The following is a 57671-nucleotide window of genomic DNA, read 5'->3' on the forward strand; positions in this document are numbered from 1 at the left end:
AGATTGTTGAGCAGCGCCGCATGCGTGATCTCCGTACCATGCGGGAAACGCGTCGAGCCGCTGGAATATTGCAGGTAGCAGATGTCGTCGGTCGACGCCCGCGGCAGGTCGGCGACCGGCGCATCCTTTGCCGAAAAGCTTTCCCAATCAATTCCTTCGACGCCGGCAATCCGCGCGGCTTCCCCGGCCATCGCTTCCAGTTCGGCGGGGTAGAACAGCGTCTTCGGATCGCAGCTGTCCAGCTGCACGCGGAGCTGTTCGACATAGGCTTCGCGCCCGCCGAACGATGTCGGCAGCGGCAGCGGCACCGGCCACGCACCGGCATAGACCACGCCGAAGAACAAGGCGGCGAACTCGGCACCGGTTTCGGCGATCAGCGCGATGCGGTCGTTGGGTCGCACGCCCTTCGCGATCAGGCGATACGCCTGTTGCAGCGCATCCGCGCGCATTTCGCGGAACGGATAGGCGCGCTTCAGCGTGCCGCGCGCGTCGTGGAAATTCAGCCCGCGCGTGCCCTGCGCGGCGTAATCCATCGCCTCACCCAGCGTCGCGAAGTCCGCGAACCGGCGCGGCAAGGCATCGACCGTCGGAGTCGCTTCCAGCGCGATTGCAACACTTCCTTCAAGATTCGTCGTCATTCTTGTCCAACTCTCGGCACCGTTCGCACGCGTTCGCGGCGTTCGAAGCGTGTCGCCATAGCGGCAAAGTGTCGCCCGGCACAGTTGATTTCAAAATCGCGACGCAGTGTGGCACAAACATGGCGCATGCCCCGTGACCCGCGCCGACCCTTGCCGCCGCTCGATCAGCCCGCTCTGGAGCGGGCTGCCTTACGGTATGTTGAACGATATGCAACGACGCGGGCGAAGCTGGTCGCCTATCTGACGCGCAAGTTGCGCGAGCGGGGGGCGGACGGGGTCGTCGATGTCGCGGCACTGGCCGACCGCATGGCCGAACTGCGCTATGTCGACGACCGTGCCTTTGCCGAGGCGCGGGCGGCCGCGATGACGCGGCGGGGGCTGGGCGCGCGGCGGGTGCGCGACGCGCTACGGCATGCGGGCGTGGCGATGGACGATAGCGACGCGGTGGTCGATACGCTGGACGAGGGGGCGGAGGCGTCGGCCATGGCCTTTGCCCGGCGCAAGCGGATCGGCCCGTTCGCTGCCGAACCGGTCGAGCGCGACCGCCGCGAAAAGCAGGTCGCCGCGATGGTCCGCGCCGGCCATGCCCCGACGCTGTCTCGCCGAATCGCTGCCATGGCGCCCGGTGACGCGGATGAGTCGGCGGGCGATTGGTAAATTTCAAAGAAACCGTCGCGTTCGTGAAACATCGTGTTACAAAGGGGGTCAGGGGGTAAGCAACGATGCGTCTGGAAGCGCGAACGATTGCCGATGATTGCGCGGTTCCGCCGGCGGCGGCAGCGGCGGTGTCCCATATACGCGACGATGTGGTCACGTCGGTTCGCGGTGTCGTCAAATGGTTCGACGTCACGCGCGGTTTCGGCTTCGCGGTGGCCGACGACAGCAGCCTGGGCGATGTGCTGATCCATTTTTCCGTGCTGGAGCCGCATGGCCGCCGCACCCTGCCCGAAGGCGCGATCGTCCTGTGCAATGCCGCCCGACGCAGCCGCGGAATGCAGGCGGTCGAAATCCTTGAGATCGACCTGTCGCTGGCGATCGAACCGGTCCGCCGCGCGGTCGAACGGCCCGACCGGATGGCGTTGGCCGAACAGGCAGGGCCGTTCGAACCGGTGTCGGTCAAATGGTTCAACCGGCTGAAAGGATACGGTTTTCTGGTCCGCGATGGCCAAGCCGGCGACGTGTTCGTCCATATGGAGACGCTGCGCCGCGGCGGCATCGAGGAAGTCGAACCCGATCAGCGGCTTGTCGCCCGCATCGTCGAGGGGCAAAAGGGGCCGATGGCCATTGCGGTCGAAACGGGCGAGTGACGGCGTGACAGGTTTGCGATTTTCGGGGCTGGCGGCGGTTGCGCTGCTGGCGGCGATCGGTGGCTGCAAGGGTGAAACCGCAGCCAGGGAAACGGTGTCGGAACATGGCATGACGATCAAGCCGGTCACGATCACCACCGCCGATGGCAAGGCGCATATCTTCAAGTCGGAAGTCGCCGCGAACGAGGCGCAGCAGCAGCAGGGGTTGATGTACCGTGCGCGACTGGCGCCCGATGCGGGAATGTTGTTCGCGCCCTATCCCCCCGACGGCGGACCGCCCAAGGCGGCAAGCTTCTGGATGGAGAATACGCCGAACGCGCTCGACATCATCTTCATCCGCGCCGACGGCACGATCGCGACCATCGGCGAGAATGCCGTGCCGTTTTCGCAGGCCAAGGTCGAATCGGGCGAGCCGATCGCGGCGGTGCTGGAGATTGCCGGCGGACGGGCGGGCGAACTGGGCATCGCCGCGGGCGACAAGGTGACGTGGAAATGATCCGCCCCATTGTCGCGGGCGTGGGCAGGCGCTAAGCGAGCGCGCATGGGAATCCTCGCGAACGTCTTCACCTGGTGGAATGGTGCCACCTTCGGCACCTGGCTCGGCTTGCGCGGCAAGACGCAGGTCGGGACCGACCATCTCGGCAACGTCTATTACCAGGGCGGTCGGGACACCGCGGGCAATCCGCGCCGCTGGGTGATCTATTCGGGATCGAACGATGCGAGCCGCGTGCCGCCCGAATGGTTCAGCTGGCTGCACCATCAGATCGAGGGCACGCCCGACGAATCGCTGCCGCCGGTGCGCCAATGGCAGCAGCCGCCGGTCGAGAACCAGACCGGCACCGCGCTCGCCTATCGCCCGCCGGGCGTTCTCGACAAGGGTGGCGCGCGCGTCCGGGCAACCGGTGATTACGAGGCGTGGAGCCCCGACGCGTGAATTCACGCCGCTGGCTGGTCGGGCTGGCGATCGTCCTGATCCTGACGGTTGCGGGCTGGTTCGGCTGGCAACGCTGGCATCGGCCGGCGGAAACGACGCGGCCCGCCTCGGCCGAGATCGCGGTACCCGACACGGTTCGTCCCAATCCGGGTGCGCCGGAAGTGGTCAGCGTCGATACCGGGCTGGACAGCAACCTGCTGGCCGGGGCGACGCCGATGGCCGAGCGGGTCGCGGTCGTCGGCCTGCTCAACAAGCGTAACGGCGAAACCCGCGACCTGACGCTAAAGCCCGGACAGGCGACGCGCGTCGGCGACGTGATCGTCCGTCTGCGCGCCTGCGAACGCACCGCGCCGTGGGAGCAGGAGCAATATACCGGCGCGTTCGTGCAGGTGGATGTACTGGGCGCGGATGCCAAATGGCGGCGGCCCTTTTCGGGTTGGCTGTTCAAGGAGCGTCCGGCGCTGAACGTCGTGCTCCACCCGATCTACGACGTCTGGCCCAAGAGCTGCACGATGTCCTTTCCCGACAGGGGGCCGGACACGGTATCGGCGGGTGCCGCCGCGGCATCGTCGGGCACGACGCCGCGTCGGTCGAGCGCGTCGAACGCGGCGGTGGCGAGCCCCGAAGCCCCCACCGAATCGAACCCCAGCGCACCGGCCAACAGCACCGAATAGGTTTTGCGCGACACCTCGACCGCGCCCATCGTTGCCAGATGGTCGGTCAGGAACTGGCAATCGAGCAGTTTGAAGCCGCCGACGCGCAGCCGTGCGACCAGCCATGCCAATGCGACCTTCGATGCGCTGGGGGCGCGGCTGACCATCGATTCGCCGAAAAATGCCTGACCGAGCGCAAGGCCGTACAGCCCGCCGGCAAGGCGTTGGCCGTCCCAGATCTCGACCGAATGGGCCAGCCCCATTTCGTGCAGGCGGATGAAGGACTGTTCGATGGTGCCGTTGATCCACGTCTCTGGCCGGTCGGAGGCGCTTTCGGCGCACAGGCGGATGATATCCTCGAACGCATGGTCGGCGGTGACACGGTAGCGATCGGCCGCGATCAGCTTGCGCAGCGAGCGCGACAGATGGAACCTGTCGAGCGGCAATATGCCGCGCAGCTTCGGTTCGACCCAGTAGATGCCGGGCGCGTCGCGATCGTCGGCCATCGGAAAGATGCCGCTGGCATAGGCGCGCAGCAGCGTTTGCGGGTCCAGTTCGAACAGGGGCGCCATCGGCCGCACCCTATCGCCCTGCACGGTGCTGGCAATGGCCCCGGCCGCTCATTCGCCGGCGAGATAGCGCGCGACCGGTTCGATCATATCCTCCGGAATGCGGCGGGCAATGACGGGCATCGTCGCCTGATCCTTGCGCGCGTCGACCACCTCCTTCTCGCCGCGCCAGTGCCGCAGGCGTTCGGCGATATAGACCGCGCGCTGGCCGTCGATCACCGGGAAGCGCTTGTCGCCGGCGGCGTCATGGCAGCTGCGACAGGCGGGAAGCTGCTTGTCGGGCAGGCCGCGCTCGACGATCCGGCGGGCGGCGACGTCGCTGTTGCCGCCGCGTCCGGGCGCAATTCCGGGCATGGCGGCGAAGCGGCGGGCGAGGGCTATGCGTTCCTCCGGCGTCAACTGCGCGGCGGCGTTCGACATGACCGCGCTCTGGCGCTTGCCGGTGGCATAGGCTTCGAGCGCGGCGGCAAGATAGGCGGGGTCCTGTCCGGCGAGGATCGGGATATCTTTTTGACCGCGACCCAGGCCGTCGCTGCCATGGCATCCGGCGCAACTGTCGAACCGGCCATTGGCCGCGCCAAAGCCTTGCGCGTTGCTGCCCGCCAGCACGCGATACTGCTCGGGCGTCATCGTCGGCAGCAGGCGGACGAAGGCGACCATGCGCTTGACCTCGTCCGGGCGATCCTTCGCCGCCCAGGCGGGCATGCCGCTGAACTTCACGCCATGTTCGAGGATCCAGAACAGCTGCCGGTCGGTCCATTCCTTCGCATTCTTCGACAGGTCGGGGGCGGGGGGCGTCGCCTTCTGCATCAGCGGCAGCGGACGCACGCCGGGCGCGCCATGGCACGAGGCGCAGGACGATGCGTAATAGCCCGCCGCGCTCACCAGCCCGCTATCGTCCTTCGCCTCCTTCGGTGTCGAAAAGGCGGCGCGGGTCTGCACCGAATTGCGCATGACCCAGTGCAGGAACCAGTCGGTGATCGCCCAATGGCCCGACGACGCGGCGACGTTGAACAGCCCCGACCACGCATAGGCCATGCCGAGCGCGAAGATGCCGAGCAGCGTGACGATGACGCGCTTCCACGTCAGGCGGATGGTCATGGCTGCGGCTCCGGTTGGCGCAGTAAAGTGGCGAGCAGCGCGAGGCCGCCGAGGAAATAGCTGGCGGCACCGACCAGCAGCATCACGACCCCACCCAGTTGCTGGTCGGCAAGCGCGTCGTGATGCCCATGCGCCATCGCCGGGTAGAGCGGGCGGGGGGCAAGGCCGATCAGCGCGCCGAGCAGCGTCATGTGCATCGAGGTCAGCAGCAACGCCCCTACGCCCGCCGCACGGCGATCGGGACCAGCGCCAAGCACCGCCGCCCAGAGGAGCCATCCGGCGGCGAGGAACATCGCCTGTTCGACGATCATCGCCGCGATATTGCTGTCGGCGAGCAGGCGCAGCGCGGGCAGATGCCACCCCCAGACGGTGGCCAGTTCGACCAGCGACATGGCGAGCGGGGTGACGATATGCGGCCAGCGCTGCGCCGGGTCATAGCCACTGCCGGCAAGGCCGAAGGCGATCAGGGGTGCTGCGACCGCGACCGCGATCATGTGTCCGGCCATATGCCCGACCATGCCCGCCTGTGCCGCCGCCGCCCAACCGATCGGCAACAGCATCAGTCCCGCGATCAGGCTGACGCGCCTCATCGGCAATCCGTCAGGAACAGCACGGGCGCTGCGGTGAAGAGGACGCCGACGAAGCTGAGCGCGGCGAGCAGCACGGTCGAGAAGGCGAGGAAGCGCATGCGGTCGCTGTCGGTGCCTTCCTCGTGCGGCGGGGTGTCGCCGGGGACGCGCGACTGGAGGTGGGCGATGATCCCGGCACCGGCGATCAGCAGCAGCGCGACGATGGTGCCGACGGCGTAGAGGATCGGCAACCGGGGGAAGCCGCCGACCTTCGCGCAATGGATCGCCGCCCAAAGATAAGAAAACAGGAAATGCGCCGCCCAGACGGTCGGCGGGACGATCAGCGTCCACAGCGTCACCTTCAGCCGGGTGACCATGCCATGCAGCCCGCGTTTCATGCGACCCCCGGGAACAGGCCGATCGTCGCGTAGGTGACGATGGCGGTCAGTGCCATGAAATGCTGATAGACGGTGATGTTCCGCAGATCGGCGTCATAGCGGGGCGTCATCCGCCCGGCGATGCTGCGGACCAGCGTATAGCCCTGCATGATCGCGCCCACCCCGGCATGGGCGGTGGTCCAGATGACCAGAACCCACACGATCGCGGGATAGCTGTGCAGTTCGGGATCGAGCCCGGTGGTCAGCGGCCCCTGCAACCCGGCCCAGATGCCGGCGAGGCTGGCGGCGATGCCAATGACCAGCAACAGTCGCGCAGTGCCGACGATGCCGCGCCGGTTGGTTTCGCGCGCTGCCACGGTCGTACCCCAGCTCAATGCCGCCAGCGCCAGCGCGACCATCGGCCAGAAACTGCCGGGGCCGTCCATGCCCGGACCTGAAGGTGGAAATTCGGGATGCACCGTCCAGAAAAAATAATAGCCGAACACCAAACCCGAAAAGGCGGTCGCGTCGGCCATCATCGTGATGAACATCGCCCACCATCCGGGCGCGGACGAGCCCGAGACATAGAGCGGCAGTTCGATGCCATGCCCGATCGGCTTGCAGTCCTTTTCCGGGATCTCGGCGGTCCCGGTCCATAGCCAGTAGAGGACGAACCCCAATGTCGCGACCGCGCCGGCCAGCGACCACCAGTAGAGATGATAGGTGGTCAGGATGAAGACGCTGCCCAGCGCGATCGCGGTCAGCATCGGCACCCAACTGGGCGTGCCCAACCGCACCACATAGAGCGGGCGCGCGTCAAGCACCGTCGTCACGATCGTCTCGCGCCGGCCCTCTTCGGCATCGGGAAGGAAGAAGCGGCCCTCATCGACCTTCTTCACGAAATCCTTCTGGTCCCAGATCGGATAGCGGCTTTCGATCAGCGGGACCGAACGGATGCCCCAATCCTCGTCATCGGGATGCGCCAGCCATTCGAGCGTACCGGCATTCCACGGATTGCGCGGCGCCTTTTGCCGCCATGGCGAGCGGGCGAGGTCGAAACAGATGATCGCGGTACCGGCTGCGAACAGATAGGCACCGATCGTCGAGGCGAGGTTGAGATAATCGATGCCGAGTTCGCTGGGATAGGTGAAGACCCGGCGCGGCATGCCGTACAGGCCGCTGAAATGCATCGGGAAGAAGGTCAGGTTCGCCCCGACGAACAACGTCCAGAAGGCGGTGCGCCCGAGCCGGTCGGACAGTTTCTTGCCGGTAATCAGCGGCCAATAGTAATAGAGTCCGCCGAACAGCGGCAGCAGCGTGCCGCCGATCAGCACGTAATGGAGATGCGCCACGACGAAATAGGTGTCGTGTGCCTGCCAGTCGAACGGCGCGATCGCAACCATCACGCCGGTCAGCCCGCCGATGACGAAGATGGCGAGGCTGCCGGTCGCGTAGAGCAGGGGCGTCGACCATTTGACCTTGCCCGCCCAGAGCGTCGCGATGAAGGCGAAAATCTGGATGCCGGTCGGGATCGCGACCGCTTCGGATGCGGCGGAGAAGAAGGCGAGACTGATCTTGGGCAGGCCGGTCGCGAACATGTGGTGGACCCACAGGCCGAACGACAGGAACGCGGTGCCGACCGCCGCCAGCACGATCCACGGATAGCCGAGCAGGTGGCGCTGGGCGAAGGTCGGGATCATCATCGCGAACAGCGCGATCGACGGCAGGAAGACGATATAGACCTCCGGGTGGCCGAAGATCCAGAACAGGTGCTGCCACAATAACGGATCGCCGCCGCGCGCCGCGTCGAAGAACGGCCAGTTGAGCAACCGCTCCATTTCGAACAGCACGTCCCCCGCGATCAGCGGCGGGAAGGCGAACAGGATCATTACCGCGACGACGAGGATATACCACGCATAGAGCGGCATCAGGTTCAGCCGCATCCCCGGCGGGCGGCATTTCAGCACGCCGACGATCAACTCGACGGCGGCGGCCACCGACGACACCTCGATGAACGACAGGCCGAGCATCCAGATATCGGCACCCAGCCCCGACAGGTCGGTGCGGGTGGTGAGTGGCGGGTACATGAACCAGCCGCCATCGGGCGCGGCGTTGAAGAAGATCGACCCGCCGACGAACACCCCGCCCAGCAGGAACGACCAGTAACCGAACGCCGACAGGCGCGGAAAGGGCAGGTCGCGTGCGCCCAGCAGCTGCGGCAGGAGAATGATCGACACCGCCTCGAACATCGGCACGGCGAACAGGAACATCATCATCGAGCCGTGCAGCGTGAACAGCTGGTTGAAGGTGTTCGCCGATACCAGATCGTTCTCCGGCACCGCCAATTGTGTCCGCATGATCAGCGCCAGAACGCCCGCGAACAGCATGAAGCAGAAGGCGGTCAGCGTGTACCACACGCCCACCCGGTTGTTGTTGCAGTCGGTCCAGCGCAGGAACAGTCCCTGTGGCGGTGCCCATACGGCGCGGAGCCGGTCCTCCTGCGCGGCGCGGAGCGCGGGGTCGTCTTGCGCGTGCAGGCTCATTTCATGCTTTCCAGATAGGCGGCGATCGCCTGCGCATCTTGGCGCGACATTTGCGGATAGGCGGGCATGCGCGCGCCGGGTTTGACCGCCGGCGCATCCTCGATGAAGCGGACCAGCGCGGCGCGGCTCATCGGCTGGTTGCCTGCACCGAGCGACGTGCGGCTGCCGACATGGGTCAGGTCGGGACCGATCTGCCCGGCGGCGTCGGTCCCGGCAATGGCGTGGCAACCGGCGCAGCCATTGGCGGCGAAGGCGCGCGCGCCCGCAGCCGTAGCGGCGGCGGGGGCGGCAGGGCGGCGCTCGTTCGCCAGCCACGCGTCGAACGCGGCCGGCTCCATGGCGACCACATCGAACGCCATGAGCGCGTGGCTGAGCCCGCAGAACTCCGTGCAGACGCCGCGGAACGTACCGGGCCTCGACGCGCGAACGATCAGGCGGTTGGTCCGCCCGGGGATCATGTCCATCTTGCCGGCCAGCCCGGGGATCCAGAAGCTGTGGATCACATCGCCGGCGGTCAGATCGAACTGCACGGTGCGGCCGACGGGCACGCGGATCTCATTGGCGGTGACGACCGGCGCAGCGCCGGGCGGCTGATACTGGACGCGCCACCAGAATTGCTCGCCCTCGACGGCGATGCGCAAATCGCCTTGCGCGACCGGCAGCGGCCGCATCGCGGGAAGGCTGTAGAGCAGCAGGCCGAGCAGGACGACCACCGGCACCACGCCGCCGACCCAGCCGATCAGGCGCATGCCGCTGGACAGCGTCAACCGCCCCTCAGGCGCGCGGACGGCGGTGATCATCAGCGCGGCCACGCCGGCGGCGATCACGATCGCGCCGACCAGCATGACGATGGTCAGGTGACGGACGGTCGCCGCCTCTTCCCCGAAAACCGTCAGCGCCGATTGATGCCGGTTACAGCCCCCCAGCACGAACAGCGCGGCCACGCCGCAACTGGCTTTGACGCCGCGCATAATCCCCCTTCGACCCGCGCCGGATTATACGGCACGGTAGCGAAACGAGATACCAGCGCTTGCGTTCCACCACGATGTCGATCGGTCCAGGGAGCGCCGGCCGTAGCCCGGATGAGGTGTCGGCGCGGGCGCGGCGACGTTCAGCCGATCCAGCCGCCGGTGAAGCCGGCGCGTTCCAGTCCGCGACGGATATGCGGATTGCGCCGCATCACTTCCCAGATCATGCCGCTGCGCTGATTCTCGATCATCAGCACGATCGGTCCCTGATCGATGCCGAGATAGTCGCCATCGACCCAGCCGATGCCCGGAACCAGCCTGCCATGCTTGAGCGGTTCGTCGGTGCGGGTCAGCGTCGGGTTGAACGAGTCGAGGAACCCATATTTGTCGTAGATGCCGGCGCCGTAGCGCGCGTGCATCTTGGCCACCATCGGCGTGACGATTTCCGGCGCAAAGGCGATCGATCCGAGCGCCGCGGTCGGGGCGAGCGTGCCGTCGTCGCGCTCGCCGGGGCCGCGCGCCGAATAGCTGAAGAATTCGCGCTGGCGGCCGTCGATCGTCACCGTGAAATCGCCGGGACCGTCGGCGGCGGTCAGGCCCCAGCAATCGTCGCCATAGCCGACCTTGCCGCCTGGATTTTCATTGGCATAGGCGCGCTGGGCGTAGGTCGCGCGGCGGCTGTTCTCGAAATAATCGATACCCTTGGACGCGATATAGGGATCGCGGATGCCGCGGAAATCGATCCAGACATGGCTGTACTGGTGCCCGAACATCGGCGCGAACTGCAGATGCGGCTCGCCGTACGCGTTGCCCCAGCTCTTGTCGAACTGCTGCGTCAACGCGCCCCATGTCGCGGGCGGCAGCGGATGCGTCGGGCTGGCCAGCGCCAGCACGTACAGGATCATCCCCTCGTTATAGATGTTCCAGTCGGACCGGATGAAGCCGCTTTCGGGATGCCACCCCATCGATACGAAGGGCGGGCGTGGCACGATCCAGTCCCATTCGACCGCGTGATAGAGTTGCTCGGCAAGATCGCGGATGCGCGCCTCCTGCGGGTCGGCACGATCGAACCAGCTCTGCGCGAACAGCACGCCGCCCAGCAACAGCGCGGTGTCGATCGTCGACAGTTCGCATTTGGCGAAGCGCAGCCCCTTGGTCACGCCGAGGAAGTGGTAGAAAAAGCCCTTATAGCCGCTGAAGCCGGTCTCGCCGTCGCCCTGCGGCGCCCTGGCGAGGAATTCGAGCGTGGTCAGCGTGCGTTCGCGATGTTGTTCGCGGGTGATCCAGCCCTGTTTCTCGCCGACGCCGTACGCGGTCAACGCAAAGCCGATCGCGGCGATCGAGGCGAAGCTGGGCGTCGGCCACCGATCGGGCGCGAGGCCCGTCGCGGCATCGGTCGTGTCCCAGAAGAAGCGGAACGCGCGCTCCTGAATATCCAAAATAAGATCGGGCGAAGCGCCGGAGCCGACGCCGGTCCGTGCGGTGCATCCGGCGACGAGCGCCGCGGTGCTGGCGGCAAGGAAATGACGGCGATCGATCACGGGCAAGCCCCTTTTACTAAATACAAAAATGCCGGGACGGGCAGGCGCCAGTCCCGGCAGGGTAGGGAAGGGTTAGAAGTTGAAGCCCGCCGACAGCTTGATCGTGCGTGGCTGGTTGCCGCCGATGCTGAACGACGAACGCTCGCCATAGACCGATTGCGATCCGTCGGTCCGGCTGTTGTCGAGTGCGTTGTTGTTGAAGTCGATGTAGTTGCGATCGTTCATCAGGTTGATGATGTCCACGCGGAAGCGGATCCGGGCGGTATCGTTGACGAACCGGATCGGAATATACTTCGTTGCCGCCACGTCGAGCTGACGACGACCCCATTGATCGCCCAGGCTATCGCGGAACCGGCCGACGAAGTTGCGCTGGTACGGGTTCGAGCTGTCGAACGACGTCACCATGAACATCGGCGATTCGATCGAGAACTTGCTCGAGAGCGTCAGCCCGATCGGCGTGTCGACGCTACCCGCCATGACGAAGCGGTGGCGCGGCACGCCCGCCGACCGCAGCGTCGGGTAATCGTCGATCGACGGGAAATCGAGGCTGAAGGTTTCGCCGAACTGCCGGTTTTCCGACGCTTCGGTGAAGGTATAGGTCGCGTCGAGGCTCCACGGCGATGTCGGCGAATAGGGCTTGGTCAGCTTTACATAGGCCGAATCCGCGTCGGTCTTGAGCCCGTTGTCGCCGATGATGATCGACCCGAACCCCGGCGGGGTGAAGCCGAACGGCGACTGCGGCGTCGGGTTCTGCGCGGTCGGAGCGGGGGCGAAGAACGACCCGTCGGGACGACGATTACCCAGCAGATACACGAAGCCGTCACGGCTCGAAATGTGCTGATAGCCGACTTCGAGTTCGATCGGATTGAACCGCGACCGGAAGCCCAGCGAGAACTGGTCCGAATACGGCATCTTCAGATCGTTCTTGATGAAGCGCAGTTCGCGTCCGCCGCCGGTGCTGCTCTGCGCCAGCTGCGCGCGGCCTTCGGCGGTGAGGTAGATCGGGTTCCACGCGATGCAGGTCGACGATGGTGTGCAGGGGTTCAGCTGGTCCGCGCCCTGGAACAGGAAGGTCCGCTGCTGGAAGGCGCCGACCGAAAGTTCCTGCTGAAGGAAGTCGAACTGGTTGCGGTCATACGACCGGCCGAAGCCGCCGAAGACGGTGAAGCGGCCATCCTCGTCGACGCGATAGGTGAAGCCGACACGTGGCTGGATGGCGCCCATGAACGCCTTCCGGTTGTTACCGGTCGAGATATAGTCGTTGATGTTATAGTCGGCGTTCTGCAGGTTCGGATACTGCGCCGCGGAGATTGCGGTCAGGTTCGACTGCGGCGTGACGAAGTCGAGAAATGCCGGCGTGCGTTCGTAATCCCAACGCACGCCAAGGTTCAGCGTCAGGCGGTCGGTAACATCCCAATCGTCCTGTGCGTAGATGCCGAACTGGAAGTTCTTCGATTCAATGGTCGAGCTGCCGAAGCCGCTGGGTGCACCGAAGACGAGGCGGTAGGGCACATCCGTCTGGAAGCCGTTCTGGCTGAACAGATTCACGTCATAGGTATAGGAACCGTTGATGTTGTTCTGTTCGAGCGTGTTGAGGTTGACCCACTTCGCCTTCACGCCCGCCTTGAAGGTGTGCCCTTCTAGGCCGGTGAAGGTGAAATCGTTCTGAACGGTCCAGCCCTTCTGGCCCTTTTCCTGGAAGTTGGTTCCGCCACCGATACGCAGCAGGTCGATACGCCGCGAGCCGGTGTCGGTGATTTCGGTACGCTGGAAGAACTGGTTGATGTCCTGTTCGACCGGACGTGGCGACCATACGACGTCTTCGTACGACACGCGGAAATCGTTGATCCAGTTGTCGGCGGTGTGCTGCCACCGGGCAAGGCCGCGGATATCCTTGACCGAGTTGTTGGTGCGGGTCGAAAACGCGCTGATTCCGCTGCCAAGGTCGTCGCCGCTTTCCTTGCGATACTTGCCGGAGAATTCGAACAGGTCTTCCGCCGTCGGCGACACGTCGATCTTGCCGAAGATCAGGTCTTCATTGAACGTGTTGGTGAAGTTGCCGAAGCGCGAACGCAGTTCGGCCGGGATGACGTTGAGGTCTACGCCGTTGCCGGGCAGCACGTCGACCGGGCGTTCCTGCCGCTTGCCTTCATAGCTGACGAAGAAATGGGCGATGTCCTTGACGATCGGACCGCCCAGCGCAACGCCGTACTGCATGTCCTTGGTATCGACCTTGGCGACACGCGTCGGGAACAATTCGGTCGGGCGGCGGTCGCGCAGATCCTGGTTGGTGTAGTCGACGAACCCTTCGCCATGGAACTCGTTCGTGCCCGACTTGGTGCCGGCGACGATCGCGACCGAGCTTACCTGGTCGAACTCCGCCTTATAGTTTGACGACAGTACCTGATATTCGCCGATGGCGAGCTGCGGGAAGGGGTTGCCTGGCGAGGAATCCTGACCGGTGACGCCGTTCTTCAGGACATAGTCCTTCTGGCTGACGCCATCGATAAAGACGTTTACCGAGTTCGAACGCTGCGCACCGCCCTGCAGGCGGGCCTGGCCGTTGGCGCCTTCCTCAACGAAGCGGACACCCGGTGCGAGGTCCGCAAAGGCGAGAAAGTTGCGATTGTTCTGCGGAAGCTGCTCGATCAGGCGCTGGGTGATGTTGATGCCGACCTGACCACCCGACAGGGTACGAATCCGGCTACCGGTGACGACGATCTCGTCGTCGTTCGATGCAACGCTACCCGGATCGGTTTCGGTCGTCTCCCCCGCCGGAGCCGCTGCGGCAGTCGTCAGATCGATGTCGAGCCCGGCATTCTGTCCGACCGCCAGCGTGAATTCGTCCGAATTCCGCGTGCCGTTGGTAAGCTGGATCTCCAGCCGGTAGGTCCCGGCACGCAAGGACGCAAAATTGTACGTACCATCCGCCCCTACGGTTGCGACGCGGCGAATTCCGGTTGCGACTTCGACCGCCGTCACCTGCGTGACACGATTATCGGCCGGCGAAGTGATCGTACCGCGCAGCGACGCCTGTCCGACCTGGGCATAGGCGGCAACCGGAGCGACGACCGCCCCCGTCGCCAGCGTCGTCGCGGCGGCGAGTGCCGCGCGGATCATGGTCTTCCTCATGCGTATATTCCCCTTGTTCCCCGGTGTTCCGGGTCTTCCCTTGGTGAAGTGGTTTCGCGCACGATCAGGGTCGGCGCGCGAAGTTCGATGCTGCGGTCGTCGGCCCCGCCGATCTGGTCGGTCAGGCGCGCGATGGCGCGTTCGCCGAGTTCGGCGATGTCGATGCGCAACGTGGTGAGCGTAGGCGAGATCAGCCGGGCGAGGGGGATGTCGTCGAAGCCGGCGACCGCCACCCGGTCTGGCACCGCCACCCCGGCCCGGCGCAAGCCCATCAGGACGCCGATCGCCATCATGTCGTTCGCGGCGAATACCGCATCGACGTCGCTCCCCTCCCGAGCCATTTTTTCCGCTACGGAAACGCCCGACTCTTCGAGAAAGGTTCCGCGCTCGATCAACGGTTCGAGGCCGGCGGCGGCAATGCCGGCGCGATAGCCGTCCATCCGTTCCTCCGCATCGATATTGCCGACCGGCCCCGCGAGATGCAGGATGCGGCGGCGGCCGGTCGCGACCAGATGATCGACCATCGCCCGTGCGCCCGCGATATTGTCGAGACGCAGTTCGGGACGCGGCTGGTGATGCGGCGCGCAGTTGACCAGCACGACGGGCACCCCGGTCGGCAGATGTGCGAACAACTGGTCGGGATCGATATGCGGCGCCATGACCACCATGCCGTCGACCCGCCCGCGCATCGTGCGCAGCGCCTCGACGCCCCGGGCCGGATCGGCATGCATGTTCGACAGCAGCAGTTGCAGCCCGCGCGCCGACGCCTCGCGGTCCATGCCGCGCAACAGTTCGGAGAAGAATTCGCCGTGCAGTTCGGGCAGGACGACTCCGATCGCGTTCGATCGCGCGAGGCTCAGCGAGCGCGCGCCGGCATGCGGCACATAGCCTAGCCTGGTGGCGGCGGCATGCACCCGTTCGCGCAGTTCGGGACGGACATTGTCGTGACCGTTCAGCACGCGCGACACCGAGGCGACGGATACGTCCGCCGCGCGAGCCACATCGCGGATGGTGGCGTTCGCCATGCCGTTGGTCATTCCACTCCCTGCGTCGCTACGCCCATCGCAGCGAATCCGTCGGCTTCTCGCCGATCGCTCTTGATGTAACCGGTTACATGATCTTAAAACGCGCTTCAACCACAGATTCGAAACACAAGCGCATCCATTTCGTTGCGCAAACGACACAGAGGGGATCGCATGGAAGACATTCGCATTTCGCGACGGGCGATGATGATGGGCGCGGGCGCGATCGCCGCTTGGAGCGCGTCGCCGGCGCGGGCGCTGCTGGCGCAGGCGGGCGACCGGCTGCCGGCATCCGTAGAAGCGCTGATCGGTCAGATGACCGTCGAGGAGAAGGCCGGACAGCTGACGCTGATGGCCGCCGCCTGGGCGGGCGGTGCGGCGAATGCGCTCAATCCGATCAGCGCGACGGCGACGTTCGACGAGCAACTGGCGCAGGTTCGCGCCGGCCGGCTGACCGGCGTGTTCAACGGCAACGGTGCCGACATGGCGCGGCGCATGCAGACCGTGGCGATGCGCGAACAGCGGCTGAAGGTGCCGTTGCTGTTCGCCGCCGACATCATTCACGGCTTCCGCACCGTCTTCCCGATGCCGCTCGCCGAGGCGGGGACGTTCGACGCCGATCTGGCCGAGCGGACCGCGCGTGCGGCGGCGGTCGAGGCTTCGGCGGCGGGAATCGACTGGACCTTCGCGCCGATGGTCGACATCGCCCGCGACCAGCGCTGGGGCCGGGGGATCGAAGGGGCGGGCGAAGACCTGCTGCTCGGCAAGACGATGGCCGATGCGCGGGTGCGCGGGTTTCAGGGCCGGCGCGGCCTTGCCGCCGACGATGCCGTCGCCGCCTGCGCCAAGCATTTCGCGGCCTATGGCGCGGGCGAGGCGGGGCTCGACTACAACACCGTCGACGTGTCCGAACGGACGCTGCGCGAAACCTATTTCCCGCCGTTCCAGACCGCCTTCGCCGCCGGCGCGCCGACGACGATGGCCGCGTTCAACGAATTGTCGGGGGTACCGGCGACCGCCAATCCGTGGCTGCTCGACACGATCCTGCGCAAGGAATGGGGGTTCGGCGGGCTGGTGGTGTCCGACTATACCGGCGACGAGGAACTGATCGCGCATGGCTTTGCCGCCGATGCGCGCGAAGCGACGAAGCTTGCCTTCCTCGCGGGTGTCGACATGTCGATGCAGTCGGGATTCTACATCAAGCATCTCCCCGATCTGGTCGCCAAGGGCGAGGTGCCGATGGAACGGCTCGATCAGGCGGTGCGCCGCGTGCTGGCGCTGAAGGTACAGCTCGGCCTGTTCGACAATCCGTTCCGCCGCATCGACCCGCGTCGCGAAAAGCAACGGGTGCGCACGCCCCAGCATCTGAAGCTGGCGCGCGAGGCCGGGGCACGGTCGATCGTCATGCTGAAGAACGACGGCGACCTGTTGCCGCTGCCCAAATCGGGCAAGCGCATCGCGCTGATCGGCCCGTTCGTACAGGGGCAGCGCGAGTTGATCGGGACATGGAACGTCTATGGTTCGGATGCGGAGGCGGTCGACCTGCTGACCGGCGTGCGTGCCGCCGTCGCCGATCCGAAGCTGGTCAGTGCGGTCGACGGATCGGGCATCACCGATCCGATCCCCGGCGGGATCGAGGCCGCGGTGATCGCCGCGTCGCAGGCCGATATCGTGTTGCTGGCGATCGGTGAATCGCAACGCATGTCGGGCGAGGCGCAGTCGCGGGTCGATATCGGCATTCCCAAGACGCAACTCGATCTGGCGGAGGCGGTGCTGGCGACCGGCAAGCCGACCGTCATCCTGTTGCGCAATGGTCGGGCGATGGTCCTCGACAAGCCGGTGCTTGATGCGCGGGCGATCCTCGTGACCTGGTTCCTCGGATCGGAAAGCGGGCCAGCGACTGCCGACATCCTGTTCGGCGATGTGTCGCCATCGGCGCGGCTGCCGGTCAGCTTTCCCTATGCGACGGGGCAGGAGCCCTATTATTACGCCCACAAGACGACGGGGCGTCCCAACCCGCCGGGGCCGCTGGCCGAGTATAAGGCGCGGTATCGCGAGGGGCCGAATGCAGCGCGTTTCCCGTTCGGGCACGGGCTGACCTATGGCCGGATCGCCTATAGCGACCTCGATCTGGGCGACGGGCGGCTGAACAGCGACGGCGCGCTGAAGGTGCGGGCGCGGATCACCAACAGCGGAACGCGGGCGGCGACCGAGGTCGTGCAGCTCTACATCCACGACGTCGCTGCCAGCATCACCCGCCCGGTGCGCGAATTGAAGGCGTTTCAGCGCGTGGCGCTGGCACCGGGAGAATCAAAGATCGTCGAGTTTACGCTGCGGGCCAATGATCTGCGTTTCATCGGGGTGCAGAACCGGCCGGTGGTCGAACCGGGCAGCTTCCGGATCTGGGTCGCGCCGTCGGCCGAGGCCGATGGCGTGAACGGCAGCTTCGTACTGGCGTAACCAAACTCCCTCTCCCCTTCAGGGGAGAGGGCTTAACGGACGCACCCGCATCGTCGATCGGCGCGTTAACGCCTTCACCACGAAGGAGAAGCATCATGACCGACGGCAAGCAACCCAATCAGGCGGTCGGCTCCGGCAGCGACACCGCCAAGCCCGATGGCGTGAACACCGCGCCCGGCGGCGGCGAGTCAGGGGGCGGTGCCTATCCCAATCCGCATGACGCCGGCGACGAAGGACGCTTCGACGGCGGGCAGAGCCTGAAGGACTATCATGGCAGCGATGGCGCCAAGGAGAACGATGCCACCGGCACCGACGGGTCGGGATCGGCATAACCCAGGTCGCGGCTGATCGCCCGCGCGGTCTCCGCCACCTTCGGTCCGATCGAAGCGACCTTGTCCGGCGTCAGATATTGCGCGGCGGTGGCGATGCCGATCGCGGCGACGATCGCGTCGGACACGTCGCGGATCGGGGCGGCAATCGACCGGATGCCGTCATTGCCCACGCTGTCATGGATCACATGCCCGCGCGCGATATTGGCGCGCATCGCGTCTACCCAATCGGCGATGGCATTCGCGTCGGTGGCACCCGTCGCGCGGTAGAGCCGCGTCAGACCGTCGTTCCGCTCGTCGAACAGCAATGCCTTGCCAAGCCCGGTCTGCGCCACCGGGCGCCGGTCGCCGGGACGGGTCGATACCTCCAGCCGCTGCCGGCCGGCAGCACGGTCGAGATGGAGCGAATGGTCGCCATCGCGCCGCCCAAGGAACACGCACAGCCCGGTATCGGCCGACAGCGCTTCCATCCGCGCGCGTGCGACGCGGACCAGATCGATACGGCGATGCGCGGTAAAGCCCAGTTGCAGCAGCGTCGGCCCCAGTGTCAGCAACCCGCGCTCGGCCTGCGCGACATAGCCGCGTTCGACCAGCGCCGCCGCCAGCCGATGCGTCGTCGTCCGGCTAAGGCCCAATATCCGTGCCAGTTCGGCGACGCGCAGTGGTTCGTCGCGCAACGCCTCGACCAGGTCGAGACCACGCATCAGCGTCTGCGTGCCGCGCGACGCGCCCGACGGTTCTTCGCTATGGTCGTTCATCGCGCCGACATTGGATCAGCGCGCCGCGTTACGCCAGCATGTCTTGCGCCATGACGAGCGTACCCAGCGGACCGGCCTCCTCACCCAGCGCTGCCGGCACGATCCGCTCCGCGATCGATCCGGCATCGACATAGCCCAGATAGCCGCCCAGTGCCGCGACCACCCGTTCGCATACCATCGGCAGCATCTGCGGCTGGCCCAGCCCGACCCCGCCGCCAACGATGATACGGGCCGGGGAAAGGGTGAGGAACAGCATCGCGAACGCTTCGCCCAGCGCATCGGCGACATCGCGCCATGCCGGATCCTCGGCCGACAGCAGATGCGCCGGCCCGCCGCTGCGCGCCGCGATTGCCGGCCCGCTGACCAGTCCTTCCAGGCAGTCGCCATGAAAGGGGCAGGCGCCGGCGAAGCCATCGTCGGCGCGACGGCGTACGCGGATATGCCCCGCCTCCGGATGCATCATGCCGGTGACCGGACGGCCACCGGCGATAACCCCCATGCCTACCCCGGTGCCGACGGTGACGTACAGGAAGTCGGACAGGCCGATCGCCGCGCCGAAAGCCCCTTCGCCCAGTGCCGCGCCGGTCACGTCGGTGTGGAACGCGACCTTGTCGAACCCCTGCGCCAGCGGTGCGACGATCTCGGCCCCGGCCCAATGCGGCTTGGGGGTCGGCAGCATCGTGCCGTCGGCGACTGAGACCGGGCCGAAACTGGCGATGCCGATCGCGGCGGGGCGATGGTGGTGCCGCCATTCGGCCAGCTTCGCGGCGATTGCGCCGAGCGTTTCGTCGGGCGTGGTCGTCGGCACGCGGAACCGGTCGATGATCTCCCGCCCGCGCCCAATCACCGCAATCGATTTGGTGCCACCCAGTTCCACGCCGGCAACGATCCTGTCGGAATGCATTTCGATCCTCTCTCGTCGAACGGCCGGCGTTGTGCCGCACCATGGCGTGGCGTCGCAAGCCACGCCGGCGACCACGACCCGCTATCGTCTTTCGCAAACGTTTGCAACGTTCCAATATGTGCCGATATTTTCGCTGGCGGACGGTGAGATTTTGTTCGTACAAGCAGCGGCATGGAGCAGGATGCACAAAAGTCCCGGGTGCGGACCATCGCCGATCTAGCCCGGCTGGCGGGGGTATCGCCGGGGACCGTGTCGCGCGCTCTGGCTGGTAAGTCCCTGGTCAACGCGGAAACCCGCGACCGCATCCAGGCCTTGGCCGCCGAGCACAGCTTCCGCCCGAACCAGATGGCGAGCAGGCTCAGGACGCAGCGCACCGGAGTGATCGGCGTGGTCGTGCCACTGGGGCATGAGCGGCGGCAGCACCTGTCCGACCCGTTCTTCATGACGATGCTCGGCTTCCTCGCCGACCGGCTGACGGAGGACGGCTATGACCTGATGCTGTCGCGCATCATTCCCGACGCGACCGACTGGCTGGAGCGGATCGTCGATTCGGGGATGATGGACGGCGTGCTGCTGATCGGCCAATCCGATCAGGTCGATACGATCGAGCGTGTGGCGCGCCGCTATCGCCCGCTCGTCGCCTGGGGCAGCAGCGACCTGCCGGGGCAGGCGCATTGCGCGGTCGGCACCGATAATATCGCCGGCGGGCGTCTGGCGGGCGAGCGGCTGATCGCGCGCGGGGCCCGGCGCATCGCGTTCCTCGGCGAACTGCGCGCCCCGGAAATTCGCCAGCGTTACGAAGGGGTCGCAACCGCCATGGCGGCGGCGGGGATCGAGCATCCGCCGATCCAACTCGACACGCATCTCGCCTCCGACATCATGGTGCAGGAAGTGACCGGGCATCTCGACCGCGTCGGTGGTGAGATCGACGGCATCGCCGCCGCCTCCGACGTGATCGCGCTGACGACGCTGCGGGTGCTGGCGGATCGCGGCATCCGGGTGCCCGACGACATGCCGGTGGTCGGCTATGACGATCTCCCTCTCGCGCTGAGTGCGGTGCCGCGCATCACGACCGTACGGCAGGACATCGCGCGCGGTGCCGACGAAATGGTCTCCGCATTGTTCCGCCGCATCGCCGGCGAGGATGCGCCATCGGTCATGATGCCGCCGGTGCTGGTCGAACGCGATTCGGCATAAGCGGGCGGGGGGCATCAACGCCCTTGCGCAGGCGTGGCCGGCAACGCTATCGCTCGCGCCGCAGGTGGGGCCTGTAGCTCAATGGTTAGAGCTGGCCGCTCATAACGGCTAGGTTGCGGGTTCGAGTCCTGCCGGGCCCACCAAATGCTTGCGTCGCGGCCGATACCGGCCTAGGCGCAACCCTTCGTCGGGGAGTGGCGCAGTCTGGTAGCGCGCCTGCTTTGGGAGCAGGATGTCGCAGGTTCGAATCCTGTCTCCCCGACCAACTCCCGCCAAGTTACTGATTTCACGTCGCCAACCCGGCGATCGGGAACCGTTGCACCCCCGATTGTACCCGGTGGGGGCCATGACGCGGGATTGCCGAACCCGGAACCCTGCGGCGGCGGCGATGATTGGCGGCGCAACCTCTCGGTGGCGCGCCAGTCGCTGCCGCTTCCCATTTCGTTACGCACCGTGAATTCTTACCACGCACGCCCTGTAACTGCTCGACTGGACGTTGCCCCCGAGATTCCCTGCCTCACTATGCGTTCGCGTCGGCGGCTATCGCTGCGCGCGCTCCAGGAAAGCGGACAGGCGATCGTCGTCGCTCATCGCGACGTTGAACCGCATGTGATCGCGCCATCCACCGCTGGTGCTGAAGACCGGGCCGGGCGCCAGCACGATGCCGTCACCGATGGCGCGACGGGCGAGGTCGACGGCATCGACGCCGTCCGGCAGCCGTGCCCAGAGGAAGATGCCCGCCGCCGGCTCGATCCACGGCTCGATGCCGACTGCGCGCAGCCGCTTGGTCACCCGCGCCGTGGCCCGGGCGAGCCGGGTGCGGACGCCCTCTACATGGCGGCGATAGCTGCCATCGGTCAGCACCGCATGGAGCAGGGTCGCCGCCAGCGGGCTGCCCGCCATCGAGGTGGCGATGCGCAGGTCGGCGAGCGCCTCGATCCAGTCGGGTCGCGCGGCGATGTGCCCGCAGCGTACCGCCGCCGACAACGACTTGGAAAAGCTGCCGATCCGGATCGTCCGGTCGAGGCCGTCGAACGCCGCCAGGCGCGGCGACGCCACATGCTCGAAGTCGGCGAAGATATCGTCCTCGACGACCGCCATGTCGTGCGCCTCGGCGATCTTGAGCAGCCGGTGCGCAGTCGGTGCGCCGAGCGCGGCGCCGGTCGGGTTATGGATGCCGGCGTTGGTCAGATAGAAGCGCGGGCGATGCACTGCGGCTGCCTCGGCGAACGCGGCGACATCGGGGCCCGTCGGCGTTATCGGCACGCCGATCGCCGTGGCCCGGTGCGCCCGCAGCAGCGCCAGAAAGTTGAAGTAGCAGGGATCGTCGACCAGCACGGTGTCGCCCGATTGCAACAGCAAGCGGCACACGAGATCGAGCGCATGGGTGCCGCTGTCGGTCAGCAGGATCTGGTCGGGACCAGCCTCGATCCCCTGGTCCGCCATCCGGCGCGCCAGCAGCACCCGAAGCGGCAGTGAACCGTGGGGAGATGCATAGCCGGTGAGCGCGCCATCCTGCATCGTCCGCGCGGCGCCGCGCATTGCCTTGCGCAACGCATCCCCCGCCAACCAGTCGTCGGGTAGCCAGCCGCACCCGGGTTTGAGGTCGTGCCGATCGTCGCCCAGCGATTGGCGCAGCATCCAGAGCGGATCGACTTCGCGTTCGTGCCCCGGCGCGAGCCGGTCCAGCGCCAGCGGCGCGAGCGGCGCGGCCACATAGAATCCGGACCCGGGCCGCGACCGGATAACGCCTTCTCCAGCCAGTCGCTCATATGCCTCGACCACGGTTGAACGTGCGACGCTACTCGCATCCGCCATGGCGCGGATCGAGGGAAGGCGGGCGCCGGGCGTCAGCATCCGCGCCTCGATGCGGTCGCGGATGATCCGGACCACCATCCCGGTGCGGGTTTCGTCGGGCTGGGCTGCCATCGTTCCGGTACTTTCACCAATACAGTTCGGCGCGATCGTATCGGTCCGTGCCTGTTCGCGCCAGTCGCCGCGGGGTAGCACGCGTCACCAATTGCAGGAGAACCGAAGCCGTGACCCGCCCCTTCCGCCTCGTCGACGTGTTCGGCACCGATCCGCTGACCGGCAATCCGCTGGCGGTCATCGCTGACGCTGAAGGTCTGTCGGGTGAGGACATGCAGCGCATGGCCAACTGGCTAGACTTTGCCGAGACGACGTTCCTGCTTCAGCCCGACGACACGGCCGCCGATTATTTCGTACGCATCTTCACTCGGGAGCGCGAACTCCCCTTCGCGGGGCATCCGACGCTCGGGAGCGCGCATGCCTGGCTTGAAGCGGGCGGGCAACCGAAGCAGGACGGCGTGGTCGTGCAGCAGTGCGGCGTCGGGTTGGTGACGATCCGCCGTGATGAGGAGCGCCTGTCCTTCGCTGCCCCGAAACTGCTGCGGCGCGGCGCGCCCGACGAAGCGGACCTGATGCGGGTCGCGGACTTGCTGCGGATTAACCGCGGTGCGATCGTCGATGCCAGCTGGGCGGATAACGGACCGGGTTGGCTGGCCGTCATGCTGGAGTCGGCCGACGCAGTGCTCGCGGTGGAGCCGGCTTGTCCGCCAGCGGGATCGGAGCGCCTGAACGTCGGCGTGGTCGGGCCGCATCGACCCGGCGGCGTCGCATCGTTCGAGGTGCGCGCGATCATTTCGCCGGGCCACGGCAGCCTGCTCGAAGACCCGGTTACCGGCAGTCTCAACGCCTCGGTCGGCCAGTGGCTGTTCGCCAGCGGCCGGGCGAGCGGCAGTTACGTTGCCGCGCAGGGCACCCGGCTGGGCCGGACCGGGCGCATCCACGTCTCGCAGGACGACACCGGTCAGGTCTGGGTGGCCGGCGCGACCCGAACCCTGTTCAGCGGTTCGGTGCAAGGCTGATGCAGGTCGCGATCCTTACCTTCGACGGTTTTAACGAACTCGACTCCTTCGTCGCCGCCGCGATCCTCAACCGGCTGCGTCCATACGGCTGGACCGCGCACATCACTGCGCCCACCGAGACGGTGACGTCGCTGAACGGGGTGATCGTCCATCGCCAGCGACCGCTAGATTTCGTCGAGGAAGCCGATGCGGTGCTGATCGGCAGCGGGGTTCGCACGCGCGACATTGCCGCTGATTTATCAATGCTGGCCCGGCTTCGTCCCGATCCGACGCGGCAGCTGATCGCGGCGCAATGTTCGGGCACGCTGCTGCTGGCGAAGCTGGGGCTGATCGGCGACTTGCCGGCCTGCACCGATCTCACGAACAAGAAGTGGGTCGTGGAGGCCGGCGTCAACGTCATCGACGCGCCCTTCGCGGCGCATGGCAACGTCGCGACCGCCGGCGGCTGCCTCGCGGCACCGTATCTCGCCGGCTGGATGATCGCGCGCGGCGGATCGCCCGACCTTGCGCGCGAAGCGCTGCACTATGTCGCGCCGGTCGGCGAAAAGGATCGGTTCGTAAATCATGCCTTGGCCGTGATCGCAGGCGAGATGGCCGACGCCTGAGAGACGGAACAACTGAATCGTAGGATCGCCCCACGCCAACACCCGACCGACCGATCCATCTCGCCCTCTGCGACAGTTCGACGTCGACGTGATGCGCCAGCAGCACGTGCGCTTGCCGGCCACAACCGGTGCCCCACTGCCGATCGGCGTGGGCGGGAAGGCGGCTTCAATCGCGGTTGGGAAGACCGATCCGGTAAGGTCCCGATCGCGTCGCCAACCGTGCTCCCTTCCAGCTCAACCGCACCGCCCCGTCGCGGACCAGCCCGTCGATCGCCGCATGCACCAACGGCATCGCACTGCGCCAATCCTCCGGCGACAATGTGCGTGCCACTTCGCTAGGGCAGATCGTTGCCCCCGCAGCGCGACGCGTGAGAAGGTCCAGTGTCGCGGCGCGGGCATCGTTCATCCGCGCCGTATAGCATGGCTTACCGCACCGACGACGACACGGTGCGCGAGCGCGACGCGATCATCACGCCGGCCGCCACTCGCTAGTCTACCCCGGCAGCAAGCCGCTCGACCAAGAAGTCGACAAACACCCGCACCCGCGCCGGCATGGTCGACCCGCCGACGAACAGCGCGTGGAGCGGTTCGCGGTCCTGCGGGTTGAACGCCTCCAGCAGCGGCACCAGAGCCCCGCTGGCAAGGTCCTCCTCCACCGCGAACCGTCCGACCCGTGCGATGCCGACGCCTGCACGGGCAAGCTGCGCCAGCGATTCCCCGTTGTTCGCCTCGATCGATCCCGTCACCGCCAGCGCACGGTCTCGCCCGTCCTCGCGGAATGGCCAGCCGGGCTCGGCGCGGCGGAAGTTGAAGCTCAGGCAATTGTGACCGCTGAGGTCGTCGGGCACCTGCGGCGTGCCGTATCGCGCAAGATAGTTGGGGGAGGCGACCACCACCCGCCCGGTCTCTCCCAGCTTGCGCGCGGTGAGCGGGCTGTCGGCGAGCACGCCGAAGCGGATCGCGACGTCGGCTTGCCCGCCCAGCACATCGATGATCCGGTCGGACAGGTTCAGGTCGACGACGATGCCGGGATAGCGCGCGGTGAAATCGCCGAGCAGCGGCACGACATAGAGCCGTCCGTGCGCCAGCGAAGCCGTAACGCGCAGCCGCCCGCGCGGGGAAGCCTGATCGGCGATGGCATCCTCGACCTCGGTCATGTCGGCGAGGATGCGGCGGGCGGCGCGCAGATAGGCTTGTCCCTCGGCAGTCAGCGCCAGTGCCCGCGTCGTGCGGACCAGCAATCGCACGCCCAGCCGCGCCTCGATGCGTGCGACGATCCGGCTGACCGCCGATGGCGTCAGTCCCAGGGCGCGGGCGGCGGCGGACAGGCTGCCTTGTGCCGCGACGGCGGCGAACACCGCCATTTCACCCGATCGTCCGGCAACGTCCATCTGTGAATCCCCGGCAAAAGAGCTGGTCCCATTCTGCGGCTACACGAGCTGGACGCAAGCCATCATCTCGGTCGGCGCAACAACGAAAGGCGGGCGCGATGCGCTTCAATCCACCCCTTCTGGCGCTGGCGATCGGCGCGTTCGGCATCGGCGTGACCGAATTCGCGCCGATGGGCATGCTGCCCGACATCGCCGGCGATCTCGGCGTGTCCATCCCTGCGGCCGGCCTGCTGGTCAGCGCCTATGCGATGGGCGTGCTGGTCGGCGCGCCGCTGATGACGCTGACCACCGGCCGGATCAACCGGCGGACGCTGCTGGTCGCGCTGATGGGCATCTTCACGCTCGGCAACGCGCTGTCGGCGCTGGCGGACGGATATTGGATGCTGATGGCGGCGCGCGTCGTCACCTCGTTCAACCATGGTGCTTTTTTCGGCGTCGGATCGGTGGTGGCGGCCGGGCTGGTTCCTGCCGACAAGCGCGCCGGCGCGGCCGCGGCGATGTTCACCGGGCTGACCGTCGCCACGATCGGCGGCGTGCCGCTGGCGACCTGAGCCAGCGGGATATTGGGCTGGCGCACCGCCTTTGCCGGGATCGCGGGCGTGGGCGCGGTCGCGATGCTGTCGCTGCGCCTCGCACTGCCGGCGCTACCGGCGGCGGAGGGCGGCGACATGCGCGCCGAATTGCGCGTGCTGAGGCGCGGGCCGGTGCTCGCCGCGCTCGCGCTCACCGTCGTCGGCGCCAGCGCGATGTTCACCGTCTTCACCTATATCGTGCCGATCCTGCGCGATGAGACGCACGCGTCGACCGGCTTCGTGACGGCGATGCTGATGCTGTACGGGATCGGGCTGACCATCGGGAATATGCTTGGCGGCCACCTTGCCGATCGCTCGATCGAGCGCACGCTGATCGGCAGCTTTGCGGTGCTCGCCACTGCGCTGGTCGTGTTCGCGGGCGTCATGCACTGGCCGTGGCCGGCGGCGATCGCGATCCTGATCTGGGGCATCGCCAGCTTCGCGATCGTGCCGCCGCTGCAGATGCGCGCGATGGTCGCCGCGGCGGACGCCCCGAACCTCGCCTCGGCGATGAACGTCGGTGCGTTCAACCTCGGCAATGCGTTCGGTGCGGCGCTGGGCGGCGGGGTGATCGGTGCCGGATTGGGTCTGCCGACCGTATCGCTGGCCGGCGTCGCGATGGCGGCCGTCGCGCTGGTCATGCTGCTGGCGTTCCGGCGTCAGCCCCGCTTTGCCGGAACCGTGCGATCCTGCGGCTGAGATAACCCCGCGTCCATGCCCGGCGTGCCGATCGTCTGCATCTTCCCCCCGGTCGTCATGCCGGCCCTTGTTACCTGACCGGGTAAGTATCACGGCAGCGCCGGATCCGGCACGAGTTGCGCGCGGATCGCGGCGGCATCCCGGCCCGGCGGCGCACCGAATAGGCGACGATAGTCGCGGCTGAACTGTGACAGGCTCTCATAGCCGATGGCGAAGCCGACGCGCGCGACCTCCTCGGCGGCGATCAGCCGGCGGCGGGCTTCCTGCAATCGTACCTGCTTCTGGAACTGCACCGGCGTCATTGTCGTCACCGCCTTGAAATGGCGGTGGAAGCCGGGGACGCTCATGCCTGCCAGCGCCGCCAGATCGGCGACGCGCAGCGTGTCGGCATAATGGTCGCGGATGTGGGCGGTGGCGCGGCCGATCCTTGCGGCGTGGGTATCGGAGAGCCCGATCTGGCGCAGCGACGGCCCCAACGGACCGCCGAGCAGCCGCCAGACGATCTCGCGCCGGATCATCGGCACGAGCACCGCCTGGTCGTGGGGGCAGTCCAGCAGTTCGAGCAAACGCCTGAAAGGATCGCGCAGCGCCGGGTCGTGATCGCTGGTCGCCAGCGCGGCGAAGCCGGGCGACGCGTCGCGCGCCGCCGCCTGCTCGACCAGCAGTTCGGCCACGATCGCCGGATCGATCGCAAGCGACAGCGCGAGATAGGGGCGATCAGGGCTGGCCTCCGTGATCCGCGACGTCACCGGCAGGTCGACCGAGGCAAGCAGGCACTGGCCGGCGGCATAGCGATAGGCCACGCCGCCCAGCACCGAAATCTTGCCACCCTGTACGACGAGACAGAAGGAAGGCCGGTATAGCGCGGGGATCAGGGCGCACGGCATGTCCGCACGGTTGATCAGCAGGCCGTCGATCGGTGTCTCCCGGCCATGGGTCCGCCAGTGGCGTTCGATCAGCGGCGCGAGATCGCATAGGCTCGTCATGGACCGAACGATAACCGCCGGTGGCTGCGCATGCACGGGTCGATGCGATGCTTTGATAGGATCGGGCAGGACATTGATCGGATCGGCGTCGCCGCGCCCCACGTTCGCCGTCTATTTCGGTCACATCCGGTTTCATCAGGAGAACGACCCATGCGCATGCGCCAGCTCGGCCACAGCGGCCTCTTCGTGTCTGAACTCTGCCTCGGCACCATGACCTTCGGCGGCAGCGAGGGCATGTGGGGCCAGATCGGCAAGCTCCGGCAGGAGGAGGCCGACGCGCTGATGAAGACCGCACTCGACGCCGGCATCAACTTCATCGACACCGCCAACGTTTATGCCGGCGGCGAGAGCGAACGTATCCTTGGCCAGTCGCTGAAGAACCTCGGTGTCGCCCGCGACGATGTCGTGATCGCGACCAAGGTGCTGGGACCGATGGGGGACGGCCCCAACGCACGCGGCGCCTCGCGCGGGCACATCATCGGCCAGTGCAAGCAGAGCCTCCAGCGCCTTGGGCTCGACCATATCGACCTGTACCAGATCCACGGCTTCGACCCTGCGACCCCGATCGAGGAGACGCTGGAGGCGCTCGACACGCTCGTCCGTCACGGTCATGTCCGCTATCTCGGCCTTTCCAACTGGGCGGCGTGGCAAGTGGTGAAGGCGGTCGGCATCACGCAAGCGCGGCGGCTCGCGCCGATCTTGTCGCTTCAGGCATATTACACGCTGGTCGGCCGCGACCTGGAACGCGAGATCGTGCCGATGCTCCGGTCCGAGAAGATCGGGCTGATGGTGTGGAGTCCGCTGGCCGGCGGCTATCTGTCGGGCAAATATGACGGCGAGGGCCAAGCGGCGGACGGCCGGCGCGCGACCTTCGACTTTCCGCCGGTCGACCGCAGCCGCGGCTCGGCGGCCCTCGCGGAAATGCGCCGCATCGCGGGCGCGAAGGGTTGCACCGTCGCACAGGTGGCGCTCGCCTGGCTGCTCCATCAGCCGGTGGTCACGAGCGTCATCATTGGCGCGAAGCGGGTCGACCAGCTTGCCGACAACATCGCCGCGACCGGCGTCTCGCTCGACACCGACGATCTTGCCGCGCTCGATGCAGTGACGAAGCTGCCGGCGGAATATCCCGGCTGGATGCTCGAACGGCAAGGCGGCTATCGCGCGTGAGGAACGGCCGGCGCGACGGGCCGGCGCATTCTACAGGCGCGACGACACCGTCGTTCCCGCCAGCGACCAGCGCGCGCCAGACGACAGTCGTGCCGGATGTCAGGCCCGCCAGCCTTACGACAGTAGAGATACGAACAGGCGTATCTTCGACCGACCGCCCGCCTTCGTCTCCATGCGCGACATCGTTCAGCGTCGCGTTTCCAGGCGGCGGGAAACCCGATCTGTCGGGTGACGTCTTGCAGGATGTGCGGGCACATGGCTGGACACCCGACGCGACGCCCCCGGGCTGATCGCTACAGATCGCCCGTGGTGGCAGGAACGGCGCGAACGGTGCGCGGCGGGACTTGCCGCCATGCCGCGTAGAGCAGTGCCCCGCTGGCCATGGCGGCGGCGACCGCCAGCGGTGCGGGCGGAAGCTCGGTCAGCAGCGTCACGCAACGTTCCCATGCCGCGGTGCCGCCGATGGTCTCGAACGCGATCATCTGTGCGGCAGTAGCGACGGCGGCGAGGGTGAAACCGATGCCGCGCCCCGGGCTGCGCGCCGCGAGCAAGGTGGCGATCAGCAACGTCAGCAGGTTGGCGAGGTGGAATGACAGGTGAAATCCGCCAAATCCTGCCGAGCCGCCGATCGGAAAGCCCGGGATCGCCGGCAGCAGCCGGCCAAGGATCGGCGGCAGCACCAGTAGCGCCGTCGCCAGCGTGGCCGAACCATGCGCCACCACCAAGCGGCGTCGGGCAAGGGCATAGGCGACCATGGCGATGACCGAGGCTCCGGCGATTATGTCGGCGCTCGCCAGCCGCGCGCCATAGGTGGCATGAAACGGGTCGGCACCGCTCCGCCACAGCGATGCCATGCTGTGCAGCGCGAGCGGCCCGGCTGCCGCGAACAGTGGCAGGACGACGAAGGTGGCAAGGCCGCACCTCCGATGCCACGCAATCCGCCGGGTGGCGATCGACCAGCTCTGGACCGTCAACAGCGCCAGCCACGCGGTCGCGGTGATGCCATGCGCATGCAGGGCGAATGGCGCCTCGCGCAGCCGTCCGAAATAGCCGGGCCAGAACGCGAGGGCGATCATCGGAAACAGGAGCGACAGCCAGCGATGGGCATGACGATATGGCATGATTCCCTCCCTTGAAGGACGCCTGCGATCCGGCGTTACCGCATGTCGGCGATCGCCGCCTGCCGCGCGATCAACTGCCACGCATCGCCGCGCCTAGCCCGGATGTCGGTTACGGGCCGCATCACCTGTTCGCCCGCCCCGGTCCCCTGGTCGGGACCATCGCCGCAAAGCCCATGACCGCCGTCACTTCGGGCTTACGGTAAATCAGCGTGATGCGTTTGCGGCAATCGCGATGGTCGAGCAGGTCCTGCACCATCGCCTCGCCGAATCGGCCATAGGCGGCACCCAGTTCGGGCGGCATCGTCACGCCGGACGCGAGTTGCGCGGCGGACGGGACGGAGAATAGCAGTGCTGTGACGGCGACGCAGCAGCGTCCGTAGGTTCCTGCCCGCCCGAACATCGATCGCCTCCCGCTGCACGACGGAAGATCATAGGGCAGTCGCCGGACGCCTTCTGTCCTTCATTTGGAGTAGGCGGGGGACGGCGCGCGTTCATGCTGCGCAATGTCCCGGCCGTAATCATGCCCCAATCGCGCCACCGTGGCGTCGAGGGCGTAACGATCGGTTTCAGGCACGAAAAAGGGCGCCGCCGTTGCCGGGGCGCCCTTTCCGAAATCCGGTTTCCCGTGGCTTGGAAGCCTACGGGAAAGGGAATTACATGCCGTTGTGCTCGGCCGAGTTCTCGATCGCGTCCGACGCGTCTTCGGCGTTTTCCGAAGCGTTCATCAGGTCGGCAGCGACGGCTTCGTTCGAGGTGTTCTCAGCCTGCGCTTCGAGGTTGTCGGCCAGCATTTCGAGGTTGTCCGACGCTGCGTCAGCGGCGTTGTCGGTCGGGGTGTTCTTGCAAGCGGCGACCGAGAGGAGGCCGGCTGCGGCGGCGACGAGCATGATCTTCTTCATAAGGGTAACTCCCAGAGAAATCCATTTCGCGAAAGGCCGGCGTCACCGCCGTCGCGAAGTTGCCGCAATAGCGCCTTCCACGCTGCCGTCAATCGTCAATTGTGGCAGGAATGCGGCTTTGCGACCAATGGCGGACCGTTTCCTACTTGCGACGAAACGGTCCGATCGGTTCCGGCGCGTTGGCGACGACGGCCAGCATCGCCGTCCATGCCGCTACGTTTTGCTGCAATTGCACAGGGTCGACCTTGTCCAGCGTATCGTCGGGGGTGTGGTGCAGATCGAAATAGCGCAGGCCGGATTGGGTAAGGTCGATGGCAGCGACATTTTGCGCCAGCGTCGGTCCGATATCGGTCCCGTCACCCGCGACGGCGGTGCCGCGCGTGATGCCGAGCGGGGCCAGTGCCGCAGCGAGCCGGTCGCCGATCGCGGCCGATTCGGGGGGCAGGGCGACGTCGAACCGCCACACCCGGTCCGCGCCGAAATCGCTTTCGGCGGCTAGGGCGTGACGGTCTCCGGCATGCGCCTTCGCATAGGCGGCGCCGCCGACGCCGCCGACTTCCTCGGCACCGAACCACACGACGCGGATCGTGCGGCGCGGGCGACCGGCGTCCATGATCCGTTTGGCAGCCGCGGTCGTGATGCCGAGGCCGGCGGCATCGTCGAACGCGCCGGTGCCGAGGTCCCAGCTGTCGAGATGCCCGCCGATCAGCACGACGCCGGCGGCGGGATCGCTCCCCGGGACTTCGGCGATGACGTTGCCCGATTCACGCATCCCGATCTGGCGCGGGGTCAGCGTCAGGCGCAGGCGGACAGGGCGTCCGCGCTTCAATACGCGTTCGAGCTGTTCGGCATCGGGCACCGACAGCGCGCCCGCCGGGATGGCCACGGTGCCTGCCGGAAAGACCGTGCTGCCGGCATGCGGGTTGCGATGATGGTCGGTGCCGAGCGAACGGATGACGATCGCCGCCGCGCCCTTTTGCGCGGCGATCGCCGGACCCGCCCGACGGACCGCGCCGAACGCGCCATAGCTCGACCCATCCTGCGTCGCGGCCATGGCATGGCTGACGAACGCGATCTTGCCCTTCAGGCTGCCGGTCGGCGCGGCCTTCAGATCGTCGAGCGTCGGGAAATAGACGATCTCGGCTTCCAGACCCTTGGCCGGCGTCTCGCCCGAATTGCCGAGCGCGGTGATCGCCAGCGGTTGCGGGAAGGGGCTGATGATGGCGGCGCGCTCCTCGCCCCGGACCCAGACCGGCATCTGATAGGGTTCGATGCGGACATTGCTGAACCCCAGTGCCTTCAGCCGTGCCACCGCCCAGTCGCGGGCGCGCGCTTCGTCGGGCGTGCCGGCAAGGCGCGGGCCGATCTCGGTGGTCAGGCCTTCGGTAATGTCCCACGCGACGGTATCGGTCAGCGCCGCATCGCGCAGGGCGGTGACGTCGATCGTCTGGGCAAGGGCGGGGAGGGGCAGGGCGAGGGCGGCGAGGAGCAGGCGGCGCATTGGGTTCCCCTAGTTCGGTTCTTTCCCGTTCCATACGGACAGCTTCAAAGAACGCAAATCCCCGCCTGCGGGGAGGGGGACCAGCGAAGCTGGTGGAGGGGGAGGGCCGCGCAACGCAACCGTTCCGTATGCTGCCACCCCCCTCCACCGTCCTGCGGACGGTCCCCCTCCCCACGACGTGGAGAGGATTTGTCGGTCCACGTCGCCTGATGGGCCGCGCGTTGCCAAGTCATCGGCCCATCGCTACATCGCGGCAGACGCTTATTCCCCATCCAGACATTCGAAACGGAGCCTTCGGCAATGGCCGTACAGTACAGCTATGTGATGAAGGGTCTGACCAAGACCTTCCCCGGTGCGAACAAGCCGGTGCTGAACAACATCCACCTGCAATTCCTTCCCGATGCGAAGATCGCGATCATCGGTCCCAACGGCGCGGGCAAGTCGACGCTGATGAAGGTCATGGCCGGCATCGACACCGAATTCACCGGCGAAGCCTGGGCCGCCGAAGGGATCAAGGTCGGCTATCTGCCGCAGGAGCCGAAGCTCGATCCGACCAAGACGGTCATGGAAAACGTCAAGGATGGCGTGCGTCCGGTCGCGGACCTTGTCGATCGCTTCAACGCCATCTCGGCCGAAATGGGCGACCCGCAGGACGACACCGATTTCGACGCGCTGATGGAGGAGATGGGCGAGCTTCAGGCGAAGATCGACGCGGTCGATGGCTGGAGCCTCGACAACCAGCTCGAGATCGCAATGGAAGCGCTGCGCTGCCCGCCAGGCGACGCATCGGTCGAAAACCTGTCAGGCGGTGAAAAGCGCCGCGTCGCGCTGTGCAAGCTGCTGCTCGAAAAGCCGCAAATCCTGCTGCTCGACGAACCGACCAACCATCTGGACGCCGAAAGCGTCGCGTGGCTGGAAAATTACCTCAAGGAATATACCGGCAACGTCATCCTCGTCACCCACGATCGCTACTTCCTCGACAATGTCGTCAACTGGGTGCTCGAACTCGATCGCGGCCGTTACTACACCTACGAATCGAACTATTCGGGCTATCTGGAAAAGAAGGCCAAGCGCCTCGAACAGGAGGAGCGCGAGGAAGCCGGCCGGGCCAAGGCGATCCAGGACGAACTGGCATGGATGCGGCAGACGCCCAAGGCGCGCCAGACCAAGTCCAAGGCGCGTATCCGTGCGTTCGACGAACTGGTCGAACGGCAGGAGAATCGCGCGGTCGGCAAGGCGCAGATCCTCATCCAGATTCCCGAACGCCTCGGCGGCAAGGTGATCGAGGCCGAGGGTTTGACCAAGGCGTATGGCGACAAGCTGCTGTTCGAAAATCTCGACTTCAACCTGCCGCCCGGCGGTATCGTCGGCGTGATCGGCCCGAACGGCGCGGGCAAGTCGACGCTGTTCAAGCTCATCACCGGGCAGGAACAGCCCGATGGCGGCAAGATCGAGGTCGGGCAGACGGTGAAGCTCGGCTATGTCGATCAGTCGCGCGACGATCTCGACCCCAACAAGAATGTCTGGGAAGAGGTGTCGGACGGCCTCGACGTGTTCCGCTTCGGCAAGCAGGAACTCGGCACGCGTGCCTATGTCGGCGCGTTCAACTTCAAGGGGCAGGACCAGCAGAAGAAGGTCGGGCAGCTGTCGGGCGGTGAACGCAATCGCGTCCATATCGCCAAGATGCTGAAGGAGGGCGGCAACGTCCTGCTGCTCGACGAACCGACCAACGACCTCGACGTCGAAACGCTGCGGGCATTGGAAGAGGCGCTGGAGTCGTTCGCCGGCTGCGCCGTGGTCATCAGCCACGATCGCTTCTTCCTCGATCGCCTGTGCACCCACATTCTGGCGTTCGAAGGCGACAGCCATGTCGAATGGTTCGAGGGCAACTTCGAAGCCTATGAGGCCGACAAGCGCCGCCGCATGGGCGATGCCGCCGATCGTCCGACGCGGCTGGCGTACAAGAAGCTGACCCGCTGATCCGATGCCGGTGGTCGAGGAAAATGGGGCGGGGTCTGACGATCCCGCCGATGCGATCCGATATCGCCTCGACCAGCAGCGCATTCTGGCCGAGTTCGGCGGGATCGCGCTGCGCAGCCGCGATATCGACGAAATCGTCCGTGCCGCGGTCGAGCTGGCTGCGCGCGGCATGCGCACCCGGCTGGCCAAGTTCCTGCACCATGATGCGGCGCGCGGCGGGCTGATCGTCCGCGCCGGCATCGGCTGGAACGAGGGCGTGGTTGGTGGTGCGGAGATGGGCGACGATCTCGGATCGCCGGCCGGCTTCGCCTTCCAGACCGGCGAGGCGGTGATCTCCAACCATCTTCGCGACGAGAAGCGCTTTCGCACGCCCGACTTCATGGCCGATCACGGCGTGAAGCGCGCGATCAACGTGCTGGTCGAGGCGAACGGCAAGCGCTTCGGCGTGCTGGAGGTCGACAGCCGATCGGATGGCCGGTTCGAGGAGGACGACCTCGCCTTCATGCAGGGCTTCGCCAATCTGATCGGCGTGGCGATCGAACGGCTGGAGGCCGAGGCCAATCTGCGCGCCGCGATCGAGCATCAGGAATTGCTGACGCGCGAGGCGTCGCACCGGGTCAAGAACAGCCTTGCCATGGTGTCGGCGATGCTCAACCTGCAGATGCGCGAGGATGACGACCCACGCGTGCAGCGGATGCTGGGCGATGCGCAGGCGCGGATCGTCGCGATCGGGCAGGCGCATGACCAGCTTTGGCAGGGCGAGCGCGTCGGCGTGGTCGCGCTCGACCGGCTGCTGTGCGGCATCGCCGACCAGTTGCGCGAACAGGCGCCTGACCATGCGATCGACTGCGACATCGCGCCGTTGGTGGTCAGCGGCGATACCGCGATCCCGCTCGGCCTGTTGCTGACCGAACTGGTCACCAACGCGGTCAAATATGCCTATGGCGAGGGCGGCGGTCCGGTGCGGATCGTGACGCGGTGCGACGACGGGGCACTCACGATGACGGTGGTCGACCAGGGCGTCGGGCTGCCGGCGGACCTCGATCCGACCGTGGCGCGACCGACCAGCCTGGGAATGCGGATGGTGAACAGCCTGACCCGGCAACTGGGCGGCACGCTCTTGTTCGAGGATGCCGGGCCGGGGACGCGGGTGATGTTCTCGATGCCATTGCCCGAGGGGGTGTAGGGGGTCGCCCCCGCGTGCCCTCCGTTCGGTTCAAGCAGCTTCGAGCTCGTCGAGAAGCGTCTTTCGAGAACACCCCGTTCGTGGCAACCGCCTTCTCGACCGTCGGTTCTCGACAGCTCGAACCTGCTCGAAGCAAACGGATATCGCTAGGGAACACCCTCAAACCAGCTTTACGAAAACCCCGGTATCGCGGCGTTCGACCTCGAACGCCTTCACTTTCTCGATCAGGTCCGACAGCCGCTTGAACCCATAGTTGCGGGTATCGAAGCTCGACCGGTTCGCTGCGCGCTGCCCGACTTCCGACAGGCTGGCGAAGCCGCGCTTGTCGACCTTGGACGCATCATACGCGTCGGACAGCAGCTTCACCAACGCCGCATCGATCTTCTGCTGCTTGCGCGCCGGGGCGGGGGCAGGTTTGGCCGCGGGCGCCGCGACCGGCGCCGCGACCCCGCCGATCGCGGGCGGCAGGGGCATGTTTGCCACATCCTCGACGTCCAGCGAGGCGACGTCGATGAACCGCGTGCAACTCTCCCGAAACCCCTCGGGTGTGCGGTCGGTGCCGAAACCATAGACCGGCACCCCTTCCTGCCGGATGCGCTGGGCGAGCGGCATGAAGTCGCTGTCCGACGACATGATCCCGAACCCGGTGATCCGTCCGCGCAGCAGCAGGTCCATCGCGTCGATGGTCATCCGCATGTCGGTCGCGTTCTTCCCCTTGGTGATGTCGAATTGCTGGAACGGCTCGATGCCATGGCGCATCAGCAGCGCCTTCCAGCTTTTCAGGCCCGGCTTCTCCCAATTGCCATAGGCGCGCCGGACGTTGACGGTGCCGAACTCGGCCAGCACCGTCAGCACCGAATCGAGATAGGCGGCGCCGGCATTGTCGGCATCGATCAGCAACGCGACGTTGCCGGTGGGAGCGTGATGATTGGCCATGGCGCCCGTCTATCGCACTCGGCGGACGGGCGCGACCGAAACCGTCAGGCGCGGTGCCGGGCGGCGTCGATGCTCCACGTGCCCCCACCGGCCGCCGCCATGTACAGGAAGGCGAAACAATAGAGCGCCGCGGCCTCGCCGCCATTGGTGATCGGGAAGGGGCCTTGCGGCGCATGCGCCATGAAATAGGCGACCGCCATCATCCCCGACAGCACGAACGCCGCCGGCCGGACGAACAGTCCGACGACCAACAGCGCACCGCCGACCAGTTCCAGCCCCGCCGCCGCATACAGCATGCCGTTCATCGGCATCGGAAAGGGGGGCAGGCCGAACAGCTTCGACACGCCATGGCTGAGAAAGACGAGGCCGAACACGATCCGCATCGCGGCGAGGAGGCGCGGGGCAAGGGAGGCGGGCAGGGGCATGACGGGCTTCTCCGTGAAGGAACCGCCGCAATGTCGCATCGACGGGTCCGTTACCCAAGCGCAATGATCGAAACGATCCGTTGCATCAGGCGGTTCGCTCGCGTTCCGCTTCCGCCCGGCGCAGCATGGTGCGGGCCAGTTCCTCCTCGCCCAGCACCACCTGGTCGACGCCGTGACGCTCCAGATAGCTGACCTCCTCGGCCGAATGCGCGCGCGACAGGATGTAAAGGCCGGCGTTCATTCCGCGCGCATGCTGGACGATCGCGCCCGCCTCGAACCCGCCGGGAATGGCGATCAGCAGCTTGGTCGCGTCGGCGACGCCGGCGTCGCGCAGCACATTGGGATCGAGCGCATTGCCCAGCACCACGCTCCAGCCATGGGCGGCGGCGGCGCGTGCGGTATCGGCCTGATCCTCGATCACGACGAAGGCGCGGCCGGCGTCGCGCAGCCCTTCCGCGATCAACCGCCCGACCCGGCCCGCGCCGACCAGCACGACATGATCCTCGCGCGCCTTTTCGCGCTCGGTCTCGCGCACCGCGTTCACCGACGGTTCGTCGCCACGTCCCGCAACCGCGCCGAACAGGAACGGATTGACCATGATCGACAGGATCGCGCCCGCGAGGATCAGGTCGCGCCCCGCATCAGGCAGGATGCCCAGATTGGTACCCAGCCCGGCGAGAATGAACGAGAATTCGCCGATCTGCGCAAGGCTGGCGGCGATGGTCGCGGCGGTGCGATTGGGGTGGCCGAAGGCGCGGACGATCACCCACGCGGCGGCCGATTTGCCGACCACGATGATCGCGATGGTGGCGAGCAACGGTCCGGGCTGTTCCATCAGCACCTTCGGGTCGAACAACATGCCGACCGACACGAAGAAGAGCACCGCGAACGCATCGCGCAAGGGGAGCGTCTCTTGCGCCGCCCGCCGGCTGAGCGGGGTTTCGCCGAGGATCATGCCCGCGAAGAAAGCGCCCAAGGCAAACGACACGTCGAACGCCAATGCCGCCCCGAACGCCACGCCCAGCGCGATCGCCAGTACGGCCAGCCGGAACAGCTCGCGCGATCCGGTATGCACCACCCAGTGCAGCGCCCATGGAATGACCCGCCGTCCGACGACCAGCATCAGCGTGACGAAGCCGGTGACCTTCAGCAGCGTCATCACGACTGCGGTCACGATCGCGCCAGGCGCCGCCGCCTTGGCCGGATCGATCGCGGCGGCGACGACCGGCAGCAGAACCAGCGCCAGCACCATCGCCAGATCCTCGACGATCAGCCACCCGACCGCGATCCGGCCGCGTTCCGTCTGCACCAGCGCGCGCGCCTCCAGCGCCCGCAACAGCACCACCGTGCTGGCCACCGACAGAGCAAGGCCGAACACGATCCCGGCCATCAGCGACCAGCCGAGAAACTGGCTCAGTCCCCAGCCCATCGTCGTCGCGACCGCGATCTGCACGACGGCGCCCGGCACCGCGATCCGCCATACCGACAACAGGTCCTTCAACGAGAAATGCAGCCCGACCCCGAACATCAGCAGGATGACGCCGATCTCCGCCAGTTCGGTCGCGATCCCCGAATTGGCGACGAAGCCCGGCGTGAACGGCCCGATCAATACGCCCGCCAGCAGATAGCCCGCGATCGGCGACACGCGCAGCTTCTGCGCCGCCGCCCCCATGACGAAGGCCGCGACGAGCGCGGTGACGATAGTTCCAATCAGCGGCGTGTAATGGGGCATCGGTTCTCCGTGGCACGTTCCTTCGAAGCGAACGGGCGGGGCTGCGCTTGGGTTCGCCAGCGTACCGAATTTGTTGCGGAACCCCAGCCCTACCGGACGTCATCCCGGATTTAAGTCGGGACCTCGAAGTAAGTGTTCCGCCTATCCCTGGACCGTTCCGTACCCCCGCGAAGGCGGAGGTCCAGAGCAAAGCAAAACGAAGGTCTGCGAGTGCGACCCTGGATCGCCGCCTTCGCGGGGATACGGTGAAGCGGACGTTCGCAAAGATCTCGATCAAGTCCTCGGTAACGAGGTGGTTCGGATGCGATAACCGCCGTGGCAGGGCGGCCGATCACGGATAGGCGATCGCCATCACCTCAACTTCCTTGGCGCCCGCCGGCAGCGCGACCGTGCGCACGTCGCCCACCGCACTGCCGCGCAAGGCACGCGCCATCGGCGAGTTCCAGCCGATCCGCCCCTTGCCGGCATCGGCCTCGTCGTCGCCGACCAGTTCCAGCGTGCGGTGATTGTCGTCCTCGTCGGCGATCGTCACGGTCGCGCCGAACCAAGCCCGGCCGCGTTCGGTCTGCGCGGCGGGGTCGACGACCCGAGCCGCCTTCATCCGCTTGGCGAGGAAACCCAGCCGCCGGTCGATCTCGCGAAGGCGTTTGCGGCCATAGATATAGTCGCCATTTTCCGACCGGTCGCCATTCCCTGCGGCCCAGGCGATGACGTCGACCAGCTTCGGCCGCTCCTCGCCCAGCAACTGGTCATATTCGGCCTTCAACACGGCATAGCCCGCCGGCGTGATGTAATTCGGACGCGGTTCGCTCATCCCGGTCGGTTCTTCCCCAGATACCAGCTAAGGTTGTTCGGCCCGCGCGACCGGGCCTTGTCGGCATGGATCAGGTCATAGACGACGGCATTTTCCAGCACGCGCTGCACATAGCCGCGCGTTTCCGACAGCGGAATCTTCTCGATCCATTCGATCATGTCGACGCCCGGCGTACGGGGATCGCCATTGGCGCGGATGAACTTGTTCACATTGCCCGGCCCCGCATTATAGGCCGCGATCGCCAGCGGATAGCTGCCGCCATAATAGTCGAGCATCCGCTGAATGTAGCTCGACCCGAGCGCCATGTTGAACGCCGGATCGTTGAGCGCGGTCGGGCTGTAGGTCAGCCCCAGCTTCGTCGCGGTCTCGCGGGCGGTGCCCGGCATCAACTGCATCAGCCCGCGCGCGCCCGCGCGGCTGACGGCGGTGCGATCGAACTGGCTTTCCTGCCGCGCAATGGCATGAATCAGCGTGAACTGGTCCTGTTGTGGCCCGCCGACCGGCACCGATGGATAGCCCGCCAGCGTATAGTCGCTATGCCCGTTCAGCAGCGCGCTGCGCCCGACCATCACCGCCAGGTCGGGGCGGTCGATCGCCTTGGCCAGTTCGACCGCCAGCGCATGATCGGTGTCGCTGCGCGCATCCTCGGCGATCTTGCGGATGAACAGGCTCTGGTCGGCATATTGGCCGGTGCGACCCAGATAGCGCGTGGCCCGCGCCATTTCGCCATTCATATAGGCGGTACGCAGATCGGCCGGCACGGCGGTCGCAACGGCGGTGGCGGGCGGCGCGCGCAACGGGCGACCGATCCGTTCGCTCGCCAACTGGCCATAGAACAGGTCGCCCAGATCGGCCGCCTGTGCATACCAGCGATCGGCGGTCGGACGATCCCCCGCCGCCTCCGCCGCGCGGCCTGCCCAGTAATAGCCCTTGGTCCGCACCGTCGGCGTGCGCGAGCCGCTGGCATAGCGCGCGAACATGCCGGTCGCGTCGCTCGGTCGGTTGAGTTGCTGCAGCGCGACCGTGCCCGCCAGCCACGCGAGGCTGGTATAATCGTCGCGCTCGCCATAGCCGGCATCGGCAATGACCGTCCCCGCCGGGAAGGCATCGTCGATCTGCGAGGCGATGCGATAGGCGAGGTCATACTGGCTGTCCGCCTGCGCCGCACGGGCATTGGTCAGCAGGACTTCGAGCCATTCCTCGATATCGCCGGGCGTTCGCGACAAGCGCCGCGGCTGGGCCAGATAGGCGCGCGCCGCCCCCGACTGGCCCGACGCGCGCAACCAGCTGGCACGGTCGGCGATATAGCCCGGATCGGCGCGGTCGACGCCCGGCTGTTCGCCGCGCACGCTGGCATCGGCGGCGTTGGTGCGGAACGCCATGCGCGCGTCGAAGGTCGGACGCATCGCCGCCGAGACATAGCCGATCTGGCGCAGCCCAACGGTCGTCGCCCCCTGCCACAGCATCTTGTCCATGCGCGCGTCGTGATCGGCGGGGGCCAGCGCGCTGGCGAAACGGGCAAGCAGTGTCGCTTCGTCGTTGGGCCGCAACACGCCCCTGCGCCATGCGGCACGCGCCGCCGCCTGCGCCTCGGGCAGGCGCCCGCTGGCCGCCAGCGCCTCGGCATAGCGCAACTGCCCGGCGGCGGTGCGCGGCGGGAAACGGGTGAAGAAGCGCAGTACCGTCGCCGCATCCTGCCCGCCATCGGCCAATACGGTTTCGGCGGCGGCGCGGCGGCTGGTCTCGCCTGGAAAGCCGGGATGCGCCAGCAGGAAGCGGGCATAGTCGGCGAAGGGATAATTGTCCGATTGCTGCAACCGTTTCCATTCGGACAGCACCGGCTGGATCGGGTCGTAGGGGACCGGTGCGGGCACCGGCTGCACCATCGGCTGGGCGGCGGGCGCGACCGGTTGCACGATCGGTCGCGGCGTGGCGGGGGCGGGGGCCTGCGGAGCGGTTTGCAACAGCCCGGTGGCCATGGCGGCGCTCGCGACGCCGGTGAGCAGGAACGCGCTCTTGAACACGGTGGTCAGCATACTGGACATGATATGGAAGCGCGCCCTATCTGTCGCCACCTTTTCGGCTCGAATCCCTGTCCACGGAGCGCAACCACCATGTTTTCCGGATCGATCCCGGCCCTCGTCACGCCGTTCGCCGACGGCAGGTTCGACGAAGCCTCGTTCCGTGCGCTGGTCGACTGGCAGGTCGAAAGCGGGTCGAGCGCGCTGGTCCCGTGCGGCACCACCGGCGAAGCCGCGACGATGACGATCGAGGAGCATGACCATGTCGTGCGCGTCTGCGTCGATCAGGCGCAGGGCCGCGTGCCGGTCATCGCCGGCTGCGGATCGAACGACACCGCGGTCGCGCTGCACCACATCCATGCGGCGAAGGCGGCAGGTGCCGCCGCCGCGCTACTGGTCCCGCCTTATTACAACCGCCCCAATCAGGAGGGGGTGTTCCGCCATTTCGAGGTGCTCGCATCGCAAGGCGGGCTGCCGATCGTCCTCTACAATGTGCCCGGCCGCACCATCACCGACATCGCGGTGGAGACGGTCGAGCGGATCGTGAAGGCGTTTCCCGACGTCGTCGTCGGCATCAAGGACGCGACCGGGCAGATGGCGCGCGTGTCCGAACACCGGCTGCGCTGCGGCACCGGTTTCGCGCAACTGTCGGGCAATGACGACATGACCCTTGCCTTCATGGCGATGGGCGGGGTCGGGGCGATCTCGGTCACCGCCAATGTCGCGCCCGCGATGTGCGCCGAGTTTCAGGACGCGTGCGCGGCGGGCGATTACGGCCGGGCGCTGACGATCCAGGACCGTCTCTTTCCGCTCCATGCCGCGCTGTTCAGCGATGCGTCGCCGGGGCCGGTCAAATACGCCCTTGGCCGCGTTCGTCCCGGCTTCCCGACCGACCTGCGCCTGCCGATGACGCCGGCGTCCGAAGCGTCGCGGGCGGCGGTCGATGCCGCGCTGGCGCATGCCGGACTGATAAGTTGACGGATGGCACCGGGTCGACGCACGTTATTGCGATCGCTCGGTGGTGCGCTTAACACGTGCGCCATATGCCTAACGGACATTTGTCGCTTCAAACGGTTACCGGTCGGGAAATCGCCGACCGTGACTGGTCGGGCACCTCGCTCGGCCCGATCGAATCCTGGCCGGTATCGCTGCGTTCATTGCTGGCGATGATGTTGTCCTGCCCGACGCCGATGTTCCTCGCCTGGGGTCCGGACCTGCGGTGTTTCTTCAACGATGCCTATCGCCCGATCCTCGGCGTCCGCCTCGACGGGGCGCTGGGCGAGCGGTTCGACATCGTCTGGGCCAATATCTGGGACGAACTGATCCCGCTGGTCGAAGAGACCATGGCCGGGGGCAGCATCACCGCCACCGACATGAAACTCGATCTCGCCCGCACCGGCGAGCCGGAGGAGAGTTGGTGGACCTTCACCTATTCGCCCGCCTTCGATGACGAAGGCCGGGTCGCCGGCCTGCTCTGCGTCACTGGCGAGACCACCGCGCGCGTCGTGGCCGAGCGGGAACGCGCCGCCGCCGACGAACGGCTGCAACAGGCATTGTCGGCCGGTCGCAATATCGGTGCATGGGACTGGGACGTGCAGAACGATATCGTCCGCGCCGATTCCCGCTTCGCGCTCCTGTATGGCGTCGACCCAGCGGTCGCGGAGAAGGGCGCACCGATCGGTACCTTCTTCGCCGGCCTGCACCCCGACGACCTTCCGAACACCCAGCGACAGATCGCGGTCGCGATGGACCCGTCGGGCGATGGCACCTTCATTTCGGAATATCGCCTGCTGCGCGCTGATGGCACCAGCCGCTGGGTCTCGGCGCAGGGCCGGTGCAGTTTCGACGACGAAGGCCGTCCCACCCATTTCCCCGGCGTAAGCTACGACATAGACGACCGCAAACAGGCCGAACTGGCGGCGCTGGCGGCGAAGAGCGAGCGCGAATTCGTCCTGTCGCTCAGCGCGCGCCAGCGGGCGGCGACCGATCCCGATGCGATCATGCGCTTCACCGCACGTGCGTTGGGCGAGCGGCTCGACGTCCATCGCATCTGTTTCGCGCGGGTGGGCGAGAACCGGGTCCGCTACATCGCCGGCTGGAACGACGGCGCGCTGCCGCCGCTGACCGGCGATCATTCGATCGACCGGATGGGGCGGAGCAACACCGCGCTGCTGCGCGCCGGGCGGACGGTCGTGTCCGATGCCTTCGCACAGGACGACCGGTTCGAAGCCGAGACCGTCGCCAGCTACAGCGCCCGGTCCGGCCTCGCCGTGCCGCTGCGCCGCGACGGGCGGCTCGAAGGGCTGCTGATCGTCGGCCATGGCGAACCGCGCCACTGGCTGCCGAGCGAGGTCGCGCTGGTGCAGGAGATCGCCGAGATCAGCTGGGTCACCATCCAGCGCGCCGATGCGCTGCTGCGACTGGAGGCGAAGGTCGGGCGACAGGGCGCGCAGCTCGAACGTGTCGCGACCGAACTGCACGATGCGGCCTCCGCCCGCGCCGCCGCCGAAACACAGGTGCGCCAGCTGCAAAAGATGGAGGCGGTCGGGCAGTTGACCGGCGGCATCGCCCACGATTTCAACAACATGTTGGCGGTGGTGATCGGCGGGCTCGACATGATCGATCGCCGTCTTGCCTCCGGCCGCAGCGATGTCGGCCGCTATGTCGAGGCGGCGAAGGAAGGAGCCACGCGCGCCGCCGCGCTGACCCAGCGCCTGCTCGCCTTTTCGCGCCAGTCGCCGCTGTCGCCCGAACCGATCGAGGGCAACCGGCTGATTACCGACCTGACCGACCTGCTGACCCGGACGCTGGGCGAACGCATCGCGGTCGAAACGGTGCTCGGTGCCGGGCTGTGGCGCGCGGAGGCGGATCGAGGACAGTTGGAGAATGCGCTCGTCAACCTCGCGGTCAATGCCCGCGACGCGATGCCCGATGGCGGACGACTGACGATCGAGACCGCCAACGCGCATGTCGGCGACGATTATGCGCAGGAGGCCGATATGGCCGCCGGGCAATATGTGCTGATCGCGGTCAGCGACACCGGCACCGGCATGGCGCCCGATGTGCTGGCCAAGGCGTTCGACCCGTTCTTCACCACCAAGCCGGTCGGGCGCGGCACCGGGCTGGGCCTGAGCCAGGTCTTCGGTTTCGTCCGCCAGTCGCGCGGCCATGTCCGCATCTATAGCGAACCCGATGTCGGCACGACCGTCCGGCTCTACCTGCCGCGCTTCTATGGCGAGGCGCCGACGCCCACAGCGCGCGCAACGCTGGCGCCGGTCCGCGGCGGCGGCCTGCATGAATCGATCCTGGTGGTCGAGGACGAGCCGCGCGTCCGCAGCTTCTCGGTCGAGGTGCTGCGCGATCTCGGCTACAACGTCTTCCACGCTTCCGACGGGCCGGAGGCGATCGGCCTGCTCGAAGACGGATTGCAGGTGACGTTGCTGTTCACCGACGTGGTGATGCCCGGCATGACCGGCCGCGAACTAGCCGACCGCGCGCTGGCGATGCGGCCCGACCTGCGCGTGCTCTACACGACCGGCTATACCCGCAACGCCGTGGTGCATAACGGCGTGCTCGATCCGGGCACCCGGCTGCTGCCCAAGCCGTTCGACGTCGACGAACTAGCAAGGAAGGTGCGGGAAGCACTGGACGCCTGAAGATCCTCCCCGCTGCGCGGGGAGGGGGACCGCCGCGAAGCGGTGGTGGAGGGGGGTGTCCACGCAACGCAACCGTTCCGTATGTGGCCGTCCCCCTCCACCATGCTGCGCATGGTCCCCCTTCCCCATGAATGGGGAGGATTTTTTCGTGCGCTTCCCCTCCGCCCCCTGACCCCCTATGTCCGCGGCATGAGCCGTCCGCGTCCCCAACTGTTCGACAAGAAGAAGACCGTCGCCGAAAACCGTCGCGCGCGCTTCGATTACGAGATCGACACCGTCTACGAGGCCGGCATCGCGCTGACCGGTACCGAGGTGAAGTCGCTGCGCTTCGGCGAGGGGTCGATCACCGAAAGCTATGCCGATGTCCGCGACGGACAGGTATGGCTCATCAATTCGAACGTCCCCGAATTCAGCCACGGCAACCGCTTCAACCACGAACCGCGCCGCCCGCGTAAACTGCTGCTTCACGAACGCGAGATAAACAAGATGCACGGGGCGGTGGCGCGCGACGGCATGACGCTGATCGCGCTGTCGGTGTATTTCAACGGAAAAGGGCGGGCGAAGGTCGAACTGGCACTGGCCAGGGGTCGCAAGAACCACGACAAGCGCGAGCATATCAAGGAGCGGGACTGGAAGCGTGAACAGGGAAGGTTGCTCCGCGACCGTGGCTGATCCGGCGGGCGAAGACCGGAGTCTGGGCAGCCGTGCGCTGCGCTGGGTCCGTGCGAACCTGCCGACGCGCGAATCGATCGAATCGATCCGGTTCCTGCGCCCGGTCGCGCACCGCGTGCTGGCCCCGGAACTGTGGCGCTTCACCCGCCGCTCGGTCCCGCGCGGCGTCGCGCTCGGCATGTTCACCGGCATCCTGATCCCGCTGGGGCAGATTCCTGCGTCCGCCGTCCTCGCGCTGCCGTTGCGCGCCAACGTTCCCGCCGCCGCGCTGACCACCTTCTTCACCAATCCGATCACCACGCCGTTGCTGTTCATCCTGTACTACAAGGTCGGTGCGTGGTTGCTCCACCTCGACCGCGTCGTGCCCGGCGACCCGATCGGCAACGCGGTCGCCGCGCCGCCGGGCTGGCTCGACTGGCTGGTGGCGGAGGTGGGACCTGCAACCGCGCTCGGGATGCTGGTATGTGCGGTGGTCGGCGCGGTGCTGGGGTACGCGATCGCGGCGCTGGGATGGCGGTGGTGGATCGCGGCGAAGTGGAAGCGGCGCGGCCATGGGGTGCGGTCCTGAAACCCTCTCCTTCCCAAAACTAACCCGTTCGCTTCGAGCGCAGGTTCGAGCCTGTCGAGAACCGTAGTCGAGAAGGGGGTGCCCCAAGCGGGGCGTTCTCGACCGACGCTTCTCGACAGGCTCGAAGCTGCTCGAACCGAACGGGGAGGGGGCAAAGCTGCTTTTGCCAGCAGGACGAGCCACACCAGATATTGACGATCGATAAGCCCCGGTGCAGCATGACCGTATCACCCGATACGAAGAGGCTTTCCCGATGCGGCGTAGTTTCGTCCTGACCACCTTGCTCGCGGCTTCCGCTCTGTCCGCTTGCGCGACGCAGCCGACCGCTCCCGTCGAAACCGCCGCCGTACCGGCACCCCCGCCCGCCGAAGCAGCACCCGCGCCCAAGCCCGAGATCGGCGATTTCGGCTTCGACGTCGCCGGCATGGACCGCGCGGTGAAGCCCGGCGACAATTTCTACAAATACGCCAATGGCAACTGGGAAAAGATCACGCCGATCCCGGCCGACAAGTCGAATTACGGCATGTTCACCGCGCTTGACGACCTGTCGAAGACGCGCACCCGCGAACTGCTCGACGCGGCGAAGAACGATCCCAACTCGAAGATCGGCACGGCCTATGCCACCTATCTCGATCAGGCGGCGATCGAGGCGAAGGGGCTGGCCCCGATCCAGCCATGGCTGAACGAGATCAAGGGGCTGAAGTCGAAGGCCGGCTATGCCGCGCTGGCGGCCAAGGCGTCGCAGGCCGGGGTCGGCGCGCCGTTCGGTGCCTATGTCGGTCCGGATGACAAGCAGCCGACCGTCTACGCGTTGCAGACCGCGCAGGCCGGTCTCGGCATGCCTGACCGCGACTATTATCTCTCGACCGATGCCAAGCTGGTCGAACAGCGCAAGGCATATCAGGCGCATCTCGCCAAGATGCTGACGCTGGCGGGCGAGCCGAACGCCGCCGCCCGCGCCGCCGCGATCGTCGCGTTCGAAACGCAGATCGCCAAGGCGCACTGGACGCGGATTGAGAGCCGCGACGCGAACAAGACCTATAACAAGATGACCGTCGCCCAGTTGCAGCGCCGCGCGCCGGGCTTCGACTTCGCCACCTATTTCCGCGGTCTCGGCGCCGACACCGCCGACGTGATCGTCGCACAGCCGACCGCCTTCACCGGCATGGCGAAAGTGATCGGCGCGGCACCGCTGTCGGTGCTCAAGGACCAGATGCTGGTGCGTTCGCTCGACAATTTCTCGAGCGTGCTGCCCAGCGCGTTCGATCAGGAAAATTTCGCCTTCTACGGCACCGTCCTGTCGGGCACGCCGCAGCAGGAGGAACGCTGGAAACGCGCGGTCGATTTCACGTCGGACGCGGTCGCCGACGATGTCAGCCAGGCCTATGTCGCCAAATATTTCCCGCCAGCGACCAAGGCGGCGGCCGACGAACTGGTCCGCAACGTGACCGAGGCGATGGGCCGCCGCATCGACAATCTCGACTGGATGGCCCCCGAGACCAAGGCGAAGGCGCGTGCCAAGCTCGCCGCCTTCACGCCCAAGATCGGCTATCCCGACCAGTGGCGCGACATGCGCGACCTGACGATCACGCCGGGCGACGCGTTCGGCAACATGCTGCGCGCCAACCAGTGGCAGCAGCGCTACAATGTCCAGCATCTCGGCAAGCCGATCCAGAAATGGGAATGGTTCATGACGCCGATGACCGTGAACGCCTATGCGAACCCGGTCATGAACGAGATCGTGTTCCCCGCCGCGATCCTGCAGCCGCCCTTCTTCGATCCCAACGCCGACCCGGCGGTGAATTACGGCGCGATCGGCGCGGTGATCGGGCACGAGATCAGTCACCATTTCGACGATCAGGGCCGCAAATACGACGTCAACGGCAGTCTCACCGACTGGTGGACCGCCGAGGACGTCAAGCGCTTCGAGGAACGCACCGCCGCGCTGGTCAAGCAATATGACGCCTATGAGCCGCTGCCCGGGCTGCACGTAAAGGGCGAACTGACGCTCGGCGAAAACATCGCCGACCTCGCCGGACTGACCGCGGCGTGGGACGCCTATACCCATGCCTATCCGGGCGAGCAGAAGGCGATCGACGGCTTCACCCCCGAGCAGCGTTTCTACCTCGGCTGGGCGCAGGTGTGGCGGCGCAGCTATCGCGAGGCGAATCTGCGCCAGCGGCTGCTGACCGACCCGCACAGCCCCTCCGAACAGCGCGCCTGGGTCGTCCGCAACCTCGACCCGTGGTACAAGGGCTATACCCCCGCAGCCGGCGAATATCTGTTCCTCCCGCCCGAACAGCGCGTCCGCATCTGGTAACCACGACATCCCTCTCCCCATCAGGGGAGAGGGATGCGCAGCCTTGGTCTTCGCGCAAGCGAAGGCCTGGTCGAAGCTGGGAGAGGGGATGCGATCGCCTAGGCGATCGCACGAGCCAAATGCTCGCTCCACCCCGCGCAGGTATCCTTGCCTCGATTTGGTGGACCACACCCGCGACGAACCGAAAACATCGGCAGGCCCTGCCCGTTCGCCGCTACCCGGTCCCCACAACGCTTGACGGACGCAGGCCGTCACCCCAACAGCCTATCCATGCTGCCGAAATTTTCCGCCGGGCCGTCGCCGGTACTGCCGTTGATTACCGCGCTCGCCGCCGGGGTCGTCGCGGGTGCCATCATCCTTTGGATGATCGGCAGCGTCCCCGTTGCGGCGGGCTTCGCGGCGGCGGCGGTGGTGCTGGCGGGCGTCGCGCAGGCGGTGCTGCACTGGACCGATACCCGCGCGCCGATCGAACCCGGTATCGACTGGTCGCTGGTGCAGACCATCGCCGCCACCTGTCCGCACGCGCTGGCGGTGACCGATCGCGCCGGACGGCTGGTCAGCGCCAACGACCGGTTCGCGACGATGTTCGGCGGCTACCCGACTCCGCCTGGCGTGCTCGGCGACGGGGTCGATGCCAATACGCTCGCCGGCGCCGCGCGATCGGCATGGCGCGACGGGGAGGCGAAGGCGACGGTGCGGCAGGGCGACGCCCCGCTCAACGTGACGCTTTACCGCGCCGGCGACAATATGCTCGTCTGGCAGTTCGAGGGCGGGCAGGTCATCGCCGAGGCGGTGTCGATGCGCACCATGATCGCCGGCACCGCTGGCGACCGGCTGGGCGCGGCGGGGGTGATGCTCGCGCTGCTGACCCCCGATGGTCGCATCCGCGCCGCCAACCGCGTGTTCCGCGCCCGCGCCGTCGGCAACGAGGACGCGGCGATCGATGGGCGCGACTTCGCCCGTTTCCTTGTCACCGACCATCGCGGCCGGGTCCGTTTCGAGCGTGAGGGGTTGGGCGGCGACCCGTTGCGGATCGTGCAGGTGCCGATCACAGACGATCCGGCGGGGCCGATGCTGGTGGCGCTGCTCGACGAGGAAGAGGCACCGGTCGGGCTGATGCCGATCGCTGCGCCGGGTTCGGCGGGGCAGGTGCGGGCGCTGGTGTCGCTGCTGCCGGTCGGCATGGCGCTGGTCGATCGCGACGGGCGCTTCCTGCACATGAACGACGCCTTCATCCGCGCGACCGGCGTCAATCCGGTCGCGCCGCCGCTCTATCCGGGCGATCTGGTGGTGCGCGAGGACAAGGCGGCACTGGCCGATGCCGTGCGCCGTTTCGCCGGGGGCGCGCAGCACAATGCCGACATGGCGGTCCGGCTGGCCGATCGTTCCGACGAACCGATCGCGCTGACGATCGCCGGTGCGCGCGGGCTGGGCGAGGCCGCCGTCGTCCTGTCGCTGCGCGATACGGGCGAGGAGGGCAAGCTCAAGCGGCAGGTGGCGCAGGCGACCAAGATGCAGGCGGTCGGCCAGCTCGCCGGTGGCGTCGCGCACGACTTCAACAACATCCTGACCGCGATCATCGGCCATTGCGACCTGATGCTGATGCGCCATTCGCCCGGCGACAGCGACTATGACGACATTCAGCAGATCCGCGCCAACTCGAACCGCGCCGCCAGCCTGACCCGCCAGCTCCTCGCCTTCTCGCGCCAGCAGACATTGCGTCCGCAGGTGTTGCAGCTGCCCGACGTCATTTCCGAGGTTTCGAACCTGCTCAAACGCCTGCTCGGCGAAACCGTGCAGCTGGTCGTCAACCACGGGCGGGGTCTGGGGTCGGTCCGCGCCGATCCGGGGCAGCTCGAACAGGTCGTCGTCAACCTCGCGGTCAATGCCCGCGACGCGATGCTGTCGCAGGGCGGCAACCGCAACGTCCTGACCATTGAGACGCTGGCGACCAGCGCACAGGAAGTCCGCGCGATGGACGACGACGTCCTGCCGGTCGGCGATTATGTGACGCTCAAGGTCTCCGACACCGGCACCGGCATCCCGCCCGAAATCCTGCCCAAGATCTTCGAACCCTTTTTCACTACCAAGGAAGTCGGGAAGGGGACCGGCCTCGGCCTGTCGACCGTCTATGGCATCATCAAGCAGTCCGGCGGCTATATCTTCGCCGAATCGCGCGCCGGTCGCGGCGCGACCTTCGTCATCCATCTGCCGGTCCATGCCGCCGCCGCGGAGCCGCCGCGCATCGGCACCAATCCGAAGCTCAAGACCGAACCTACCGCACCGGCATGGGGATCGGGCACGATCCTGCTGGTCGAGGACGAGGATATGGTCCGCGCCATCGCCGAACGCGCGCTGACGCGGCAGGGCTATACGGTGATGACCGCCGAGAATGGCGAGGCGGCATTGGAGTTGCTTGCCGACCGCCCGCATATCGACCTGTTGATCTCGGACGTGGTGATGCCGACCATGGACGGCCCGACGATGGTCGGCCACGTACGCAAAGTCTATCCGACCTTGCCGATCCTGTTCATGTCCGGATATGCCGAAGAGCAGTTGCGCCGGTCGATTGATCTGGATCAAGTTTCGTTCCTGCCCAAGCCGTTTTCGGTCCAGCAACTGGCCACGGCGGCGCGCGACGCCTTGGCAAAGACCTGAGCCGCCGCCGAATCCTGTTGCGGTGTTCCTGCTTTGACCGCTAAGGACCGCCGGGTATGACTTCGCCCGCGCGTATCCTCGTTGTTGAGGACGAACCCCTGATCGCCATGATGCTCGAGGATTTCCTCGACCTGCTGGGGCGAACCGTCACCGGCACCGCCGACAGCGTCGCTTCGGCGATGGCTGCCGTCGATCAGGGCGGCATCGATGCGGCCATTCTCGACGTCCATCTGCGCGCCGGTGAAAAGAGCTGGCCGGTCGCCGACAAGCTGGCGGCGGCGGGCATTCCCTTCGTGCTCGCGACCGGCGGATCGGGCGACATGATCGAACCCGGCCACCGCGACCGCCCCGTCCTGTCGAAGCCATTCACGATGGACGCGGTCGAGAAGGTGCTGAACGAACTGGGCTGATGCGCGCGGATATCCGCAACGCCCGGCCGACATAACCGCTTCACCGCACCGCCCGTACCCGCTAACCCCGCCACGGGAGAGGCGCATGGGTTCGATCAAGTCGACATTATCCGACCGGCAGGCCGTCTGGGCGTTCGTGCTCGGCTGTGTCGCGGTGACGATCGGCGTCGTCGCGCATCTGCCGATGTTCGCGATGGCACGGTCGATGGGCTATCATCTGGCGGGTATGCCGATGGACGGCTCGATGCTGGGCGGGATGGCGTTGATCGTGCTCGGCACGCTGGTCGCCGCCTATGGCCTGCTCCCCCGCGACCTCGCCGCACAGCGCGCCGCCGCCGCCGACATCGTCGTCGCCGCGCCCGAGGATGCCGAACTCGGCCTCGCCCATTGGGGGCTGATGGCGGTGCTGGTCGTGGCGCTGGTCATCGACGTGATGAAGCCCGCCTCGCTGGGCTTCACCGTGCCCGGCATGATTTCCGAATATGGCGTGCCCAAGCGCACCGTGTCGCTGGTGCCGTTCTTCGCGCTGGCCGGTACCGTGACCGGATCGGTGCTGTGGGGCTGGATCGCCGACGTCTATGGGCGAAAGGCGTCGATCCTGTTGTCGGCGGTGATGTTCGTCGGCACGTCGATCTGCGGCGCGATGCCCAGCCTCGCGTGGAACATCGCGATGTGCTTCATGATGGGCGCGGCGGCGGGCGGCATGCTGCCGGTCACCTATGCGCTGCTCGCCGAGATGATGCCCAACCGCCATCGCGGCTGGAGTCTCGTGCTGGTCGGCGGCCTCGGCGCGGTCGGCGGCTATTTCGCGGCCAGCGGCATTTCGGCGATCCTGCAACCGATCTTCGGCTGGCGCATCCTGTGGCTCGCCAACCTGCCGACCGGGCTGACGCTGGTGCTGCTCGGCGCGCTCATTCCCGAATCGGCCAAATTCCTGCTCGCGCGCGGCCGGGTGCAGGAGGCGGAGGCGGTGATGCGCCGCTTCGGTGCGAAGGCCAGCCGCGCGCCCGTCCGCATCACTGGCCCGCGCGCGACCGCGCTGACCGGCATCAAACTCTATGGCAAGCTCGCCGCGCTCAGCATCTGCGCGCTGTCCTGGGGCCTGGTCAATTTCGGCTTGTTGCTCTGGCTGCCCGCCGATCTGGTCGCCAAGGGCTATTCGGTCGGCGTGTCGAGCCGCCTGCTCGCCGAAAGCGCGCTAATCGCCTTTCCCACGGTGTTCCTTGCCGCCTTTCTCTACAGCCGGTGGAGCACCAAATGGTCGCTCGCGGTCATGATTGCGCTGACGCTCGCCGGGCTGTTGCTGGTGCTGCAGCTCGAACTGGCGGGCAGCGGCAGCCCGGTGCTGCCGGTCGCGCTGCTGATCGTCGGCACCAACGGCATCATCGCCATCGTCCTGCCCTATGCCGCCGAAAGCTTTCCGATGCGGGTGCGTGGGCGCGCGACCGGCTGGGTCGCCGCCTGTACCAAGGCGGGCGGGCTGATCGCGCAGGGGCTGACCATCGGCGGCGTGGCGCTGTCGATGGGATCGTCGTCGCTGCTGGTCATGGTCCCCACCGCGCTGTCGCTGGCGCTGGTCGCGTGGTTCGGGCGCGAGACCCGCGGCCGCGACCTGCGCGATCTCGACGCCGACAACGGCCAGATCGGCCACGCGGCGTAAAGTCTGATCTGCGTGGATGGAAGCGGCACCAGCCCGCTCCCCCGCTCGACTACTCAATCAGGATACGCTGTGGGTGGTCGGGTGGGGGTTAACCCTGCAAAGTATTACTTTGCAGGGACCCGTGGGGGAGTGGGCCGGTGCCGCCCGATCCGGCTTTGCCGGATCAGACTCCCGGCCCGACCCGCCGCTACGCCGCCAGCCGCAATGCGTTGCGCCCGGCGCGCTTGGCGACGTACAGCGCGGCGTCCGCCCGGCGCAGCAGCCCCTCGGCGCTTTCGCCGGGCATCAGTTGCGCGACACCGATGCTGATCGTCACCCGCGGATCCCGTCCGCCGGCCTCGATCGCGCACCGCACCCGCTCCGCCGCGCCCACCGCCGCATCGGCACCCGCATCGGGCAGGACGATGACGAACTCCTCGCCCCCGAACCGGCCCAGCGTATCGGTCGCACGCAACTGGCCGGCGGCATTGGCGGCGACACGCTTCAACACTTCGTCGCCGCCATGATGGCCGAACTGGTCGTTGATCCGCTTGAAATGGTCGATGTCGAACATCGCCACCGATACTGGTCGGCCATGGCGCAGCGCCTCCCGAACCGCTTCGTCGAGCGCCAGCGAGGTGCGCCGCCGGTTGGCGATGCCGGTCAACTGGTCGGTCTCGGCCATGATCGTGGCGCGTGCTGCCGCTTCCTCGGCCCGGATGCGCGCCGCCTGCAATGCGGTTTCGTGCGCGACCTGCGCGGTAATGTCCTGGATGATCCCGAACAGCGCGGGCGGATCGTCATCGTCGCGGACGTCGATCTCGCCGCGGGACAGCACGTGCCGGATTTCCCCATCGGGCCGCACGATGCGCGCGGTGAAGACGAAGCCGTGCCGCCGTTCGATCGCCGCGCCGATCCGTTCGGACACCAGCGCGCGATCCTCGGGATGATAGGCGTCGATCGCCGCATCCAGCGCGGGCGGGACGTCGCCCTCGATGCCGTGGATGCGGAATACCTGTGCCGACCAGCTGATCGTCCCGGTCCCGGTGTCGAGCCGCCAATGGCCGACATTCGCGGCACTTTCTGCCAGTTGCAGCAGCCGCATCTTCTCGGCCAGCCGGTCCATCAGCGACCGGCGCGCCGCCAGCAGCGCGGCGACCGGCAGCGATGCGGCGAACAGCGACACAAGGTAGAATTGGACGAAGATGCCGCGCGGGAGCACACCGGCACGGTTCAGCCCGGGCAGGTCCGAATCGAGGGCCAGCGCGATCGAACTGACGACCGCGACGATCAGCACGCCGCCCGCCGCGCCGATCGGACCCAGCCGGAATGCCGCGAACAGCACCGCCAGCATCGGCAGGAACAGCAACGGATAGCTTTGCTGGGCAAAAGCGATCGTGGTGATGGCCAGCACCGCTGCGAACACCCGCAGCATGACGCTTTTGTCCGGCAGGTTGCCGTTCTTGGGACGGCGCAGCGCGTCCGCTACGATCAGCAGCAGCGGCGTGACGACCAGCATGCCCAGCAGGTCGGTCGTGAACCATGCGATCCATGTCTGCATCGTCGGATGGGGGGTCAGGATCGCGGCGATCGTCGCGCTGCCTGCGGTGGCGATGGTCGCGGCCATGCAGAAACAGGTCAGCCCGGTCAGGTCGGTGAACGAAATGCGACACCGGGCGCGCTTGTGCAGCAACCACACCGCAAGGACGGATTCGGCCATGTTCGCCACGGTGAAGACAGTGGCGATCCACCACCCGTTTCCGGTGCCCAGATTGGCGGCGATGCTGGCGATGGCGGCGGCGGCGACGTGCCAGCCGGCCTGTCGCCGCGGCGCGATCAGCAGCGCCGCGAACAAGATACCGCTCGCGGGCCACAGCGTCGCGATGCCGATGCCGCCCCGCGTCAGGAACAACGCGACGGCAGCGGCAAGATAATAGGCGATGCCGGTCGCGAGGACAGGCAGGGAAGGGCGGAGAATAGGAGCGACCTTCTGTTCCATCGGTTTTGGATACAATTGAATGGTTGACGAAGTATTTGTATTTGTTCGGTTCGAGCGCTGGTGCGGGGTATGCCCGACGATCGTCTCGCCCCACGCGGTCCGGCCGATGCCCGCCGGCCGATCGGGGTGGCCGTGCGGACATCCGCTTGGACTGCGATCGGCAGTGGTCAGTCCTGCATCGTCGTCCGGTCGGCCGTCAGCAACCATTTCAGCGCCTCGGCCCGGTCGGTGAAGAAGCGGAACTCTTCATGTTCGTCCGTGGCGCGCTTCGCCTGCAGTCTGGTCAGCGCGCCATCGGTATAGACCGCCACCCGCTTCGACCGGACGGCCGGGTTCTCCATCATCGCGGCAAAGGCGGCCATGACTTCCTGCGTCTGAACCATCGCGCCGCTATAGTTGCACAGGCTGAGCGGCGCGCGGCCCGTCGCGCGGATTCGGTGGATCGCATGCTCGACCGCCCGGCCGAACTCCTCCATCGTATCGATCGTCCACAGACCGGTCATCGCGGTCTCGAACACGCCATGTTCCAGATCGACGGTGACACTGAACACGCCTGCGTCCTTTCGCTGCCTCGCTCCGTCGCCACGCCTATCCGCGCCCGGTTAACGGAAGGTGGAACGCGGTACCGGGAGCGCATGATCTTGCCGGAGCGGCGCACGCAGCACTTGCGGAATGGGAACAAAACGAATACATGGAAATCCAACAAGGCGCGTTGAACCCTCGACGCGGTTGCTCTACGCGAAAGGCTGGACATGGCGGCAAATCTGAAGGCGGTCGATAGCAAGATGGCGGCGGCAAACGACAAGGCGGCGGGCGAACGGCAAAAGGCGCTCGACGCTGCGCTGGCGCAGATCGACCGTGCGTTCGGCAAGGGTTCGGCGATGAAGCTGGGCCAGAAGGAAGCGATGCAGGTCGAGGCGATCTCGACCGGGTCGCTCGGCCTCGACATCGCGCTTGGTGTCGGCGGCCTGCCGCGCGGGCGCGTGATCGAAGTGTACGGGCCGGAAAGCTCGGGCAAGACCACGCTCGCGCTGCACGTGATCGCCGAGGCGCAGAAGAATGGCGGCACCGCCGCGTTCGTCGACGCCGAACACGCGCTCGATCCGGTCTATGCGAAGAAGCTGGGCGTCAACATCGACGAACTGATCGTGTCGCAGCCCGATACCGGCGAACAGGCGCTGGAGATCACCGACACGCTGGTCCGCTCGAACGCGATCGACGTGCTGGTGGTGGATTCGGTCGCCGCTCTCGTGCCGCGTGCGGAGATCGAGGGCGAGATGGGCGACAGCCATGTCGGCCTGCAGGCGCGTCTGATGTCGCAGTCCTTGCGCAAGCTGACCGGCTCGATCAGCCGCTCGCGCTGCATGGTGATCTTCATCAACCAGCTGCGCATGAAGATCGGCGTGATGTACGGCAATCCGGAAACGACGACCGGCGGCAACGCGCTGAAATTCTACGCCTCGGTCCGTCTCGACATCCGCCGCACCGGCCAGATCAAGGACCGTGACGAGATCATCGGCAACGCCACCCGGGTGAAGGTGGTGAAGAACAAGGTCGCCCCGCCGTTCAAGCAGGTCGAATTCGACATCATGTACGGGCAGGGCATTTCGAAGATCGGCGAGATCCTCGATCTGGGCGTCAAGGCCGGGCTGGTCGAGAAATCGGGCGCGTGGTTCAGCTATGACAGCGTGCGGATCGGGCAGGGGCGGGAGAATGCCAAGACCTTCCTGACCGAACATCCCGAACTGCGCGACAAGCTCGAAGCATCGATCCGCCAGCGCACCGAAAAGGTCGCGGAAGAGATGATGACCGGTCCCGACGCCG

48 protein-coding genes, 2 tRNA genes and 2 pseudogenes (2 of these 52 only partly in view) are annotated in these 57671 nt (G+C 66.9%); 25 read left to right on the forward strand and 27 right to left on the reverse strand.

Translation table 11 applies throughout. The features are described 5' to 3' along the window. On the reverse strand, positions 1-638 hold the 5' portion of the coding sequence (locus MF607_RS04055) for a fatty acyl-AMP ligase (protein WP_242116162.1). 1117 nt of this gene lie to the left of the window's left edge; 638 of the gene's 1755 nt are visible here — the first part of the coding sequence; its start codon is at positions 636-638; its stop codon lies off the left edge, out of view. Positions 639-764: 126 nt separating this feature from the next. Here MF607_RS04055 and MF607_RS04060 point away from each other — a divergent pair, with 126 nt between their 5' ends. The 5 genes and pseudogenes from MF607_RS04060 to MF607_RS04080 all read left to right on the forward strand — a co-directional run. Further along, positions 765-1295 carry a regulatory protein RecX gene (locus MF607_RS04060; protein WP_242116163.1) on the forward strand — a complete coding sequence of 177 codons (531 nt, stop codon included), beginning with the start codon at positions 765-767 and terminating at the stop codon, positions 1293-1295. Positions 1296-1360: 65 nt separating this feature from the next. After that, on the forward strand, positions 1361-1945 hold the full coding sequence (locus tag MF607_RS04065) for a cold-shock protein (RefSeq protein ID WP_242116164.1): 585 nt from the start codon (positions 1361-1363) through the stop codon (positions 1943-1945). Between the two features lie 4 nt (positions 1946-1949). Continuing rightward, complete coding sequence (locus tag MF607_RS04070; RefSeq protein WP_242116165.1) at positions 1950-2441, forward strand: DUF192 domain-containing protein; 492 nt, start codon at positions 1950-1952, stop codon at positions 2439-2441. A 45-nt stretch (positions 2442-2486) separates the two neighbouring features. Then, positions 2487-2879 carry an NADH:ubiquinone oxidoreductase subunit NDUFA12 gene (locus tag MF607_RS04075; RefSeq protein ID WP_242116166.1) on the forward strand — a complete coding sequence of 131 codons (393 nt, stop codon included), beginning with the start codon at positions 2487-2489 and terminating at the stop codon, positions 2877-2879. Between the two features lie 215 nt (positions 2880-3094). Next, positions 3095-3328 (forward strand): annotated as a pseudogene (locus MF607_RS04080) (DUF2155 domain-containing protein); the annotation flags it as partial. A 35-nt stretch (positions 3329-3363) separates the two neighbouring features. Here the strand turns inward: MF607_RS04080 and aat are convergent. The 9 genes from aat to MF607_RS04125 all read right to left on the reverse strand — a co-directional run bounded on the left by aat (position 3364) and on the right by MF607_RS04125 (position 15369). After that, positions 3364-4104, reverse strand: a complete 741-nt coding sequence (gene aat, locus MF607_RS04085) for a leucyl/phenylalanyl-tRNA--protein transferase (RefSeq protein WP_242116167.1) — start codon at positions 4102-4104, stop codon at positions 3364-3366. A gap of 48 nt (positions 4105-4152) precedes the next feature. Then, positions 4153-5202: a c-type cytochrome gene (locus tag MF607_RS04090; protein ID WP_242116168.1), complete on the reverse strand. Its 1050-nt coding sequence runs from the start codon at positions 5200-5202 to the stop codon at positions 4153-4155. Then, complete coding sequence (locus MF607_RS04095) at positions 5199-5792, reverse strand: cytochrome c oxidase assembly protein (RefSeq protein ID WP_242116169.1); 594 nt, start codon at positions 5790-5792, stop codon at positions 5199-5201. The genes MF607_RS04090 and MF607_RS04095 overlap by 4 nt, the downstream gene beginning before the upstream one ends. Beyond that, the gene (locus tag MF607_RS04100; protein ID WP_242116170.1) at positions 5789-6169 is read right to left on the reverse strand and encodes a hypothetical protein; all 381 of its coding nucleotides are present in this window, start codon (positions 6167-6169) and stop codon (positions 5789-5791) included. The genes MF607_RS04095 and MF607_RS04100 overlap by 4 nt, the downstream gene beginning before the upstream one ends. Beyond that, positions 6166-8691, reverse strand: a complete 2526-nt coding sequence (gene ctaD / locus MF607_RS04105; protein ID WP_242116171.1) for a cytochrome c oxidase subunit I — start codon at positions 8689-8691, stop codon at positions 6166-6168. Before ctaD ends, MF607_RS04100 begins: the two co-directional genes overlap by 4 nt. Continuing rightward, positions 8688-9662: a cytochrome c oxidase subunit II gene (coxB, locus tag MF607_RS04110; protein ID WP_242116172.1), complete on the reverse strand. Its 975-nt coding sequence runs from the start codon at positions 9660-9662 to the stop codon at positions 8688-8690. Before coxB ends, ctaD begins: the two co-directional genes overlap by 4 nt. 140 nt (positions 9663-9802) lie before the next feature. Beyond that, entirely contained in the window at positions 9803-11200 is a 1398-nt protein-coding gene (locus MF607_RS04115; RefSeq protein ID WP_242116173.1) for a glucoamylase family protein, read from the reverse strand. A gap of 72 nt (positions 11201-11272) precedes the next feature. Next, complete coding sequence (locus MF607_RS04120) at positions 11273-14332, reverse strand: TonB-dependent receptor (protein WP_242116174.1); 3060 nt, start codon at positions 14330-14332, stop codon at positions 11273-11275. After that, entirely contained in the window at positions 14329-15369 is a 1041-nt protein-coding gene (locus MF607_RS04125; RefSeq protein ID WP_242116175.1) for a LacI family DNA-binding transcriptional regulator, read from the reverse strand. Before MF607_RS04125 ends, MF607_RS04120 begins: the two co-directional genes overlap by 4 nt. Before the next feature lie 159 nt (positions 15370-15528). On the opposite strand from MF607_RS04125, the gene MF607_RS04130 reads away from it, so the two are divergent. Both MF607_RS04130 and MF607_RS04135 read left to right on the forward strand, forming a co-directional pair. Beyond that, positions 15529-17814: a glycoside hydrolase family 3 N-terminal domain-containing protein gene (locus MF607_RS04130; protein WP_242116176.1), complete on the forward strand. Its 2286-nt coding sequence runs from the start codon at positions 15529-15531 to the stop codon at positions 17812-17814. A 95-nt stretch (positions 17815-17909) separates the two neighbouring features. Next, positions 17910-18146 carry a hypothetical protein gene (locus MF607_RS04135; protein WP_242116177.1) on the forward strand — a complete coding sequence of 79 codons (237 nt, stop codon included), beginning with the start codon at positions 17910-17912 and terminating at the stop codon, positions 18144-18146. Here the strand turns inward: MF607_RS04135 and MF607_RS04140 are convergent. Continuing rightward, positions 18083-18901 carry an IclR family transcriptional regulator gene (locus MF607_RS04140; protein WP_242116178.1) on the reverse strand — a complete coding sequence of 273 codons (819 nt, stop codon included), beginning with the start codon at positions 18899-18901 and terminating at the stop codon, positions 18083-18085. The two genes, MF607_RS04135 and MF607_RS04140, sit on opposite strands and share 64 nt — an antisense overlap. Before the next feature lie 28 nt (positions 18902-18929). After that, positions 18930-19805, reverse strand: coding sequence for an ROK family protein (locus tag MF607_RS04145; RefSeq protein WP_242116179.1), 876 nt, complete (start codon positions 19803-19805; stop codon positions 18930-18932). A 171-nt stretch (positions 19806-19976) separates the two neighbouring features. Here MF607_RS04145 and MF607_RS04150 point away from each other — a divergent pair, with 171 nt between their 5' ends. From MF607_RS04150 to MF607_RS04160, 3 genes are all read left to right on the forward strand, one after another. Next, entirely contained in the window at positions 19977-21002 is a 1026-nt protein-coding gene (locus tag MF607_RS04150) for a LacI family DNA-binding transcriptional regulator (protein WP_242116180.1), read from the forward strand. Positions 21003-21069: 67 nt separating this feature from the next. Further along, a tRNA-Ile gene (locus MF607_RS04155) sits at positions 21070-21145 on the forward strand. 45 nt (positions 21146-21190) lie between these two features. Further along, positions 21191-21267 (forward strand) — tRNA-Pro (locus MF607_RS04160). 275 nt (positions 21268-21542) lie between these two features. On the opposite strand, the gene MF607_RS04165 is transcribed toward MF607_RS04160, so the two are convergent. After that, positions 21543-22931 carry an aminotransferase-like domain-containing protein gene (locus tag MF607_RS04165; protein ID WP_242116181.1) on the reverse strand — a complete coding sequence of 463 codons (1389 nt, stop codon included), beginning with the start codon at positions 22929-22931 and terminating at the stop codon, positions 21543-21545. A gap of 110 nt (positions 22932-23041) precedes the next feature. Here MF607_RS04165 and MF607_RS04170 point away from each other — a divergent pair, with 110 nt between their 5' ends. Both MF607_RS04170 and MF607_RS04175 read left to right on the forward strand, forming a co-directional pair. Continuing rightward, the gene (locus tag MF607_RS04170; RefSeq protein WP_242116182.1) at positions 23042-23890 is read left to right on the forward strand and encodes a PhzF family phenazine biosynthesis protein; all 849 of its coding nucleotides are present in this window, start codon (positions 23042-23044) and stop codon (positions 23888-23890) included. After that, positions 23890-24495 (forward strand): DJ-1/PfpI family protein, encoded by a 606-nt coding sequence (locus MF607_RS04175; RefSeq protein WP_242116183.1) that lies wholly within the window; start codon positions 23890-23892, stop codon positions 24493-24495. Before MF607_RS04170 ends, MF607_RS04175 begins: the two co-directional genes overlap by 1 nt. 166 nt (positions 24496-24661) lie before the next feature. On the opposite strand, the gene MF607_RS04180 is transcribed toward MF607_RS04175, so the two are convergent. After that, positions 24662-24901, reverse strand: a complete 240-nt coding sequence (locus MF607_RS04180; RefSeq protein WP_242116184.1) for a DUF3253 domain-containing protein — start codon at positions 24899-24901, stop codon at positions 24662-24664. Between the two features lie 82 nt (positions 24902-24983). Then, positions 24984-25886 carry a LysR family transcriptional regulator gene (locus tag MF607_RS04185; RefSeq protein WP_242116185.1) on the reverse strand — a complete coding sequence of 301 codons (903 nt, stop codon included), beginning with the start codon at positions 25884-25886 and terminating at the stop codon, positions 24984-24986. 98 nt (positions 25887-25984) lie between these two features. On the opposite strand from MF607_RS04185, the pseudogene MF607_RS04190 reads away from it, so the two are divergent. Continuing rightward, positions 25985-27157, forward strand: a pseudogene (locus tag MF607_RS04190) (MFS transporter). Between the two features lie 89 nt (positions 27158-27246). On the opposite strand, the gene MF607_RS04195 reads toward MF607_RS04190, so the two are convergent. Next, entirely contained in the window at positions 27247-28143 is an 897-nt protein-coding gene (locus tag MF607_RS04195; protein WP_242116186.1) for an AraC family transcriptional regulator, read from the reverse strand. A gap of 150 nt (positions 28144-28293) precedes the next feature. Between MF607_RS04195 and MF607_RS04200 the strand changes: the two genes are divergently transcribed. Beyond that, positions 28294-29310: an aldo/keto reductase gene (locus MF607_RS04200; protein WP_242116187.1), complete on the forward strand. Its 1017-nt coding sequence runs from the start codon at positions 28294-28296 to the stop codon at positions 29308-29310. 293 nt (positions 29311-29603) lie between these two features. Here MF607_RS04200 and MF607_RS04205 read toward each other — a convergent pair whose 3' ends face one another. The 4 genes from MF607_RS04205 to MF607_RS04220 all read right to left on the reverse strand — a co-directional run bounded on the left by MF607_RS04205 (position 29604) and on the right by MF607_RS04220 (position 32831). Next, positions 29604-30431: a hypothetical protein gene (locus MF607_RS04205; RefSeq protein WP_242116188.1), complete on the reverse strand. Its 828-nt coding sequence runs from the start codon at positions 30429-30431 to the stop codon at positions 29604-29606. 121 nt (positions 30432-30552) lie between these two features. Continuing rightward, positions 30553-30831, reverse strand: coding sequence for a hypothetical protein (locus MF607_RS04210; protein WP_242116189.1), 279 nt, complete (start codon positions 30829-30831; stop codon positions 30553-30555). Between the two features lie 253 nt (positions 30832-31084). Next, a complete protein-coding gene (locus tag MF607_RS04215; RefSeq protein ID WP_242116191.1) occupies positions 31085-31330 on the reverse strand; it encodes a putative periplasmic lipoprotein in 246 nt (81 codons plus the stop codon). A gap of 142 nt (positions 31331-31472) precedes the next feature. After that, on the reverse strand, positions 31473-32831 hold the full coding sequence (locus tag MF607_RS04220) for a M20/M25/M40 family metallo-hydrolase (RefSeq protein WP_242116195.1): 1359 nt from the start codon (positions 32829-32831) through the stop codon (positions 31473-31475). Between the two features lie 300 nt (positions 32832-33131). On the opposite strand from MF607_RS04220, the gene ettA reads away from it, so the two are divergent. Continuing rightward, entirely contained in the window at positions 33132-34811 is a 1680-nt protein-coding gene (gene ettA, locus MF607_RS04225) for an energy-dependent translational throttle protein EttA (protein WP_242116198.1), read from the forward strand. A 10-nt stretch (positions 34812-34821) separates the two neighbouring features. After that, on the forward strand, positions 34822-35997 hold the full coding sequence (locus MF607_RS04230) for a sensor histidine kinase (RefSeq protein ID WP_242116201.1): 1176 nt from the start codon (positions 34822-34824) through the stop codon (positions 35995-35997). 159 nt (positions 35998-36156) lie between these two features. On the opposite strand, the gene MF607_RS04235 is transcribed toward MF607_RS04230, so the two are convergent. The 5 genes from MF607_RS04235 to MF607_RS04255 form a co-directional block, all read right to left on the reverse strand. Further along, positions 36157-36933 (reverse strand): NYN domain-containing protein, encoded by a 777-nt coding sequence (locus tag MF607_RS04235; RefSeq protein WP_242116204.1) that lies wholly within the window; start codon positions 36931-36933, stop codon positions 36157-36159. A gap of 44 nt (positions 36934-36977) precedes the next feature. Continuing rightward, positions 36978-37358, reverse strand: coding sequence for a DoxX family protein (locus tag MF607_RS04240; protein ID WP_242116207.1), 381 nt, complete (start codon positions 37356-37358; stop codon positions 36978-36980). An 85-nt stretch (positions 37359-37443) separates the two neighbouring features. Beyond that, positions 37444-39090, reverse strand: a complete 1647-nt coding sequence (locus MF607_RS04245; RefSeq protein WP_242116212.1) for a cation:proton antiporter domain-containing protein — start codon at positions 39088-39090, stop codon at positions 37444-37446. Between the two features lie 331 nt (positions 39091-39421). After that, positions 39422-39904, reverse strand: coding sequence for a transcription elongation factor GreB (gene greB / locus MF607_RS04250; RefSeq protein ID WP_242116216.1), 483 nt, complete (start codon positions 39902-39904; stop codon positions 39422-39424). Further along, positions 39901-41940 carry a lytic transglycosylase domain-containing protein gene (locus MF607_RS04255; RefSeq protein ID WP_242116449.1) on the reverse strand — a complete coding sequence of 680 codons (2040 nt, stop codon included), beginning with the start codon at positions 41938-41940 and terminating at the stop codon, positions 39901-39903. The genes greB and MF607_RS04255 overlap by 4 nt, the downstream gene beginning before the upstream one ends. Positions 41941-42018: 78 nt before the next feature. Between MF607_RS04255 and dapA the strand changes: the two genes are divergently transcribed. The 8 genes from dapA to MF607_RS04295 all read left to right on the forward strand — a co-directional run bounded on the left by dapA (position 42019) and on the right by MF607_RS04295 (position 53869). Further along, a complete protein-coding gene (gene dapA, locus MF607_RS04260; protein WP_242116217.1) occupies positions 42019-42903 on the forward strand; it encodes a 4-hydroxy-tetrahydrodipicolinate synthase in 885 nt (294 codons plus the stop codon). Positions 42904-42983: 80 nt separating this feature from the next. Then, positions 42984-45581, forward strand: a complete 2598-nt coding sequence (locus MF607_RS04265) for an ATP-binding protein (RefSeq protein ID WP_242116219.1) — start codon at positions 42984-42986, stop codon at positions 45579-45581. Between the two features lie 189 nt (positions 45582-45770). Beyond that, a complete protein-coding gene (gene smpB, locus MF607_RS04270; RefSeq protein WP_242116223.1) occupies positions 45771-46253 on the forward strand; it encodes an SsrA-binding protein SmpB in 483 nt (160 codons plus the stop codon). Further along, complete coding sequence (locus MF607_RS04275) at positions 46246-46821, forward strand: DUF2062 domain-containing protein (RefSeq protein ID WP_242116226.1); 576 nt, start codon at positions 46246-46248, stop codon at positions 46819-46821. The genes smpB and MF607_RS04275 overlap by 8 nt, the downstream gene beginning before the upstream one ends. Before the next feature lie 253 nt (positions 46822-47074). Further along, on the forward strand, positions 47075-49141 hold the full coding sequence (locus MF607_RS04280) for a M13 family metallopeptidase (RefSeq protein ID WP_242116229.1): 2067 nt from the start codon (positions 47075-47077) through the stop codon (positions 49139-49141). Positions 49142-49411: 270 nt separating this feature from the next. Next, positions 49412-51799 (forward strand): ATP-binding protein, encoded by a 2388-nt coding sequence (locus MF607_RS04285; RefSeq protein WP_242116232.1) that lies wholly within the window; start codon positions 49412-49414, stop codon positions 51797-51799. Between the two features lie 56 nt (positions 51800-51855). Further along, positions 51856-52209 carry a response regulator gene (locus MF607_RS04290; RefSeq protein ID WP_242116233.1) on the forward strand — a complete coding sequence of 118 codons (354 nt, stop codon included), beginning with the start codon at positions 51856-51858 and terminating at the stop codon, positions 52207-52209. 85 nt (positions 52210-52294) lie between these two features. Next, positions 52295-53869 (forward strand): MFS transporter, encoded by a 1575-nt coding sequence (locus MF607_RS04295; protein ID WP_242116235.1) that lies wholly within the window; start codon positions 52295-52297, stop codon positions 53867-53869. A gap of 187 nt (positions 53870-54056) precedes the next feature. Here MF607_RS04295 and MF607_RS04300 read toward each other — a convergent pair whose 3' ends face one another. Together MF607_RS04300 and MF607_RS04305 are read right to left on the reverse strand one after the other, a co-directional pair. Then, a complete protein-coding gene (locus tag MF607_RS04300) occupies positions 54057-55847 on the reverse strand; it encodes a sensor domain-containing diguanylate cyclase (protein ID WP_242116240.1) in 1791 nt (596 codons plus the stop codon). A gap of 167 nt (positions 55848-56014) precedes the next feature. Then, the gene (locus MF607_RS04305) at positions 56015-56398 is read right to left on the reverse strand and encodes an STAS/SEC14 domain-containing protein (protein ID WP_242116243.1); all 384 of its coding nucleotides are present in this window, start codon (positions 56396-56398) and stop codon (positions 56015-56017) included. Between the two features lie 201 nt (positions 56399-56599). On the opposite strand from MF607_RS04305, the gene recA reads away from it, so the two are divergent. Beyond that, positions 56600-57671: the 5' portion of a recombinase RecA gene (recA, locus tag MF607_RS04310; RefSeq protein WP_277925701.1), read on the forward strand. 23 nt of this gene lie beyond the right edge of the window; only the first 1072 of its 1095 coding nucleotides appear in the window; it begins with the start codon at positions 56600-56602; its stop codon lies off the right edge, out of view.

Origin of the sequence: Sphingomonas lacusdianchii, assembly GCF_022664395.1 — a bacterium.
Lineage (GTDB): Bacteria > Pseudomonadota > Alphaproteobacteria > Sphingomonadales > Sphingomonadaceae > Sphingomonas > Sphingomonas lacusdianchii.

Bases quoted from the DNA above. Each gene is read 5' to 3' on its own strand.
- MF607_RS04060 (WP_242116163.1), top strand. From the start codon at position 765: ATGCCCCGTGACCCGCGCCGACCCTTGCCGCCGCTCGATCAGCCCGCT.
- MF607_RS04065 (WP_242116164.1), top strand. From the start codon at position 1,361: ATGCGTCTGGAAGCGCGAACGATTGCCGATGATTGCGCGGTTCCGCCG.
- MF607_RS04075 (WP_242116166.1), top strand. From the start codon at position 2,487: ATGGGAATCCTCGCGAACGTCTTCACCTGGTGGAATGGTGCCACCTTC.
- aat (WP_242116167.1), bottom strand. From the start codon at position 4,104: ATGGCGCCCCTGTTCGAACTGGACCCGCAAACGCTGCTGCGCGCCTAT.
- MF607_RS04090 (WP_242116168.1), bottom strand. From the start codon at position 5,202: ATGACCATCCGCCTGACGTGGAAGCGCGTCATCGTCACGCTGCTCGGC.
- MF607_RS04095 (WP_242116169.1), bottom strand. From the start codon at position 5,792: ATGAGGCGCGTCAGCCTGATCGCGGGACTGATGCTGTTGCCGATCGGT.
- MF607_RS04100 (WP_242116170.1), bottom strand. From the start codon at position 6,169: ATGAAACGCGGGCTGCATGGCATGGTCACCCGGCTGAAGGTGACGCTG.
- ctaD (WP_242116171.1), bottom strand. From the start codon at position 8,691: ATGAGCCTGCACGCGCAAGACGACCCCGCGCTCCGCGCCGCGCAGGAG.
- coxB (WP_242116172.1), bottom strand. From the start codon at position 9,662: ATGCGCGGCGTCAAAGCCAGTTGCGGCGTGGCCGCGCTGTTCGTGCTG.
- MF607_RS04120 (WP_242116174.1), bottom strand. From the start codon at position 14,332: ATGAGGAAGACCATGATCCGCGCGGCACTCGCCGCCGCGACGACGCTG.
- MF607_RS04125 (WP_242116175.1), bottom strand. From the start codon at position 15,369: ATGACCAACGGCATGGCGAACGCCACCATCCGCGATGTGGCTCGCGCG.
- MF607_RS04130 (WP_242116176.1), top strand. From the start codon at position 15,529: ATGGAAGACATTCGCATTTCGCGACGGGCGATGATGATGGGCGCGGGC.
- MF607_RS04135 (WP_242116177.1), top strand. From the start codon at position 17,910: ATGACCGACGGCAAGCAACCCAATCAGGCGGTCGGCTCCGGCAGCGAC.
- MF607_RS04140 (WP_242116178.1), bottom strand. From the start codon at position 18,901: ATGAACGACCATAGCGAAGAACCGTCGGGCGCGTCGCGCGGCACGCAG.
- MF607_RS04145 (WP_242116179.1), bottom strand. From the start codon at position 19,805: ATGCATTCCGACAGGATCGTTGCCGGCGTGGAACTGGGTGGCACCAAA.
- MF607_RS04150 (WP_242116180.1), top strand. From the start codon at position 19,977: ATGGAGCAGGATGCACAAAAGTCCCGGGTGCGGACCATCGCCGATCTA.
- MF607_RS04165 (WP_242116181.1), bottom strand. From the start codon at position 22,931: ATGGCAGCCCAGCCCGACGAAACCCGCACCGGGATGGTGGTCCGGATC.
- MF607_RS04175 (WP_242116183.1), top strand. From the start codon at position 23,890: ATGCAGGTCGCGATCCTTACCTTCGACGGTTTTAACGAACTCGACTCC.
- MF607_RS04180 (WP_242116184.1), bottom strand. From the start codon at position 24,901: ATGAACGATGCCCGCGCCGCGACACTGGACCTTCTCACGCGTCGCGCT.
- MF607_RS04185 (WP_242116185.1), bottom strand. From the start codon at position 25,886: ATGGACGTTGCCGGACGATCGGGTGAAATGGCGGTGTTCGCCGCCGTC.
- MF607_RS04195 (WP_242116186.1), bottom strand. From the start codon at position 28,143: ATGACGAGCCTATGCGATCTCGCGCCGCTGATCGAACGCCACTGGCGG.
- MF607_RS04200 (WP_242116187.1), top strand. From the start codon at position 28,294: ATGCGCATGCGCCAGCTCGGCCACAGCGGCCTCTTCGTGTCTGAACTC.
- MF607_RS04205 (WP_242116188.1), bottom strand. From the start codon at position 30,431: ATGCCATATCGTCATGCCCATCGCTGGCTGTCGCTCCTGTTTCCGATG.
- MF607_RS04210 (WP_242116189.1), bottom strand. From the start codon at position 30,831: ATGTTCGGGCGGGCAGGAACCTACGGACGCTGCTGCGTCGCCGTCACA.
- MF607_RS04215 (WP_242116191.1), bottom strand. From the start codon at position 31,330: ATGAAGAAGATCATGCTCGTCGCCGCCGCAGCCGGCCTCCTCTCGGTC.
- MF607_RS04220 (WP_242116195.1), bottom strand. From the start codon at position 32,831: ATGCGCCGCCTGCTCCTCGCCGCCCTCGCCCTGCCCCTCCCCGCCCTT.
- ettA (WP_242116198.1), top strand. From the start codon at position 33,132: ATGGCCGTACAGTACAGCTATGTGATGAAGGGTCTGACCAAGACCTTC.
- MF607_RS04235 (WP_242116204.1), bottom strand. From the start codon at position 36,933: ATGGCCAATCATCACGCTCCCACCGGCAACGTCGCGTTGCTGATCGAT.
- MF607_RS04240 (WP_242116207.1), bottom strand. From the start codon at position 37,358: ATGCCCCTGCCCGCCTCCCTTGCCCCGCGCCTCCTCGCCGCGATGCGG.
- MF607_RS04245 (WP_242116212.1), bottom strand. From the start codon at position 39,090: ATGCCCCATTACACGCCGCTGATTGGAACTATCGTCACCGCGCTCGTC.
- greB (WP_242116216.1), bottom strand. From the start codon at position 39,904: ATGAGCGAACCGCGTCCGAATTACATCACGCCGGCGGGCTATGCCGTG.
- MF607_RS04255 (WP_242116449.1), bottom strand. From the start codon at position 41,940: ATGCTGACCACCGTGTTCAAGAGCGCGTTCCTGCTCACCGGCGTCGCG.
- dapA (WP_242116217.1), top strand. From the start codon at position 42,019: ATGTTTTCCGGATCGATCCCGGCCCTCGTCACGCCGTTCGCCGACGGC.
- smpB (WP_242116223.1), top strand. From the start codon at position 45,771: ATGAGCCGTCCGCGTCCCCAACTGTTCGACAAGAAGAAGACCGTCGCC.
- MF607_RS04280 (WP_242116229.1), top strand. From the start codon at position 47,075: ATGCGGCGTAGTTTCGTCCTGACCACCTTGCTCGCGGCTTCCGCTCTG.
- MF607_RS04285 (WP_242116232.1), top strand. From the start codon at position 49,412: ATGCTGCCGAAATTTTCCGCCGGGCCGTCGCCGGTACTGCCGTTGATT.
- MF607_RS04290 (WP_242116233.1), top strand. From the start codon at position 51,856: ATGACTTCGCCCGCGCGTATCCTCGTTGTTGAGGACGAACCCCTGATC.
- MF607_RS04295 (WP_242116235.1), top strand. From the start codon at position 52,295: ATGGGTTCGATCAAGTCGACATTATCCGACCGGCAGGCCGTCTGGGCG.
- MF607_RS04300 (WP_242116240.1), bottom strand. From the start codon at position 55,847: ATGGAACAGAAGGTCGCTCCTATTCTCCGCCCTTCCCTGCCTGTCCTC.